The 55,037-nt window shown below is 57.3% G+C and carries 43 protein-coding genes (1 of these 43 cut by a window edge); 22 read left to right on the top strand and 21 right to left on the bottom strand.

Annotated elements, in window-relative coordinates; genetic code table 11:
* The coding region (locus tag G364_RS17450; RefSeq protein ID WP_211212407.1) for a hypothetical protein at positions 1-2,330 on the bottom strand (2,330 nt) is incomplete at its 3' end.
* Positions 2,331-3,069: 739 nt separating this feature from the next.
* Here G364_RS17450 and G364_RS16190 point away from each other — a divergent pair.
* Genes G364_RS16190 through G364_RS0101275 form a run of 5 tightly spaced genes read left to right on the top strand, consistent with a single transcriptional unit; the run spans position 3,070 to position 8,954 of the window.
* On the top strand, positions 3,070-4,479 hold the full coding sequence (locus tag G364_RS16190; RefSeq protein WP_019933336.1) for a TolC family outer membrane protein: 1,410 nt from the start codon (positions 3,070-3,072) through the stop codon (positions 4,477-4,479).
* 56 nt (positions 4,480-4,535) lie between these two features.
* Positions 4,536-6,677 carry a type I secretion system permease/ATPase gene (locus tag G364_RS0101290; protein ID WP_026344596.1) on the top strand — a complete coding sequence of 714 codons (2,142 nt, stop codon included), beginning with the start codon at positions 4,536-4,538 and terminating at the stop codon, positions 6,675-6,677.
* Complete coding sequence (locus G364_RS0101285; protein WP_019933334.1) at positions 6,674-7,996, top strand: HlyD family type I secretion periplasmic adaptor subunit; 1,323 nt, start codon at positions 6,674-6,676, stop codon at positions 7,994-7,996. The genes G364_RS0101290 and G364_RS0101285 overlap by 4 nt, the downstream gene beginning before the upstream one ends.
* Positions 7,993-8,610, top strand: a complete 618-nt coding sequence (locus G364_RS0101280) for a response regulator transcription factor (protein ID WP_019933333.1) — start codon at positions 7,993-7,995, stop codon at positions 8,608-8,610. The genes G364_RS0101285 and G364_RS0101280 overlap by 4 nt, the downstream gene beginning before the upstream one ends.
* Complete coding sequence (locus G364_RS0101275) at positions 8,610-8,954, top strand: hypothetical protein (protein ID WP_026344595.1); 345 nt, start codon at positions 8,610-8,612, stop codon at positions 8,952-8,954. The genes G364_RS0101280 and G364_RS0101275 overlap by 1 nt, the downstream gene beginning before the upstream one ends.
* A gap of 9 nt (positions 8,955-8,963) precedes the next feature.
* Here G364_RS0101275 and G364_RS0101270 read toward each other — a convergent pair whose 3' ends face one another.
* On the bottom strand, positions 8,964-10,886 hold the full coding sequence (locus tag G364_RS0101270) for a bifunctional diguanylate cyclase/phosphodiesterase (protein WP_019933331.1): 1,923 nt from the start codon (positions 10,884-10,886) through the stop codon (positions 8,964-8,966).
* 40 nt (positions 10,887-10,926) lie between these two features.
* Positions 10,927-11,610 carry a transglutaminase-like cysteine peptidase gene (locus G364_RS0101265; protein ID WP_019933330.1) on the bottom strand — a complete coding sequence of 228 codons (684 nt, stop codon included), beginning with the start codon at positions 11,608-11,610 and terminating at the stop codon, positions 10,927-10,929.
* Positions 11,611-11,778: 168 nt separating this feature from the next.
* Here G364_RS0101265 and G364_RS0101260 point away from each other — a divergent pair, with 168 nt between their 5' ends.
* Genes G364_RS0101260 through G364_RS0101235 form a run of 6 tightly spaced genes read left to right on the top strand, consistent with a single transcriptional unit; the run spans position 11,779 to position 16,995 of the window.
* Complete coding sequence (locus tag G364_RS0101260; protein ID WP_019933329.1) at positions 11,779-12,825, top strand: ABC transporter substrate-binding protein; 1,047 nt, start codon at positions 11,779-11,781, stop codon at positions 12,823-12,825.
* 2 nt (positions 12,826-12,827) lie between these two features.
* Positions 12,828-13,631 carry an alkaline phosphatase family protein gene (locus G364_RS0101255; protein WP_019933328.1) on the top strand — a complete coding sequence of 268 codons (804 nt, stop codon included), beginning with the start codon at positions 12,828-12,830 and terminating at the stop codon, positions 13,629-13,631.
* Positions 13,628-14,539 (top strand): ABC transporter permease, encoded by a 912-nt coding sequence (locus G364_RS0101250; RefSeq protein ID WP_019933327.1) that lies wholly within the window; start codon positions 13,628-13,630, stop codon positions 14,537-14,539. The genes G364_RS0101255 and G364_RS0101250 overlap by 4 nt, the downstream gene beginning before the upstream one ends.
* The gene (locus G364_RS0101245; protein ID WP_019933326.1) at positions 14,532-15,314 is read left to right on the top strand and encodes an ABC transporter permease; all 783 of its coding nucleotides are present in this window, start codon (positions 14,532-14,534) and stop codon (positions 15,312-15,314) included. Before G364_RS0101250 ends, G364_RS0101245 begins: the two co-directional genes overlap by 8 nt.
* The gene (locus tag G364_RS0101240) at positions 15,314-16,330 is read left to right on the top strand and encodes an ABC transporter ATP-binding protein (protein ID WP_019933325.1); all 1,017 of its coding nucleotides are present in this window, start codon (positions 15,314-15,316) and stop codon (positions 16,328-16,330) included. The genes G364_RS0101245 and G364_RS0101240 overlap by 1 nt, the downstream gene beginning before the upstream one ends.
* Positions 16,330-16,995: an HAD family hydrolase gene (locus tag G364_RS0101235; protein ID WP_019933324.1), complete on the top strand. Its 666-nt coding sequence runs from the start codon at positions 16,330-16,332 to the stop codon at positions 16,993-16,995. The genes G364_RS0101240 and G364_RS0101235 overlap by 1 nt, the downstream gene beginning before the upstream one ends.
* 166 nt (positions 16,996-17,161) lie before the next feature.
* Here G364_RS0101235 and G364_RS0101230 read toward each other — a convergent pair whose 3' ends face one another.
* Positions 17,162-17,503, bottom strand: coding sequence for a DUF2750 domain-containing protein (locus G364_RS0101230; RefSeq protein ID WP_019933323.1), 342 nt, complete (start codon positions 17,501-17,503; stop codon positions 17,162-17,164).
* A 147-nt stretch (positions 17,504-17,650) separates the two neighbouring features.
* Here G364_RS0101230 and G364_RS0101225 point away from each other — a divergent pair, with 147 nt between their 5' ends.
* The 4 genes from G364_RS0101225 to G364_RS0101210 all read left to right on the top strand — a co-directional run bounded on the left by G364_RS0101225 (position 17,651) and on the right by G364_RS0101210 (position 20,727).
* The gene (locus tag G364_RS0101225) at positions 17,651-18,298 is read left to right on the top strand and encodes an isochorismatase family protein (protein WP_026344594.1); all 648 of its coding nucleotides are present in this window, start codon (positions 17,651-17,653) and stop codon (positions 18,296-18,298) included.
* Positions 18,291-19,478: a nicotinate phosphoribosyltransferase gene (gene pncB, locus G364_RS0101220; RefSeq protein WP_019933321.1), complete on the top strand. Its 1,188-nt coding sequence runs from the start codon at positions 18,291-18,293 to the stop codon at positions 19,476-19,478. The genes G364_RS0101225 and pncB overlap by 8 nt, the downstream gene beginning before the upstream one ends.
* Before the next feature lie 94 nt (positions 19,479-19,572).
* The gene (gene phhA / locus G364_RS0101215; RefSeq protein WP_019933320.1) at positions 19,573-20,367 is read left to right on the top strand and encodes a phenylalanine 4-monooxygenase; all 795 of its coding nucleotides are present in this window, start codon (positions 19,573-19,575) and stop codon (positions 20,365-20,367) included.
* 9 nt (positions 20,368-20,376) lie between these two features.
* Positions 20,377-20,727 (top strand): 4a-hydroxytetrahydrobiopterin dehydratase, encoded by a 351-nt coding sequence (locus G364_RS0101210; protein ID WP_019933319.1) that lies wholly within the window; start codon positions 20,377-20,379, stop codon positions 20,725-20,727.
* Between the two features lie 122 nt (positions 20,728-20,849).
* Here G364_RS0101210 and G364_RS0101205 read toward each other — a convergent pair whose 3' ends face one another.
* The 4 genes from G364_RS0101205 to puuD are packed head-to-tail and all read right to left on the bottom strand — an operon-like array spanning position 20,850 to position 24,970.
* Positions 20,850-22,124: an NAD(P)/FAD-dependent oxidoreductase gene (locus G364_RS0101205; RefSeq protein ID WP_019933318.1), complete on the bottom strand. Its 1,275-nt coding sequence runs from the start codon at positions 22,122-22,124 to the stop codon at positions 20,850-20,852.
* A gap of 14 nt (positions 22,125-22,138) precedes the next feature.
* Entirely contained in the window at positions 22,139-23,623 is a 1,485-nt protein-coding gene (gene puuC, locus G364_RS0101200; RefSeq protein ID WP_026344593.1) for an aldehyde dehydrogenase PuuC, read from the bottom strand.
* Positions 23,624-23,642: 19 nt separating this feature from the next.
* On the bottom strand, positions 23,643-24,203 hold the full coding sequence (gene puuR / locus G364_RS0101195; protein ID WP_019933316.1) for an HTH-type transcriptional regulator PuuR: 561 nt from the start codon (positions 24,201-24,203) through the stop codon (positions 23,643-23,645).
* A complete protein-coding gene (puuD, locus tag G364_RS0101190) occupies positions 24,200-24,970 on the bottom strand; it encodes a gamma-glutamyl-gamma-aminobutyrate hydrolase (RefSeq protein ID WP_019933315.1) in 771 nt (256 codons plus the stop codon). Before puuD ends, puuR begins: the two co-directional genes overlap by 4 nt.
* A 184-nt stretch (positions 24,971-25,154) precedes the next feature.
* Here puuD and G364_RS0101185 point away from each other — a divergent pair, with 184 nt between their 5' ends.
* A complete protein-coding gene (locus G364_RS0101185; RefSeq protein WP_019933314.1) occupies positions 25,155-26,570 on the top strand; it encodes a glutamine synthetase family protein in 1,416 nt (471 codons plus the stop codon).
* Positions 26,571-26,626: 56 nt separating this feature from the next.
* Complete coding sequence (locus G364_RS0101180; RefSeq protein WP_051089243.1) at positions 26,627-28,117, top strand: Na+/H+ antiporter NhaC family protein; 1,491 nt, start codon at positions 26,627-26,629, stop codon at positions 28,115-28,117.
* Positions 28,118-28,143: 26 nt separating this feature from the next.
* On the opposite strand, the gene G364_RS0101175 is transcribed toward G364_RS0101180, so the two are convergent.
* The 4 genes from G364_RS0101175 to G364_RS0101155 all read right to left on the bottom strand — a co-directional run bounded on the left by G364_RS0101175 (position 28,144) and on the right by G364_RS0101155 (position 35,136).
* A complete protein-coding gene (locus tag G364_RS0101175) occupies positions 28,144-29,886 on the bottom strand; it encodes a putative bifunctional diguanylate cyclase/phosphodiesterase (protein ID WP_019933312.1) in 1,743 nt (580 codons plus the stop codon).
* Positions 29,883-32,519, bottom strand: a complete 2,637-nt coding sequence (locus G364_RS0101170; protein WP_019933311.1) for an ATP-binding protein — start codon at positions 32,517-32,519, stop codon at positions 29,883-29,885. The genes G364_RS0101175 and G364_RS0101170 overlap by 4 nt, the downstream gene beginning before the upstream one ends.
* Before the next feature lie 213 nt (positions 32,520-32,732).
* Positions 32,733-33,728 carry a cytochrome d ubiquinol oxidase subunit II gene (cydB, locus tag G364_RS0101160; protein WP_019933309.1) on the bottom strand — a complete coding sequence of 332 codons (996 nt, stop codon included), beginning with the start codon at positions 33,726-33,728 and terminating at the stop codon, positions 32,733-32,735.
* 1 nt (position 33,729) lies between these two features.
* Positions 33,730-35,136: a cytochrome ubiquinol oxidase subunit I gene (locus G364_RS0101155; protein WP_019933308.1), complete on the bottom strand. Its 1,407-nt coding sequence runs from the start codon at positions 35,134-35,136 to the stop codon at positions 33,730-33,732.
* 291 nt (positions 35,137-35,427) lie between these two features.
* Here G364_RS0101155 and G364_RS0101150 point away from each other — a divergent pair, with 291 nt between their 5' ends.
* The 3 genes from G364_RS0101150 (at position 35,428) to G364_RS0101140 (ending at position 40,424) form a co-directional block, all read left to right on the top strand.
* Entirely contained in the window at positions 35,428-37,296 is a 1,869-nt protein-coding gene (locus G364_RS0101150; RefSeq protein WP_019933307.1) for a sensor histidine kinase, read from the top strand.
* Positions 37,293-38,666, top strand: coding sequence for a sigma-54-dependent transcriptional regulator (locus tag G364_RS0101145; protein WP_019933306.1), 1,374 nt, complete (start codon positions 37,293-37,295; stop codon positions 38,664-38,666). Before G364_RS0101150 ends, G364_RS0101145 begins: the two co-directional genes overlap by 4 nt.
* A gap of 135 nt (positions 38,667-38,801) precedes the next feature.
* Complete coding sequence (locus G364_RS0101140; protein WP_019933305.1) at positions 38,802-40,424, top strand: methyl-accepting chemotaxis protein; 1,623 nt, start codon at positions 38,802-38,804, stop codon at positions 40,422-40,424.
* A gap of 203 nt (positions 40,425-40,627) precedes the next feature.
* Here G364_RS0101140 and G364_RS0101135 read toward each other — a convergent pair whose 3' ends face one another.
* On the bottom strand, positions 40,628-42,001 hold the full coding sequence (locus tag G364_RS0101135; RefSeq protein WP_019933304.1) for a sodium-dependent transporter: 1,374 nt from the start codon (positions 41,999-42,001) through the stop codon (positions 40,628-40,630).
* Between the two features lie 138 nt (positions 42,002-42,139).
* Positions 42,140-43,216 (bottom strand): 4-hydroxyphenylpyruvate dioxygenase, encoded by a 1,077-nt coding sequence (gene hppD, locus G364_RS0101130; RefSeq protein WP_019933303.1) that lies wholly within the window; start codon positions 43,214-43,216, stop codon positions 42,140-42,142.
* 339 nt (positions 43,217-43,555) lie between these two features.
* Here hppD and G364_RS0101125 point away from each other — a divergent pair, with 339 nt between their 5' ends.
* Positions 43,556-43,927, top strand: coding sequence for an endonuclease domain-containing protein (locus G364_RS0101125; protein ID WP_019933302.1), 372 nt, complete (start codon positions 43,556-43,558; stop codon positions 43,925-43,927).
* Between the two features lie 48 nt (positions 43,928-43,975).
* On the opposite strand, the gene G364_RS0101120 is transcribed toward G364_RS0101125, so the two are convergent.
* A complete protein-coding gene (locus tag G364_RS0101120) occupies positions 43,976-45,973 on the bottom strand; it encodes a UvrD-helicase domain-containing protein (RefSeq protein WP_019933301.1) in 1,998 nt (665 codons plus the stop codon).
* A 9-nt stretch (positions 45,974-45,982) separates the two neighbouring features.
* Complete coding sequence (locus G364_RS0101115) at positions 45,983-46,408, bottom strand: Lrp/AsnC family transcriptional regulator (protein WP_019933300.1); 426 nt, start codon at positions 46,406-46,408, stop codon at positions 45,983-45,985.
* A 139-nt stretch (positions 46,409-46,547) separates the two neighbouring features.
* Here G364_RS0101115 and yjeH point away from each other — a divergent pair, with 139 nt between their 5' ends.
* On the top strand, positions 46,548-47,822 hold the full coding sequence (gene yjeH, locus G364_RS0101110; RefSeq protein WP_019933299.1) for an L-methionine/branched-chain amino acid transporter: 1,275 nt from the start codon (positions 46,548-46,550) through the stop codon (positions 47,820-47,822).
* A gap of 176 nt (positions 47,823-47,998) precedes the next feature.
* Here the strand turns inward: yjeH and galE are convergent, their stop codons facing one another.
* From galE to G364_RS16740, 5 genes are all read right to left on the bottom strand, one after another.
* Complete coding sequence (gene galE / locus G364_RS0101105; protein ID WP_019933298.1) at positions 47,999-49,012, bottom strand: UDP-glucose 4-epimerase GalE; 1,014 nt, start codon at positions 49,010-49,012, stop codon at positions 47,999-48,001.
* 87 nt (positions 49,013-49,099) lie between these two features.
* Positions 49,100-50,278 (bottom strand): O-antigen ligase family protein, encoded by a 1,179-nt coding sequence (locus tag G364_RS0101100; protein WP_211212406.1) that lies wholly within the window; start codon positions 50,276-50,278, stop codon positions 49,100-49,102.
* A 34-nt stretch (positions 50,279-50,312) separates the two neighbouring features.
* Positions 50,313-51,692 (bottom strand): undecaprenyl-phosphate glucose phosphotransferase, encoded by a 1,380-nt coding sequence (locus G364_RS0101095; RefSeq protein WP_019933296.1) that lies wholly within the window; start codon positions 51,690-51,692, stop codon positions 50,313-50,315.
* A 33-nt stretch (positions 51,693-51,725) separates the two neighbouring features.
* Positions 51,726-52,667, bottom strand: coding sequence for a glycosyltransferase family 2 protein (locus tag G364_RS0101090; protein WP_019933295.1), 942 nt, complete (start codon positions 52,665-52,667; stop codon positions 51,726-51,728).
* A protein-coding gene (locus G364_RS16740) for a hypothetical protein (RefSeq protein ID WP_019933294.1) crosses the window boundary here: on the bottom strand, positions 52,668-55,037 show its 3' portion. The gene runs 711 nt beyond the window's last position; the window shows 2,370 of its 3,081 coding nt (coding positions 712-3,081); its start codon lies off the right edge, out of view — the gene reads right to left on this strand; the stop codon is at positions 52,668-52,670.

Genomic DNA, 55,037 nt, shown 5'->3' with positions numbered 1-55,037 from the left:
ACCGTCTGACTTGTCATCATCCGATTTACCACCGTCTGACTTGTCATCGTCCGACTCGCCGCCGTCCGACTTGTCATCGTCCGACTTGTCACCGTCCGATTTACCACCGTCTGACTTGTCATCGTCCGACTCGCCGCCGTCCGACTTGTCATCATCCGACTCGCCGCCGTCTGACTCACCGTCGGTGGAAGGATCTGTATCACCTTCATCATCGGTATCACTATCAGCATCCGCATCCGCATCTGCATCTGCGTCGGCGTCAGCATCCGCGTCTGCGTCGGCGTCAGCATCGGCATCAGCATCCGCGTCGGCATCGGCATCCGCATCGGCATCGGCATCGGCGTCAGCATCCGCGTCGGCATCGGCGTCAGCATCCGCGTCGGCATCGGCATCCGCGTCAGCATCCGCATCGGCATCCGCGTCAGCATCCGCGTCGGCATCCGCATCCGCGTCGGTATCTGCGTCGGCGTCCGCATCGGCGTCGGCATCGGCATCCGCGTCCGCATCAGCATCTGCGTCGGCATCGGCATCGGCATCCGCGTCTGCATCGGCATCCGCATCGGCATCCGCATCGGCGTCTGCGTCGGCATCAGCGTCGGCATCCGCATCGGCGTCAGCATCCGCGTCAGCATCTGCGTCGGCATCCGCATCGGCGTCAGCATCGGCATCAGCATCGGCATCAGCATCTGCATCAGCATCGGCATCGGCGTCCGCATCCGCATCCGCATCGGCATCTGCGTCGGCATCGGCATCCGCGTCTGCATCGGCATCCGCATCGGCATCCGCATCAGCGTCAGCATCCGCATCAGCGTCAGCATCCGCATCGGCGTCAGCATCGGCGTCAGCATCGGCGTCTGCGTCAGCATCAGCATCTGCATCTGCATCTGCGTCAGCGTCGGCATCCGCATCGGCGTCGGCGTCAGCATCCGCGTCGGCATCGGCATCAGCATCCGCATCGGCGTCCGCATCAGCGTCCGCATCGGCGTCAGCATCGGCATCCGCATCGGCGTCCGCATCCGCATCGGCGTCCGCATCCGCATCGGCGTCAGCATCGGCATCAGCATCCGCATCGGCGTCAGCATCAGCATCCGCGTCGGCGTCAGCATCGGCATCCGCATCAGCGTCCGCGTCGGCATCTGCGTCGGCATCTGCGTCGGCGTCAGCATCAGCATCAGCGTCGGCATCAGCATCTGCGTCCGCATCAGCATCCGCATCCGCGTCAGCATCGGCGTCGGCGTCGGCATCAGCGTCCGCATCAGCATCGGCATCCGCATCAGCGTCAGCGTCAGCGTCAGCGTCAGCATCCGCGTCAGCATCGGCGTCGGCGTCCGCATCAGCATCCGCATCCGCATCCGCGTCAGCATCTGCATCTGCGTCCGCATCAGCATCCGCATCCGCGTCAGCATCTGCGTCCGCGTCAGCGTCAGCGTCCGCGTCAGCATCGGCGTCAGCATCGGCGTCAGCATCCGCATCGGCGTCTGCATCGGCGTCTGCATCGGCGTCGGCGTCGGCATCCGCGTCGGCATCCGCGTCGGCATCCGCGTCGGCATCTGCGTCGGCGTCTGCATCAGCATCCGCGTCGGCGTCGGCATCCGCATCAGCGTCAGCGTCCGCATCAGCATCCGCATCGGCATCTGCGTCGGCGTCGGCGTCTGCATCAGCGTCAGCATCCGCATCGGCATCCGCGTCAGCATCGGCATCTGCGTCTGCATCGGCATCCCCATCTGCATCTGCATCCGCGTCAGCATCTGCGTCAGCATCGGCATCCGCGTCGGCGTCAGCATCCGCATCAGCGTCGGCATCCGCATCGGCATCAGCATCCGCGTCAGCGTCGGCGTCTGCATCTGCGTCGGCATCAGCATCTGCGTCCGCATCTGCGTCGGCATCAGCATCTGCGTCAGCATCAGCATCTGCATCTGCGTCAGCGTCGGCATCCGCATCGGCGTCCGCATCCGCATCCGCATCCGCATCCGCATCGGCGTCAGCATCGGCATCAGCATCCGCATCGGCGTCAGCATCAGCATCGGCATCGGCGTCCGCATCCGCATCGGCGTCTGCATCTGCATCAGCATCGGCGTCGGCGTCCGCGTCAGCATCGGCGTCGGCGTCGGCGTCGGCATCAGCATCTGCGTCCGCATCTGCGTCAGCATCGGCATCCGCATCAGCGTCAGCGTCAGCATCGGCATCAGCGTCCGCGTCGGCATCAGCGTCAGCATCCGCGTCAGCATCTGCATCTGCGTCTGCATCGGCATCAGCGTCGGCGTCAGCGTCGGCGTCAGCATCGGCATCTGCGTCGGCATCGGCATCGGCGTCAGTATCGTCTGGCTCATCCGGATCCACTGGCACTTCCGGATCATCAACTGCGAGGGTATCAGGCTCTGCATCCGGGGCCGCTGCGCCGGCTTCAACTTCAAACGGATCTACAGGGGCTATACCAAACTCAAATGACTGAGGATCAACCTGCTCGGCTACTCGGGTTAGCGACACAAAAGAACCACCGCCACCAGAAGGCGCACCGGCAATACCTGCGGCAGGTGCTTCAAGCTCTTCTAAAATATCATCGCCGTTTTCCAGGGCAGCCAATACTGCTTCAACACTGGGATCAAGCAAGGCACTTTCTTGCGTAGCAGGCTCTGCGGCTGACTGCATGCTTGGCGTCATCTGAAGGGTCTGGTTTTCACCAAACAACATGGGCACGTTATCACCAAAATCCAGCGCCACTTCAGCGCCCTCTCCGGTAATTAACGTTTCGCCGGCGAACACAGTATCGCCAACAGAAAGCTGACGAACAGAACCGTCAGCAGATTTCGCGGTTACCTGGCCTGAAGCCTCGGTGATCACTGCTATCGCTACGCTCATACCTTGCCAACCTTATAAAACTCTGATAATTGCCACATCTTATCGTAAAGAAAACAGGAAAATATTGTCCTCTGGTACAGTATGTATCCACGTAAAGATGTTTAAGATAGGCTAGGGTTAAAGCTTCAAGTGAAGCACAGGGATATGAGCAAACAGAGCTTCAATGAGTCACTGTTGCTTCTACTAATTAAATGGATCAGGTCATACAGCATGCAACCATCAAAACCACGAGCACTGTTTCTTCTTGCAGGGGCGTACTTACTGGCTTCAGCTGCGAATGCGCAGGAATCAGCTGCCAGCCCGGCCGGCATTGTAGAAAAAGCAATTGCAACCAATCCTGATGTTCAGGCCAGCTGGAGAATATTCAATGCCTCGGCATATGACATCGACTTTGCCAAAGGCGGATACAAGCCAACGGTGGATGTAACCGCTGGGTATGGTAAGGAATGGCGCAACTACACCAATCCGGAAGATTTTACCGGCAGTGCCGCAGAAATCTCCCTGGTACAAATGCTCTATGATGGCTTTAAAACCTCAAACGATGTCACTCGTTTTGAGAATGCGCAGCTGGTTCGTTACTTTGAATTGCTGGAAACCATTGATGGCACTGCATTGGAAACCCTGAGAGCCTATCAGGATGTCATGCGCTATCGCGATCTGGTGCGCCTGGCGGAAGACAACTTAACCAGCCATGTAGATGTTTTTGAACAAATTGAAACCAGTGCCCGTGCCGGGGTAGCACGCAGAGCAGATCTGGAGCAGATAAGTGGCCGTGTTTCGCTTGCAGAGTCCAACCTGTTAACAGAAACCACCAACCTGCATGATGTCACCGCTCGCTACCTGCGCATTGTCGGAGAGCTGCCACCGGAAAACATGCCGGAGCTGGAGCTCAATAACAGCCAGTTACCGCTGACCTTGCGCGACGCCATGCAACTGGCCTATCAACACAGCCCTTCATTTCACGCCGCACTTCGAAATATCAGCGCCCAGGAAGCTGCTGTAGAAAGCCAGCAGGCGGCGTTTCATCCGGAACTTAACCTTAATGCCAGATACGGCACTCAGGATTATGTAGATGGCACTATCGATGAACGGCGCACCGAAGGGCGTGTTGGTCTGGATGTTCGCTACAACCTGTATCGCGGAGGCCGTGATCAGGCAAATGTTGATAAAGCCTATGAAGAAGTAGACAGAGCCAAGGATCAGCGCAACAAAGCCTGTGTTGATATGCGCCAGACCCTGCAAATTGCATACAACGATGTACAAAAGCTTGATCAGCAGCTGCCCATTCTTAATCAGCACCGGCTGTCCTCAGACAGGGTAAGAGCTGCCTATCAAGGGCAATTTAACATCAGTGAAAGAACGCTGCTTGACGTGCTCGACGCCCAGAACGAATATTTTCAGGCGAGCCGGGCTTATACCAATGCGCTTTACGACAGGGGCACCGCCATTGCACGCACCCTGGCGGCCATGGGCCAGCTGCTGCCAGCGCTGAGCGTAGTTAATGATAAGTTACCCTCGCTCAGTGATCTGGGAGCAGAGCCGGTTACCGTAGATGCAGACTCAGCCTGCCCTGCCGAAGAAATCCGTTCCGCCATCAGCCAGGTCAGAATATTACGCTAAAAGCAGGTAATTCATCACAGCCCCGGCATCTTGCCGGGGAATATACGGAAGCTTGAATGCCACAAACAAAACACCATACCCAACAAGCTGATCCCTTGCTCGGGTGTTTGCTCATTTTATGCCGTTTGCACCAGCGAAAGCTTACCAGCGACATCGCACTGGCAGGTTTGCCACTGGCAGATGGCATGTTAACACCGTCAGTTTTTCACCGGGCCGCACGCCGGGCCGGGCTTGCCAGCCAAGTTTCTGTTCACGCACTGTCCGACATAAATACATCATTACTTCCCGCTACGCTTTTACTGAATAATAACAATGCCTGTGTTATTACAGGCATTGATCAGCAGCAAAAAACTGCAAGCGTTATCTGGCCCGACCTGCCGGATGCTGAAGTGACCGTCTCTCTTGATACACTTGAACCACAGTATTCCGGAAACCTTATTTATGCTCATCCTCTGTTTCATTTTGATGAGCGCGGAACCAGCGGAAATTTCCGTACCGAAGGACACTGGTTCTGGAGCGTTATAAAGCAAAACCGCCCTCTTTACCGTGACATTATTATTGCCGCCATTCTGATCAATCTGCTGGCGGTCACCATGCCGCTGTTTGTGATGAATGTATATGACAGGGTGGTACCCAATCACGCAACGCATACGCTCTGGGTGCTGGCTGCCGGCGTGTTTATTGTGCTATGTGCCGACTTGGGTCTGCGTCTGATGCGAGGCTGGTTTGTTGATATGGGAGCAAATCGTGCCGATATAACGCTCTCTGCGTCCATTATGGAGCACATTCTCAACATGAAGCTGTCACAGCGCCCGGCGTCTGCTGGTTCTTTTGCCAGTAATGTGCAGTCTTTTGAATCTGTGCGCAGCTTTATTGGCTCAGTCACCCTGGTTACATTGGTCGATCTTCCTTTTATTTTATTATTCTGCTCCATTATTGCCATTATTAACTGGCTGATGGTTATTCCCATTATAATAGGCGCATTAATCGTCTTACTGTATGCCATTATTGCCCAGCGCCGTATGCAGCGCCTTTCTGAAAAAATGATGCAGGCAAGCGCCATGCGCAACGCCACCCTGGTAGAGTGCCTGAGTAATCTTGAAACCATTAAAATTACCGGTGCAGCCAGCAAAATGCAGGGCACCTGGGAAAGCACTATTTTATTTCTCTCCAAGCTGACCGCTCGCATGAGACTGCTGGCTTCGTCGGTCAGCAATGGTGCAAACTGGACGCAACAAGTGGTTGCCGTCAGCCTGATTATTCTGGGCGTTTATCTCATTCGTGACGGTCAGCTTACGCAAGGCGGACTTATCGCCTGCTACCTGCTGTCTTCTCGGGCCATGGGGCCGGTAGGCCATGCGGCGTCCTTGCTGTCTCAATATCATCATGCGGTAGCCGCCATGAATACGCTGAACCGGATTATGGACACGCCCACCGAGCGTGCAGAGGGGCAGCATAAAGTCAGCCGTCCTGTGGTAGCAGGAGATATCGAGTTCCGTCAGGTCAGCTTCAGTTATCCCAATGCCGAAAAGCAGGCACTGCAAAATATCAGTTTCAAAATCCAGTCAGGAGAGCATGTGGCTATTCTCGGGCGTAACGGCTCAGGAAAAAGCACCATAGAGCGTATGATCATGGGGCTTTATGAGCCCAGTGCCGGCACTATCCTGATAGACGGCGTTGATATTCGCCAGCTGGATCCGGCCGAATTGCGCAGAGCCATGGGCTATGTGCCACAGGATGTATCACTGTTCTACGGCACCCTGCGCGATAACCTGGTGATGGGCATGTCGCAGGTTGATGATGCCCGTATTGTTCATGCCACCAACCAGAGTGGCCTGGCCGACTTCGTCGACACCCATCCCTCTGGCTTTGATATGCAGGTGGGTGAGCGGGGCGAGCTGTTATCTGGCGGACAACGTCAGTCTATCGCCATTGCCAGAGCACTGATAAAAGACGCGCCCATTTTACTTCTTGATGAGCCCACAGGATCACTTGATCAACGCAACGAGCAACAGATAAAACAAAGTCTGCAACAATGTGCTCACGGCAAAACCATGGTGCTGGTGACTCACCGGAGTTCACTGCTGTCTTTGGTAGACAGGATCATTGTGGTTGATAATGGCCAGATTGTTGCCAACGGGCCAAAAGAAGAAGTGCTCGAGGCATTAAGGCAAGGCAAAATCGGGAGTGCGGCATGACCCCAAACAGCAAACAGCCTCACACCAACAAAAACTGGGATCTTGATGCCCAATGGGCCCGCCTGCAGCAGGAACCCGTTCGCGCCAGAGCCTTGCTCTATTCCATGGGTCTGGTACTGATTGCTTTGCTGGTCTGGTCTGCTTTTGCTTCTCTTGATGAAGTAACACGGGGAGAGGGCCGGGTGATCCCCTCACGGCAGCTGCAGATAATACAATCGCTGGATGGCGGTATTGTGCAGCAGATCCTGGTGAAAGAAGGCCAAACCGTAGAGGCCGGTGAAGTACTGCTGCGTATCGATCCAACCCGCTCCATGTCCAACCTGCGTGAGAGCCAGGTTCAATATCTGTCGGCCAGTGCTGAAGTGACACGCCTGCAGGCGCTGATTGATCAAACCGAGCCGGTGTTTGCCGATGAGCTGCATGAACAGGCTCCCGATCTTATCAGCCGGGAACTGCGCTTGTATCGCGCCAGCCAGGAAGAGCTGCAAGAGCAAATTGCCATTTATAATCATCAGCTCAGCCAGCGCCAGCAGGATCTGGTTGAAGCGCAGGCTGAACTCAGGCAACACACTCAGTCTTTGGCGCTCAGTCAGCAAGAGCTGAAAGTGACCCGTCCGCTGCTGCAGCTGGGGGCCGTTTCCGATGTAGATATACTGCGCATCCAGCGCGAGATCAGTCGTTCACGTGGTGAAGCCGAGCGGGCAAGAGCCGCCATCAGCCGAAGCGAAGCCGCCATAGAAGAAGCTCAGAACAAACTCAGAGAAGTAGAACTTAATGTGACCAATCAATGGCGGCGTGACTATCTGGCAGCAAAAGCCAGGCTGGATGCACTGGGTGAGGCAGAATCTGCACTGGAAGACAGAGTACAGCAAACCGAGATTCGCGCGCCGGTAAGAGGCACGGTGCAACGGCTGTTTGCCAATACCGTGGGCGGCGTGGTGTCACCGGGCCGGGAAGTGATTGAACTGATCCCGCTGGATGATGAGCTCATCATTGAAGCCAGAATTCAGCCCAAAGACATCGCCTTTATTCGCCCGGGGCAAGACGCCATGATTAAATTCACTGCTTACGATTTTGCCATTTATGGCGGTTTAAATGCGGAAGTCAGACATATCAGTGCCGATACCATCAAGGATGATCAGGGCAGCAGTTACTATCTGGTGCGCCTGGCCACTGAACGAACCAACCTTGCTGCCGATCTTACCATTATTCCCGGCATGGTCACTGAAGTTGATATTCTTACAGGCAAAAAAACCGTACTGGAATACCTGCTGAAACCCGTCCTCAGAGCCACTTCAAAAGCGATGACAGAAAGATGATAAATTCAGTATTTATTACCGAAAAAGGATTTTACAGTCCGCGCTGGCATCAGGCTTTTCCGAATGCAAACCTGGTCGAGGCCAGTGATCAGGCAGCGTTATCTGTTCCTGCCGGACTGATATGGGTTCTTACCGGCGTTGCGGGCTGGGAAGCACAAATCAGGCATCAGACAGCACAAGGAAATACCGTTGTTGCCATTACCCGCAACCCTCAGATAAATGAGCTGCGCCAGGCACTGACCGCAGGAGCCCGAGGCTATCTTGAGGCCTTGTCCAGTCAGCAGATCCTGACTCAGGCAGCCCAAACTGTCTGTGCCGGGGGCATGTGGTTACCTGCCGAGCTGGTCACTCATATGATAGGCATGCTCTCCCCCATGCTTGAAAACACTGGCAGCGCAGCAGGTGATAAAGAATCGCTGCTCAGCAAATTAACCACACGCGAACGTCAGGTTGCCGCTGAGGTCATAAAAGGCAGCAGTAATAAACGCATTGCCATCACACTGAATATTACCGAGCGTACCGTCAAAGCACATTTAAGCTCTGTATTTGAGAAACTGGGAGCCAGAGATCGCATGCACCTGGTATTACTGGCACGTGAACAGGGACTATGCTGATGTTTGTAAAAAGAGACAAAGACGGGCGTATTTGTGCGGTCAGCCGTGAACAAATCGCGGATATCAGTGAGCCTGTAGAAGACCAGTCACCGGAGCTTGCCCGGTTTATTAACGCAGCGGCAGAGCCCGGATCAGATCCGCTCAAAGCGTCTGATCTGGCCATGTCGCGGGTGCTGGAAGACTTGATAGACTTACTGATAGACAAGCAACTGATTCAGTTCACCGAGCTGCCGTCCATGGCTCAGCAAAAACTGCTCACCAGACAAAGCCTGCGCAAGCAATACCGGCTGGATTTATTCAGTGACCATGATAATGATGACGACGAACAAATCCCCATGATCTGATTATTTATATCACAGCGGCCGGATCCCAGGCCCGCCGGCAGCATCAAACCCAAGAGCCCGCAGCAAATCACGCTGCTGTGCATCCTGCACACCGTCTGCAATCATGCACAACCCAATGCTGTGCCCCAGACTGCAAAAACCACGCAAGAACCCCTGGTTGCCTTCATTCTCTTCAAGCCCGGCCAGCAAAGAGCCATCAACCTTAAGATAATCCAGCCCAAGCTCTTCCAGATGCGCAATTTTTGCAAAATCCCGCCCGGCTCGTTCTATACCAAGATGACACCCTGTTGCTTTCACTTCAGTACAAAACGCACGAAATAATTCCAGCTCGGCAATCACATGTCGCTCAGCAAACTCCAGCCAGAGCAAAGGCGCAAAGCCACCGGCATTGCTCAGCAAGCTAACCAGACGCTGCCGGCCTGCCGCATCGCGTAATGTATCTACAGATACATTCACTGCCACTGGTTTTTGCTCATTATGTTTCAGCCCGTCAATAACGTGCTCCACCATGGCCAGATCAAGCTCTGCAAGCCGGCCCAGGCGACGGGCCCAGGGCGTAATATCACCGGCCCGCCAGGTGCTGCCCTGCCAGTGCACACGCATCATGGCCTCTTCATGCAAACAGTCATTATCAGCCAGCGTTAATACCGGAAAGCGTGCGGAAACAACCGCATGGGCCGTGGTCACGTTATTCAGCAGCTCACGCCACTCACCTTCACTCCAGTGATGACGCGACGATACCGTTTCCATTACGGCTGTGCCTGTCGCGCCTCCTTGCTCCGCCACGGCCAGCATACTGTCTATCCGGCTCATGACGTCTCCCCGGCTTTCACCGGCGGTGAAATAACAGGCTCCCTGAGGCAACACAGGCTGCACGTCAGCCACCCCCTGGCTCCATTCCCGCAAACGCTGATCAAGCGCGGCACTCAACGCCGGCAAGGCGTCAGTGTCTGTCAGTAATAACAAAAAATCACTGCCATTCAGCCTGCCAGCATTCATGCCGGCAAACAAGGCGCGCTCCTGCTCCGGCCAGCGCTGTAATATGCCTGCCAGCTCAGCCAGCAGCGCATTTGTCTGCCCGTGCCCCAGCATGCGGTTAATACCGGCGAGATCAGCAATACGCACCAGAATCATGCCATGATGGCCGTCATCTTCACTCAGCAGCGCATCAAGCTGGCTGTTAATGGTTTCCCGGTTGGCCAGCCCGGTTACCGCATCATGCTGGTGTTGATAACGTAATGCCTCAAGCCGGCGAGACTCATTTTCCAGCATGTCACGCACCCGGCCCGACAACAGGTTCATGGCTCGCACCAAACGGCCAAACTCCAGGGTTCTGGGCTCGTTGGAGGTAATAAAGCGGCGTCCGCCAATGGCTTCTGCCTGTTTCACAACATCTTCCAGCGGCCGGGTTATTCGTTTTAACAACCAGCTGCCCAGCACACCACATAACACCGCAACCAGCATCAGCCATGCGGTCAGCCGCAGCGTGGTCTGCCACAAGGCGGCATAAGCCACCTGAGTCTGGCTTTCAACATACAAGGTGCCGTATTGATGCCAGCCATCCTGTACCTGAGCAACGCCGGCCGGCACAGACAAGGCTGCCATCTTCTCAAACCAGGCCGGCACAGTATGCTGCTGTGCCGCTGATGCCGACACCTTCTGCTGCCGCACCTCACCGGATGGCGCTATCAGCTCAATACGACGATAGTGGCCGGTATCAAACTGGGCCGATACCAATAATTCCACGGTAACATCATCTTTTTCCACCTGAGATAATGTCAGTGCCAGTGAATTGGCATTATCAATATTCTTCTGCTGCAGCTGTTCCTGATAATAATTACGGGCACTCATGGTGCTGATAGTAAAGCTGCTGATAAAAGCCAATAACATCAGTACCAGGATCGCCAACCACAATTGTTTATTCAGCGACATAGCACTTTCTCCCTGCGGCCATAAACAAATACTGTGTACTTCACCAGCTCACTCCTTCTTGTCGAATTTTTTCCAGCACTTGTCGCCAGCGCGATAACCGCGCCACCGGATTGGCGGCTGATGAAGCTGCGCCCGGTGTCCACAAGCCTTCACTGTTAAAACTAAAAACCGGCGTTAAATCGGTACGCTGAGAGCCGGCCAGAATATTGGAAGTTAAACTGTCCAGCAGCAGCGGATCGGAAGAAGGAGTCGCATAATAACCCAGCACCATATGCGCTTGCGAAATAGAGCTGCGAGGCCCGCCAATTTTTGCCCGGACATAAATAAGGCGCAGGCGATCGTCGCTGATCCCCGCCATACGTAAACTCAGATACTGCGCAATGGCGTAATCTTCACAATCACCCAGGCCACGACCCAGGGTTTCTACCGGCGTGGCCCAATAATCTTCCTGCCCCCATAAGTCCTGATCCAGCTGATAGCGCAGATGACGGTGAAAAAAGCGGTTTACCCGGCTTAACCGCTCCTGCTCGGGTAAAGCGCTGATGTCATTCAGCATGCTCTCCCATTCGCGGGAAATATCTGCACGCCCGTAGCGTGCTTCCATCAACTGATGCACACGGGGAAAATCAACATGAATGGTGCCGGCACCGTAAGAAAGCGGCAGATCACGGAAAAGCCATCCCAAAAGCAATAGCAAGGTCATGCTTATGGTTACTTTACGCATTCCGTGAGCCCTGAAGGAGATGATGAATCATCCTAACATAGCGGACTCACTCTGGGCAGTTTCTGAGCATTCCTCGCCACAAAATCATCTTAAAACTGCCGCCTGAATGTCATAAAGCCCCCCTACCATGGGCGCGCATTTTGTTTTAAACACAAGGACATCACGCTCATGAAACAGCTGTTCACCGCAAGTCTGCTTACCCTGGCCTTGGGCACCACCGCCCAGGCCGCCGATCTCAGCGAGCTGGAAGCCAGGGCCCGGGCCGAAGGCCAGGTCAACAGCGTCGGCATGCCCGACAGCTGGGCCAACTGGAAGGATACCTGGCGGGATCTGGGTAGCCAGTACGGCCTGAAACATCAGGACACCGACATGAGCTCGGCCCAGGAAATCGCCAAGTTCGCCGCCGAAAAAGAGGATGCCACCGCCGACATCGGTGACGTGGGCGCCGCCTTTGCCCCCATCGCCGTGCAGCAGGGCGTCACTCAGCCCTACAAGCCGTCCACCTGGAACGAGATCCCCGACTGGGCCAAGGATGCAGACGGCCACTGGATGCTGGGCTATACCGGCACCATCGCCTTTATCGTCAACAACGAGCTGGTAAAAAAGGTGCCTACCTCCTGGGCAGATCTGCGCGACGGCGACTATCAGGTCACAGTGGGGGATGTGGGCGTGGCCGCTCAGGCCAACAGCGCCATTCTGGCCGCCGCCTTTGCCCTGGGCGGAGACGAGTCCGACCTGAGCCCGGCGCTGGATCTGTTTGCGGATCTGGCCCGCCAGGGCCGGCTGTCGCCGGTGGACACCAATATCGCCAACCTGGAAAAAGGTGAAATTGAAATGGCGGTGCTGTGGGACTTCAACGCCCTCAACTACCGGGATCAAATCGACCGGGATCGCTTTACCGTGGTGATCCCGTCGGACGGCTCCCTGATCTCCGGCTATGCCACCATCATCAACAAGTACGCCAAGCACCCCAACGCCGCCAAGCTGGCGCGGGAGTACATTCTGAGCGACGCGGGCCAGATCAACCTGGCCCGGGGCTATGCCCGCCCCATTCGCAGTAACGTCACCCTGCCCGACGACGTGCAGGCCAGGCTGCTGCCCAACGAGATGTACGCCAATGCCCGCCCCATTGCCGACTTCGGCACCTGGGAGCAAAGCACCAAGCGCCTGCCGCGCCAGTGGCAGACCGAAGTGCTGGTGCACCAGCAGAGGTAAGCATGCACAAGGTCATACTGATCATCATTGACGGTTTGGCCCACGAGGTAGCCCGGCACAGCCTGGGCTACCTGCTGGCCATGACCGAAGCGGGGCGCGCCACCGGCTACAAGCTGCAGTGCGAGCTGCCGGCGCTGTCACGCCCCTTGTATGAAACCATTCTCACCGGCACCCGGCCGGTGGATCACGACGTGGTGCACAACGGCGTGGTGCGTTTGAGCAACGAAACCAGCCTGTTTCACCTGGCTCAGCGCGCCGGCCTCACCACGGCGGCGGCGGCCTACCACTGGATGAGCGAGCTGTACAACCGCGCGCCCTACGATCCGCTGCGGGATCGCTTTACCCAGGACCCACAGCTGCCCATTCAGCACGGCATTTTCTACCACCAGGACGACTACCCCGACAGCCACCTGCTGCTCGACGCCGAGTGGCTGCGCCAAGGCGCGGATCCGGATCTGCTGCTGATCCACCCGATGAACGTGGACCATGCCGGCCACCAGTTCGGCCTGGACTCCTCCCAGTACCGCAACAGCGCCCGCCACTTCGATCTGTTGCTGGCCGATTATGTGCCGCGCTGGCTGCAGCAAGGCTATCAGCTGATGATCACCAGTGATCACGGCATGAACCGGGATCGCAGCCACAGCGGTGCCCTGCCGGAAGAGCGGGAAGTGCCGCTGTTTGTGCTGGGCTCGGCATTCAGTCACGACCGCCACGCCCACCCGCGCCAGACCGAGCTGTGCGGCACCCTGGCCAGCCTGCTCGGCCTGGATCACCACAAACCCCAGTGCCGGGAGCTGCTGATATGACCGATCTTGCCCTGACCACCGACCGGCCCTCACACACCGCGGCTCCCGTGAACACCGGCAGCTTCTCGGCCGCCCGCCCTTCGGCCTGGCGGCGCCGGCTGCCGCTGCTGTTGCTGCTGCCCTTTGGCCTGGTGTTTACCCTGTTTCAGCTGGCGCCCATTGCCTGGGTCGCCATTAACGCCTTTCAGGCGGGCGGCGACTGGAGCCTGGCCCACTTTCGCGAGATCCTCGGCTCTCCCTGGTATCACCAGTCCTTTACCAACAGCCTGGATCTGGCGTTCTGGTCCAGCCTGGCGGGCCTGGCCATTGCCACTCTGGGAACGGCGGCACTGCGGCGGGTGCCGGGCCGGCTGCAAAACGCCGTGGTGGCCTTTACCACCATGGCCAGCAACTTTTCCGGCGTGCCCCTGGCCTTTGCCTTTATCGTGCTACTGGGCATGAACGGCGCCCTGACCCTGTTACTGCAGCAGCTGGGGCTGGCCGAGCAGTTCAATCTCTATTCCCGTGGCGGCCTGCTGGTGCTCTACACCTACTTTCAGGTGCCGCTGGCGGTGCTGTTGCTGTACCCGGCCTTTGACGCCGTGCGCGACGACTGGCGCGACGCCGCCGCTCTGCTGGGGGCCGGCCCGATACGCTACTGGCTGCGGGTGGTGCTGCCGGTGCTGAGTCCGGCCCTGCTCGGCACCTTTATCATACTGCTGGCCAATGCCCTCGGCGCCTACGCCAGCACCTATGCGCTGATGACCAGCAACTACAACCTGGTGACCATTCAAATTGCCGGCCTGGTGGCGGGAGACATCTTCCTCGAGCCCCAGCTGGCGGCGGCGCTGTCGCTGCTGCTGATGGCCCTGCTGGTGCTGGTCACCGCCGTTAACCAGTGGCTTGTTGCCCGGAGTCGTCATGTCTAAGCCCCCGCTGTCCGCGCGCCTCACGGTCTGGACCCTGGTCACTCTTCTGGCCGCCCCCATCGTCATTACCCTGGCCTATTCCCTGGCCGAGAGCTGGGGCGCCCACATTCTGCCGCAGGGGTTCAGCACCGAGTGGTATGCCAAACTGTGGACCGACCAGCGCTTTCTGGCCGCCTTTGGCCGCTCGCTGCTGGTGTGCCTGGCGGCGCTTGCGCTCAGCCTGGTGCTGATATTGCCGGCGCTATTTGTGGTGTTTTACTACTTTCCCAAACTCAAAGGGCTGATGAACCTGCTGGTGCTGCTGCCCTTTGCGGTGCCGCCGGTGGTGTCGTCGGTGGGCCTGCTGCAACTGTATGCCGGCGGCCCGCTGCCCCTGGTGGGCACGCCCTGGATCCTGGTGCTGTGCTACTTCACCCTGAGCCTGCCCTTTATGTACCGGGCCCTGGCCAACAACCTGGAGGCGGTTAACCTGCCCGACCTGATGGACGCCGCCCACCTGCTGGGTGCCGGCACCACCCGCGCCTTTTTGCGCGTGGTGCTGCCCAACCTGCGCAACGGCCTGCTCAGCGCCCTGTTTCTGGCGTTTTCCTTTCTGTTCGGGGAGTTCGTGTTTGCCAACCTGCTGGTGGGCACCCGCTTTGAAACCCTGCAGGTCTACCTGTACAGCCAGCGCACCACCAGCGGCCACTTCACCAGTGCCATGGTGATGTCCTATTTCCTGTTTATCGGCCTCGCCACCTGGGTGGCGCTGCGCCTGCAATCCCGGAGCGCCTGATGTTCTATCTGGAAGTTGCCCATCTCGCCAAATCCTTTGGCGACACTCGCGTGTTCAGCGACATTCACTTCGATATTCGCCGGGGCGAGCTGGTCACCCTGCTCGGTCCCTCGGGCTGTGGCAAGTCGACCCTGCTGCGCAGCCTGGCCGGTCTGGTCAGCCCGGACCACGGCCATATTCGGGTGGCCGGTGAAGACATCACCCATCTCAAGCCCCAGAAGCGGGGCATCGGCATGGTGTTTCAGAGCTATGCCCTGTTTCCCAATCTGACGGTGGCCGGCAACATCGCCTTTGGCCTGAGTATGCAAAAGCTGAACAGGGCCGAGCTGAACCGCCGGGTGGCGGAAGCCGTGGAGCTGGTGGGCCTGCAAGGCCGGGAAAAGCACTATCCCAGCCAGCTGTCCGGTGGCCAGCGCCAGCGGGTGGCCCTGGCCCGGGCATTGGTGGTGCAGCCGCGTATTCTGCTGCTGGACGAGCCGCTGTCGGCGCTGGACGCCCCCATTCGCAAGCGGCTGCGCGAGCAGATCCGGCGCATTCAGCAACAGCTTGAACTGACCACGGTATTCGTGACCCACGATCAGGAAGAAGCCCTGACCCTGTCGGATCGCATCTTTGTGATGAACCAGGGCAGCATAGTGCAGGCCGGCACCGCCGAGGGCGTTTACACGCGCCCCGCCAATGACTTTGTGGCGAGCTTTATGGGCAGCTACAACCTGCTCGAACCGGAGCAGGCCGCCGCCCTGTTCGGCCTGCGCATTCGCGGCCGGCTGGCCATTCGCCCCGAGACCATTTACATTCGCGAGCCGGGCCGCGACTATGGTCCGGCCATGACCGCTCCGTTGCCGGCCCAAGTGGAGCACCACCAGCTGCTGGGCAACGTGATCCGCTACCGCATGCGGCTGGCCCACGCCACCCTGGAGGTGGATACCCTTAACCGGGGCCCGGCCTCGCTGCTGGCCGCCGGCACGCCCGTGGAGCTGCTGTTACCAAGGAATGAACTGAAAGAGGTTGCCTGATGAACCTGGCCATTTTTGATCTGGATGAAACCCTGATTGCCGGTGATTCTGCCACTTTGTGGCTAAATTTTCTGGCCGGGCGCGGCCTGGTAAGCAACGCCCTGCTGGCGCAAGACCGCCGCATGATGCAGGACTACTATGCCGGCACCCTGGATATGCCGGCCTATGTGGCATTAACCCTGGCACCGCTGGAAGGCCGTACTACGGCAGAGATCAGCCGGCTGGCAGCGGAATTTATCACTCACCATATTGCCCCCATTGTCTACCCCGAGGCGCGGCAGCGGCTGGCGTGGCACAAGGCTCAGGGGCACCGCTGCCTGATCATTTCCGCCACCGGCGAGCACCTGGTCAGGCCCATCGCGCATTATCTGGGAGTGGAAGACGCCATTGGTGTGCAGGTGGAAGTCGTGAACGGCCGCTACAGCGGCCGGCCGGAAGGTGTTTTCAGTTTTCAGCAAGGAAAGGTAGTGCGCCTGGGTCACTGGCTGCGGGATCACAATGTTGAGCCGGACTTTTGCTACGGCTACAGCGACTCCAGCAACGATTTACCGCTGCTGGAGCACGTAGATGAAGCCGCTGTAGTCAACGGTAACGAGGCGCTGAACGCCATCGCCGCCGAGCGAGGCTGGCAGCAGCTGAACTGGACGCTGAAAAAACAGCCGTAAGCGACCAGCTATAAAAGCATAAACAGACAACGCCGATGCCTGAACAAGGAGGGGAAAGGAGCCGGTTTCACGACCGATCAAATGCCATGGATGGCATTTGCCGAGCGTCACATGGAAGTGCTTGAAGCGTGTCGTGAAATCGATTCTTTTCCCGACTTAGCAGCCGTCAGGCGAATTCTTTCACCATTTCCAGCACATCCAGCTCGATACCATCAAGCTCTTCGTTCCAGTTGGGGCCAATGCGCACGCCGTCTTCCGACAGGTCTTCCACCCAAATTTCCAGAAACTCGGCCAGCGTGATCTCAAACGGCTCATACTGGGCCCACTCATCCACGCACTGGGCCTGAGCCTCAGCTTTGGTAGACCACACCGGCATCACTTCGGTATCCTCAAACTCGGTGGAGTCACACACCACCCACTCGTCTCCGAAGCGAAGCCCCCACATCACATTGTCGGCTTTAACCTGATCGATAAAACGCTGATATTCTGTCTGGTGGAGCTGGCTCATTACGGTCACCTTTGGCTTAATGAGGGGAGAACACCCCGAATGGGGGCGATACTGAACCAAATTAACATTAGACTCAATCAAAACAATATTAAAAAACAGTGCTATGCAGTGCCCTTTGCCACACATAACAAACAGGAGACGGCCTTGATGAAATTGCCCGCCAAACACAGGGTAGCCAGTCTGGACGTAGATGCCCAGTATACTTTCACTCCCGCCTGCCCCGAAGAGCTGCCGGTAGCCGGTGGCGATACCATTGCCGAAGAGCTTAACCGCCAGGCCGCCTTTGCCGGCCTGCGCCTGGGCTCCAAAGACGCTCACTCACCGCAAGCCGTCTGGGTAGCCAGTGATGACAAGCCCGCGTTCAGTCCGGTGGAAGGTGACAACGTCGATATTCGCTGGCCCCTGCACGCCGTGCCCGGCACCCGAGGCTTTGAGCTGCTCGACGGCCTGCCCCACCCGGCCGATTATGACTTTTTTGTATGGAAAGGCGTGGAGCCCGACATGCACCCCTACGGTGCCTGCTATCACGACATGGCAGAGCGCCAAAGCACCGGCCTGATTGAATACTTGCACGGCAACCGCATCAGCACCGTCATCATTGGCGGCCTGGCCACCGATTATTGTGTGTTTCACACTGTCAGGCAGCTGCTGGCCGCCGGCTTTACTGTCATTATAAACCGTGCCGCCACCCGGGGCGTGGCCGATGACACAACGGAGAGGGCCATTGCCGAGATGATTCAGCTGGGCGCGCACTTTGTGCAGCATGCCGGCGAGCTGGAGCAGGCCCATGACTGAGCCCGTGATCACCACACTGCTCGACACCGACCTCTATAAATACACCATGATGCAGGCGGTGCTGCATCAGCATCCGGCCGCCGAAGTGGAATACCGGTTTCGCTGCCGCACCCCAAATGTGGACTTTTCAGCCTGCTTTAACGACATCAGCCGGGAAATTGACCACTTATGCACACTGCAGCTCAGCGATGACGAGCTGAATTATCTGGCCGGTCTCGATTATATCAAACCCGACTTTATTCACTTTTTACGGCTGTTCCGGCTCGACCGGCGCTTTGTGCACCTTGAATGCGTTAACGGCCGGCTGGAACTCAGCATTCGCGGCCCCTGGCTGCACACCATTCTGTTTGAAGTGCCGCTGCTGGCCATTATCAGCGAGGTGTATTGCCGCCATCATTATCCTCAGCCCGACTGGGAGCAGGCACGGGCGCGCACGCAACAAAAAATGGACCTGCTGGCACCGGCAGAGGGCTTTCGCTTTTCCGACTTTGGCACCCGCCGGCGCTTTTCTGCCAGATGGCAACAAGAAGTGGTGCAAACCCTGGCCGCCGGTCTGCCCACACAGTTTTCCGGCACCAGCAACCTGGCGCTGTCACGGCTGATTGACCGCCCGCCCATGGGCACCATGGCCCATGAATTTTTGCAGGCCTTTCAGGCGCTGGGCCCGCGCCTGATAGACAGCCAGAAAGCAGCACTCGACGCCTGGGTGAGTGAATATCGCGGCCGGCTGGGCATTGCCCTGACCGATGTGGTGGGCATGGATGCGTTTTTGCAGGACTTTGATCTCTACTACGCCAAGCTGTTCGACGGCCTGCGCCACGACTCGGGCGATCCGGTTATCTGGACCGAAAAAGCCCTGGCCCACTACCGCAAGCTGAAAATCGACCCCAACGGCAAGCGGCTGGTCTACAGTGACTCACTCACGGTCAGCAAGGCACTGGAGCTGTATCAGCGCTTTGCCGGACAGTGCCGGCCGGCCTTTGGTATTGGCACCCACCTGACCAATGACGTGACCAGCACGCCGCCGCTCAGCATGGTGATTAAAATGACCCGCTGTAACGGCCAGGCAGTAGCCAAACTGTCCGACAGCCCTGGCAAGGCCATGTGTGAAGACGCCGGTTATCTGGCTTATCTGTCTCAGGTATTTGGCGTGCAGCCGCCCTCCGTAAACAAAAACTGACACCCCTGTAACGTCACAGTGCCGCCCTGCCCTTTTCACTCATGGCCGCTGTCTCTACAGTAAAGGCATTATCACTGACAAAGGGCAAGGCTGAATGAACGCCTCCACCTACGTGGCCCGCACACCCGGGCCTGACGGCCATATTCATTATCCGGAGGAAGAAAACGCCATCTGGCGCACGCTTATCACCCGCCAGCTGGATTGTGTGCAGCAAACGGCCTGTAACGAATATCTGACAGGGCTTGAACGGTTAGATTTGCCAAAAGACCACATTCCACAATTGGCAGACATTAACCGGGTGCTGCAGCCTGCCACCGGCTGGCAAGTGGCCCGGGTGCCGGCGCTTATTTCCTTTGATCGCTTTTTTGAGCTGCTGGCCGGCCGGCAGTTTCCGGTGGCCACCTTTATTCGCCGGCGGGAACATCTGGATTATTTACAGGAGCCGGATATTTTTCATGAGCTGTTTGGCCACTGCGCCATGCTCACCCATCCGGCCTTTGCCCGCTTTACTCATACCTATGGCAGGCTTGGCGAAAAAGCCAGCCCCAAAGAGCGGGGGTTTCTGGCGCGGCTGTACTGGTTTACCGTGGAGTTTGGCCTGCTGAACACACCCCGGGGCCGGCGCATTTACGGCGGAGGCATACTGTCATCACCCGGTGAGACTCAATACGCTTTTGAGTCGGGCAAGCCGGAGTTTCGCCCCTTTAACCTGCTGGATGTGCTGCGCACCCCCTATCGCATCGACATTATGCAGCCCATTTATTATGTGCTGGACAATCTGGATCAGCTGTTTGCCATTGCCGATATGGACATTATGGCCGAAGTGCACAAGGCACAGCAGCTGGGGCTGTTTGCACCTGCTTTTCCACCCAAGAAAACCGCCATTTAAGGAGACACCATGAGCCAACTGGCCCAACAAGAATGCGAGGCCTGCCGCGCCGATGCGCCCAGAGTCAGCGATGCCGAGCTGGCCGGACTGATGACGCAGATCCCCGACTGGACACCTCAGTCCCGAAACGGTGTGCTGCAGCTGGAGCGGGAGTTTACCTTCAAGAACTTCAAACAGGCCTGGGCCTTTGCGGATAAAGTGGCAGAACTGGCCGAGAGCGAGTTTCATCACCCGGCCATTTTGCTGGAATGGGGCAAGGTCACCGTGACCTGGTGGACTCATGCCATTCATGGGCTGCACCGCAACGACTTTATTATGGCGGCACGGACGGATCAGCTGCTCCCTTCGGGAGAGCTGTAAGCGATCAGCTTGAAGCGGTAAGAAAAACAAAACGATTGCAGACACAACCCCGCGCCTGCAATCACCGCTTTTTTTGAACAACTTCCAGCTTTCGGCTTTCGGCTTCCAGCTCCCCGCAGGGGTCAAACCCCGAGCTTGTCCCGCAGGCTGTAGTAAACCGCGCCCATGGCGCTGAACGGCACCTGAAAACGGCGGCCGCCAAAAAATGGCAGATGCGGCAGGCCGGCAAAGGCGTCAAAACGCTCAGCCTGGCCTTTCAGCACTTCCGACAATAACCGCCCCGCCAGGTGAGTGCAGGTTACCCCGTGGCCGCTGTAACCCTGCATGTAATACACATTGGGCTCCAGCCGGCCAAATTGGGGCAGACGCGACAGGGTCAGCAAAAAGTTGCCGGTCCAGCGATAATCCACCTTAATGCCTTCCAGCTGCGGAAAGGTCTTCAGCAGTTTGGGCAGCACCAGCCGGTCAATGTCGTCCGGATCCCGGGCACCGTAGACCACACCACCGCCATACAGCAGCCGGTTGTCGCCGGTTACCCGGTAATAATCCAGCAGATAGTTACAGTCTTCCACGCAATACTGATTGGCAATCAGGCTGTGCGCCTGCTCGTCGCTCAGCGGCTCAGTGGTTACAATCTGAGTGCCGCAGGGCATGGCTTTGGCCGAGAGCTTTGGCTCCAGGTTGCCAAGATAGGCATTGCCCGCCAGCACCATAAATTTTGCACTGACGCTGCCCTTATCGGTTGTGGCCAGGGCCGGATCACCGTATTTGAGCCCGGTGACCGCCGACTGCTCAAAAATGCGTCCGCCCAGTTTGCGAATGGCTTCTGCCTCGCCCAGCGCCAGATTCAGCGGATGAATATGCCCGCCTCTGTGATCCAGCAAACCGCCCACATAGTTCTTGCTGTCAATTTCCTGAGTAATACGCTCAGCATCCAGCAGCTCCAGGCCGTCATGGCCATATCGCTCCCAGTTGCCCTTCTGGCTTTCCAGTTCATGCAACTGGCGGCTGTTCAGCGCCGCAAAAATACCGCCGGGTTTAAAGTCGCACTGAATATCGTACTGCTGAATGCGTTCGCGAATAATATCGCCGCCTTCAAACATCATGCTGCCCAGCATGCGCGCGGTATCGTGGCCATAGCGGGATTCAATCACGTCTATGTCCCGGCTGTAGGAGTTCACCAGCTGACCGCCGTTGCGGCCACTGGCACCAAAGCCGATACGACCGGCTTCCAGCAGCACCACATCAAAGCCGGCTTCACACAGAAACAAGGCAGTAGACAGGCCGGTATAGCCGCCGCCCACCACACATACATCGCACTGAATGTTCTCGGTCAGTTGCGGCCAGGGCGCATGCTCGTTGGCAGTGGCCGCGTAATAGCTGTTAACGTGCTCCATGGTTCTGTTCTCCCTTAATCCAGTGCCAGCCAGGTGGTTTTGAGTTCGGTAAACTTATCAAAGGCATGCAGCGACTTGTCGCGGCCGTTGCCGCTTTGCTTCACGCCGCCAAAGGGCACCGTCATGTCACCGTCGTTATAGTTATTAATAAACACGGAGCCGGCTTTCAGCTGCCGTGCCAGCCGGTGCGCCCGGCGCAAATCCGAGGTCCACAGCCCGGCGCCCAGACCATACTGGCTGTCATTGGCCAGACGCACGGCTTCGCTTTCATGCTCAAAGGCAGTAACGGCCAGCACGGGGCCGAAAATTTCTTCCCGCGACACCGTCATATGAGGGTTCACCTGCTCCAGCACAGTCGGCCCGATAAAATTGCCCGCCTGATCCCGGCCATCCAGGCCCAGCACAGCGCCGTCTTTCAGGCCTTCGGCAATATAGCGGCACACGCTGCCGTGATGATCGCTGTCGATCAGGGTGCCCATGGTGGAAGACGGATCCAGCGGATCCTTGGGCTTGAACGCTTCGGCGGCTTTTTTCAGCTCCGCCATAAAGGCGTCCTTGATGCTGCTTTCTACCAGCAGCCGGGTGCCGGCAATGCACACCTGCCCCTGGTTGTAGAAAATGCCGGCGGCAGAAGCCCGGGCCGCTTTGGCCAGATCCGGGCAGTCGGCAAACACAATGTTGGCACTCTTGCCGCCGGCTTCCAGCCACACCCGTTTCATGTTGGAGCGGCCGGCATATTCCAGCAGCAACCGCCCCACGCCGGTGGAGCCGGTAAAGGTCAGGCAGTCCACGTCCTCGTGCAGCGCCAGCGCCTTGCCCGCCTCATGGCCAAAACCGGGCAGCACATTAAGCACGCCATCGGGCAGGCCTGCTTCTTTAGCCAGTGCCGCCAGGCGAATGGCCGACAGCGGTGACTTCTCGGAAGGTTTTAAAATCACCGAGTTGCCCGCTGCCAGCGCCGGCCCCAGCTTCCAGCAGGCCAGCAGCAGCGGAAAGTTCCAGGGCACGATGGCCGCCACCACGCCAATGGGCTCACGGCTGACCAGCGCCAGCGCATCGGGGCCGGTGGGCGCAATTTCGCCGTAGATCTTGTCCACCGCTTCCGCATACCAGCGTATGCAGCGCACCGCACCGGGAATATCATCCCGCAGGCTGTGGCGAATGGGCTTGCCGGTGTCCAGGGTTTCCAGCAGTGCCAGCTCTTCACTGTGTTGCTCCATCAGGCTCGCCAGCTTCAGCAGCACCGCCTTGCGTGCAGCAGGCGGTTGTTGTGACCACACCCCCGCCTCAAAGCTGGCCCTGGCGGCCACTACCGCCATGTTCACATCGGCGTCTCTGGCACGGCTCACCTCTGCCAGGGTGGCATTGGTGGCGGGATTAATGCTCGCAAAGCGCTCGCCGGCCACGGCCTCGCGATAGTCACCTTCAATAAACAGCCGGGTTTCAGGTTTCAGCTGGTGTGCTTCGGCCTGCCAGTGGGCCTGAGTTCTGAATTCCATCATGTGTCTCCGCTTTGCATTACAGGTTGGCCGGCGTATGCGCACTGATAATGCGGCATTCCCGGCTCGATGAATTGGTAAAGGTATGGGGCAGGCCAGTGTCTATTACATAACTCTGACCGGCGCTCAGCTGGTAGCACTCACCGTCCACCGTCAGCTCAATGTCGCCTTCCAGCACAGTGCCCACTTCTTCTCCCGTGTGTTTAATATGGCCGCCGGTACTGGTGCCCGGGGCATAGCATTCAATTAAAAACCCTAATGTGCGCCTGGGGTTGCCGTTGTGCACCAGTTTGAACGACACGCCGCGGCTGCCAATCTCCACCAGCTCGCTTTCGTTAATCACTACCTTGTTGCGGACAGCGGGTTGCTGCTCGGCAAAAAACGCTGACAGCGACATGTCATATACCTTGAGCAGTTTTTGCAGGCTGCTCACCGCCGGACTCACCTTATCCTGCTCTATGGTGCAAATGGCACCATGCGTCAGGCCCGATAACTCCGCCACCCGGCGCTGGCTCAGCCCCAGCTGCCGGCGAATGCTGGCCAGCCGGCTGCCCGGCGCCAGCTCCTGTCCGCGGCTCACCCCCGGCTCCTTTGCCCGGCATAGTCATGGCAGGCCGCCACAAAGCCGTCAAACAGCGCGCGAGACAGCGGGTTTTCCCGGCTTTGCCACTCGGGGTGCCACTGCACCCCCAGCGCAAAAGGATGATTCACAAGGCTGATGGCTTCTACCAGACCGTCGGGTGCGGTGGCTTCCACCTGCACACCGGGCCCTGTGCTTTTGGCACCCTGCATGTGCAGCGAGTTCACGTTAAGCTCAGCGTCACCGGCCAGCCGGGCCAGCACACCACCCGCCACCGGAGTAATGCTGTGGGCCGGCGCATATTGTTGCTCCAGCGGTAATTCCTTGTTCTCACGGTGCTCGGCAAACAGACCGGTTTCATGCAACCGACGGTGCAGGCTGCCGCCACTGGCCACCACCATTTCCTGAAAACCGCGACAAATGCCAAACAGTGGCATTTTCATGGTCTGTGCCGCGGCAATCAGCTGCAGGCTGAGCCTGTCACGGCCTTTGTCGGTGTGCGCTTCTTCGCCGGTTTCACCGTAATGATGCGGCTCCATATTGCTGTAGCTGCCGGTCAGCAAAATGCCGTCAAGGCGCGCCAGCATGGCATCAAGGCTTTGCTCGTCTGCACCCAGCTGGTGCACCAGAGGCACAGGCACAGCACCGGCAGCCACAATGGCATCCAGGTATTTCTGCTGCACCGTTAACCCCGGATGAGGCCCCAGCTGCTGCTGGCAAAGGATCACGCCCACCCAAGGCTTGTTAAATATATAAACCGTCGACATAAGCATCCACCCGCTCTAAATTTTGAACACTTCGCCTCTTAGACGAGGAAACCGTAAAAAATATAGTCAAAACCCTAGCATCACCGTTTTGAAACCACAATAATTTTTAACACTTGCAAAACAAATTAAACAATCCTAAGTTATCATCGTAAATTATATTTAACGGTCACATGGTGGTGAAATCATGCAAGCAAACACAACGGTTACAGCCCTTCCTTCTGCCGGCGAGCCGGCCTTAACCCCCTTTGAACAGGAGGTAGCCGCTTATCTTGCCCGCTATCCCGACACTCAGTATGTGGACGTATTACTCACCGATCTTAACGGTATCTTTCGCGGCAAGCGGCTGCCGGTAACTGCCCTCGACAAGCTGGAAAACGGCTGTTTTTTCCCCGCGTCCATGTTTGCCATGGACTTTCGCGGCAACGTAGTGGAAGAAACCGGCGTCGGGCAGGACATCGGCGAGCCGGATCTGCCCTGCTACCCCATTGCCGGCACCCTGGTGCCCTCAGCCGCCGACTCCGACAGCGTAGCCCAGCTGCTGCTGACCATGGTGGATGAAGACGAGCAGCCTTTTGCGCTGGAGCCGCGCAATGTGCTTAACCGGGTCTGGCAGGAAGTCAAAGCCCGGGGCCTGACGCCGGTCATTGCGCTGGAGCTGGAGTTTTATCTGGTAGACAGAGACAGAGACGAACAGGGCCGGCTGCAGCCTCCCCGCTCCCCCCTCACCCAAAAGCGCGACACCTACAGCCAGGTATATTCGGTCGATAACCTTAATAACTTTGCCGACATTCTTGCCGACATAGACACCATTGCCGAGCGGCAGAAGCTGCCTGCCGACGGGGCCGTGGCCGAGGCCGCGCCGGGCCAGTTCGAGATCAATATGCATCACGGCAGTGATGTGCTGGCCGCCTGCGATCAGGCACTGGCATTAAAACGGCTGATTAAGCTGGTGGCGGAGCAATATGAAATGGACGCCACCTTTATGGCCAAGCCCTATGAAGAGCACGCCGGCAGCGGCCTGCATGTGCACATCAGCGTGACCGATGAGCAGGGGGTGAACCTGTTTTCCGATGATCAGGGCGAAGACACTACGCTGCTCAAGCGCTCACTGGCAGGCATGCTCGATTTAATGCCCGACAGCATGGCGCTGCTGGCCCCCAACGTGAACGCCTTCCGTCGTTTTCAGCCGGGTATGTATGTGCCGGTGCAGGCCTCATGGGGTCACAACAACCGCACCGTGGCCCTGCGTATTCCCGCCGGCGACGACGAGGCCCGCCGCATTGAATACCGGGTGCCCGGTGCCGATGCCAACCCTTATCTGGTGGTGGCCACCATACTGGCCGGTCTGCTGCACGGGCTGGATAACCCGGAGCTGCCGCTGCCGGCCCCTGTGGTGGGTAACGGTCTGGAGCAGCAAGGCCTGCCTCTTCCCACCCGCCAGAGCAGTGCCCTGGCCAGGCTGGAAGGCAAGACCCCGCTCAAGCACTACCTGGGGAAAGACTTTATCGAGGTATACCGTATCTGCAAAAACGACGAGCAGCTGGAATTTGAAAAGCGCATCACCGACATAGAGCTGGAATGGATGCTGAAAAACGCCTGATGCCGGAACATATCTGAAGAGCGCCCCAAGGTGCCGACCTCACGACCAGAAGGAAAATGATGATGGAACATCCCGACACCCTTGCAATGACCCCCAGTGTAAAATGGCCACCACTCTGGCGTGGCCTGGCGGTGGCCAGCCTTGCTGCCATGGTCTTTGCCTGGCTGGGCTTTACCCATGAACAAGGCAGTGACTATGGCGCGCTCAGCTTGTTGCCTGCCGCCCTGGTGATCACCATGGCGGTCATCACCCGTAAAACCGTGGAGTCTTTGCTGGCAGGCAGCCTGCTGGGGCTCTTGCTGATCAACCCGGGCGATTTGATCAGTCCGCTGGCAGACGTGACCCTGGCGGTGATGATGGATGAAACCATCGCCTGGCTTATTCTGGTCTGCGGCATGATGGGCGGCCTGATTAACCTGCTGGCCCGGGGCGGCGGCGTGCACAGCTTTGGTGCTGTCATGACCCGCATTATCAAAACCCCGAAAAGCGCCATGGCCGGCACAGTGGGCCTGGGGCTGGTGGTGTTTATTGACGACTACCTCAACTCGCTGGCGGTGTCGTCCTCCATGAAGCGCATTACCGACAGCTTTAATATCTCCCGGGAAAAACTGGCCTACATAGTCGACTCCACCGCCGCGCCCATCTGCATTCTGGTGCCGGTCTCTACCTGGGCGGTGTTTTTTGCCTCGCTGCTGGAAGACTCGGGCGCAGCAGAAGGCGGCAAGGGCATGTCGCTCTATGTCGCCAGCATTCCTTACATGCTGTACGGCTGGGCCGCGCTGGCGGTAGTGGCGCTGGTGGCAGCACGCAAACTGCCGGATCTGGGTGCCATGAAAAAGGCCGAAGCCCGGGCCAGAGCCGGCCAGCCGGTGCCGGAAGGCTGGCACGATGAAGTCACCGCCGAGCCCGCCAACGCCGTGCCCGGCTGGCTGGGACTGACCAACTTTCTGCTGCCCATGGTGGTGCTGGTGCTGGCGAGCGTGTATTACGACATTGATCTGCTCAAAGGCGTACTGGTGGCACTGGGCGTTACCATGGTGCTGTATTCGGTACAGCGGCTGCTGTCGTTTCAGCAGCAGGTGGATGCCACCCTGGACGGCTTCAAGGTCATGCTGTATCCGCTGGCCACCGTCTGTGCCGGTTTTATTCTGAAAGAAGTGAATGATCAGCTGGGCATGACCCGCTACATCATCGATACGGTCACACCGCTGATCACACCGGCGCTGCTGCCTGCCATCGTGTTTCTGGTGATGGCAGCGGTGGTATTCAGCACGGCATCAAGCTGGGGCGTGTTTGTGATTTCGCTGCCCATCGTCGTGCCTCTGGGCCAGGCCATGAACGTGCCCATGCCGCTGGTGGTGGGCGCCCTGCTGTCGGCCTCGGCCTTTGGCAGCCACGCCTGCTTTTTCAGTGACTCCACCGTGCTCTCGGCTCAGGGGGCCGGTTGCGACACCATGGATCACGCCATGACCCAGCTGCCCTACGCCCTGATTGGCGGTGCCATCACGCTCGCTGCCCTGCTGGCCGCCGGCTTCTGGATGATGTAACGCTGAGCTGAAAGCCTGTCGCCTTTTTACCCGTTCTGGCTCTGGCAATACTCAATAAAGGCGTCGGGTTTAAGCGGGGGTGAATACCAGTAGCCCTGCACCAGGGTACACCCCATGGCTTTCAGCAACGCGATATGCTCGGGGCGCTCCGCCCCTTCTGCCACTGTCTGGCAGCCCAGAATACGGGCCATCTGGATCACTGCCTGAGCCAGGCCGCGAACCTGTGAATCGCGGTCCATACCATCCACAAAGGCCCGGTCTATTTTCAGTACCGACACCGGCATGGTCTTAAGGTAAGCCAGAGACGAATAACCGGTACCAAAATCATCAATGGCAATGCCTATGCCTGCCGCCGCCAGCTGATTAAGCTGTATCAGCGCCAGCTCCATATTCTGCATCAGCCCCGACTCGGTCACTTCAATTTCTATTGCGGCCGGGGGCAGCCGGCTTTTGGCAAGGCGAGAGATCAGGCTGTCGGCAAAGCCCGGCTGCATCAGTTGCAGCGCAGCCACGTTGACCGCCACGCGAAAGTCCGGCGGCACCACCCCCTGATCCAGCCACTGCTCAAGCTGTGTGATGGCAGTATCAATCACCCAGTCGCCCAGCCGCAAAATATCACCGCTGCTCTCGGCAATGGGAATAAAATCGGCCGGCGAAACAAAACCAAATTCGGGGCTGATCCAGCGTAACAGGGCCTCGGCCCCGACCACACGCTCATCATGCAGCGCGACCTTGGGCTGATATAACAAAAACAGCTCACCCTGCTCAGCAGCCGTGCGCATGGCCTGACGATAACGGCTCAGGATCAGCAGCCGCTGCTCCAGCGCAGGCTCAAAACACTGCCACTCACCGGCCTTTTGCGGCAGCGCAATGGCTGCCTGCCGGATCAAATGCTCGGCACTGTCGTAAACCATGGCGCTGTGACTGACGCCAAGCCGGCAATCCAGATGCAGCAGCAACTGCTCTACTTCCACCCCCTGAGCAAGGCTGTGCAGCAGGGCACCGGCATGATGAGCAATAGCGGCGCTGTCAGGCGCATCAAAGCCAAGCACCAGCCACTCGCTGCTGCTCCAGGGGCCAAACACCCACTCCGGCCCGCTCAGCAATGCCTGCAAACGGGCACTCAGTGCCCGGCTCAGAGTTTCTGCCACACGCAAACCGTGCAGCCGGGCAATATCATCCAGGCCGTCAAGGGCCACAAAATACAGCACCACATCATGCCCGTCCCGTCGCTGCAGCTGCTCCAGCAAACCACGCCGGTTCAGCCGGCCGGTAACCGGATCGCTGATCGCCTGCCGGTGCAGCTCACTGGTGCGCTGACGCACCTCGTCTTCCAGACAGGCCGCTCTGACGCTGCGCTCACGCAACAAAAAATGAGACTCCAGGGTATTACGAATGCGCTGCATCACCTCAGGATGATCAAACGGCTTGTTCAGAAAATCCCGCGCGCCCAGGCCCAGCGCCTGCAGCCGGGTCTGAGCATCGGTCTGGGCACTGAGCACAATCACCGGCGGTGCCCGCTCGCCCCATTCACTGTGCAGCCATTCCAGTATCTGATAGCCGTTCAGGTGTGGCATACGAATATCCAGCAACAGCAGATCTACCGTCTGCTGCTTCATGAGCTGGGCCAGCCGGCGCGGATCCGTTTCACCACGCACCTGACGGTAGCCTTCATCTTCCAGCAGACACAGCAGCAGCTCAACGTTTACCGGGTTGTCATCAAGCACCAGAATATGAGCATCGCCATGCTCGGGAGCAGCAGCAGTCATGAATGCTCTCCGGTCAGTTCAGTCAGCAGGGTCAGCAACCGGGCCATGTCCACCGGCTTGGTAAGATACTCCCTGAAACCGGCCTGATTTGCCTGACGCACTTGTGCCGGCATGGCGTTGGCAGACAACGCCACCACCGGCACAGCACGGGTACGCGGATGACGCCCCAGCAACCGGGTGGCATCAATGCCGTTCATGCCCGGCAAATGAATATCCATCAGGATCAGATCCGGCGGGCTGGCACAGGCCATTTCAAACGCCAGCTCGGCTGAATGCACACAGACCAGCTCAAAGCCGTCGAGATCCTCAAAAAAATCGCACAGCAGCCGCTGATTAGCCGGATTATCTTCCACATACAGCACCCGTCTAAGCGTGGTGGCCGCCGCTTCACCACCGGGCAGCACAGCGGCAGCCGGCTTTGGCTGCGCCGGCCCGGCCAGCGGCAGGCAGAACCAGAACTCGCATCCCTGCCCCGGCACACTGTTCACTCCTATCTTTCCCTGCATCTGTTCAATAATGCTTTTGGTCAGGGCCAGGCCGACACCGGTTCCTTCAATCACGCCATTCTCGGCCCCCAGCCGGTTAAAAGGCTGAAACAGCTGATCCAGCTTGTCTGCAGCAATGCCCGGGCCGGTATCCCGTACCGAAATACGCAGCTGTTGCTGCTCTGCATGACAGCCGATATGCACCTGCCCCTGCGGGCGGTTATATTTAATGGCGTTGGAAATAAGGTTAATCAGTACCTGTTTGAGCCGGGTGTAATCGGCGGTCACAGTGCAGCAGCGGGCGGTCTGCGCCAGCAGCTGAACATGATGCTGCCGGGCCACCGGAGAGAGAATGTCGCACACCTCCCGCACCACATCCGCCATGTCGATGGGCTCAAACGACATATCAATGCGGCCGGCTTCAATACGCGCCAGATCAAGCACCTCATTAATCAGCTTCAGCAAGTGGTTGCCGCTTTTATAAATCTGCTCCACCTGACGCAGCTGACGTTCTGCCAGTGGTGCCCGCCGGTTATTCTGCAGCAGCTGGGCAAAGCCCATAATGGCATTTAGCGGTGTGCGCAGCTCATGACTCATGGACGACAAAAATTCGGTCTTGGCCCGGCTGGCACGCTCGGCTTCATCCCGGGCCTGCCGCAACTGCTCGGTGACGGCTTCCCGCTCGTTAAGCTGACGGTAAAGGTTGATCAGCAGTGCACAGGTCGAGGTAAAGGGCTCCAGCCAGGCCACCAGCTCCCGGCTGTAATCGGCGCGGCCATTGGCAATGGCAAACATGCCAATCACTTCACCCTCATTAAAAATGGGCACGCCCAGATAGTTGTGCAGAGGCGGATGCCCGGGCGGAAAACCGCCCCGGCGCTCATCGTCATTCATGCGGTTGCTGAGCACGGTTTTGCCGCCGGCAAACACCTGGCCGAGCATACTGTGAGGATTGGTCAGCAGTATTTCTCCGGCCTGCAGCTTGAGCATCAGCTGGCGGGACTCCTCACTCCAGGATAAGTCAGTAATGGCGTGCACCTTCAGCGCCGGCGCGTTTTCCGCCGTCAGCACCTCACCGATAAGAGAATATTCACTGCCGGTAAGATCCCGCAGCGCTTCCTGTAAAAAGGCCCACAGACGGTTGCCCGACATCAGCGCATGATAATCGGTCAGCCCCTTGTGCAGCACACTCAGCAAACGCTGCTGTCGCTCCAGCAGCAAGGCTGACTGCTGCTCACGCAGCTCGGCCTGCTGCATCTCACTGAGATCGGTCAGAATGCCGATAAATTCAGGCTCATTATGTTCATCGGGGCGCGACTCGCCCACCGCCAGATGCACCGGCACCTGATGGCCGTTCCGGTGCAGCGCTGCTACCTTACGGCCCTTGCCAATCACCCTTGCCTCTCCGCCGTCAATGTAGTGACGCAGATATTGCCCGTGATGTTCCGCCCACTGTGCCGGCATCAGCCGGCTGACATTCTGCCCCAGCAGCTCATGGCGCTGATAACCAAGCATACTCAGGGCATAGTCATTAATTTCCTGAATCCGGCCGCTGCCGTCGATGCGCACTATGCCTGCCGCCGCTCCCTGAATAACCGCCTGATAACGGGCCAGCCGGCTGGCACTGAGCTGCCCTTGCTGCTGCAGCCGTTGCCGCTTCCAGCTCAGGCGCAGCAAAGCCCGGGCCTGGCCGGCAAGCAATTCCAGCTGATGCTGCTCATTCACGCTCAGCTCACGGGGCCGGGTATCCAGCACCGCCAGCACCCCCACCACCAGCCCCTCTTCAAGATAGAGCGGCACGCCCGCATAAAAACGCAGTCCGGGCTCACCGGTTACCAGAGGGTTACCGGCAAAACGTACATCCCGGGTAGCATCGGTCACGGTCAGGGCGGTGCCGCCAGACACCACCCAGTTGCAAAAAGCAATATCACGGGGAGTTTCCTGCAGCGCCAGCCCGCGGCGAGCACGAAACCACTGGCGTTTTTCATCCAGCAGCGACACCACCGCCATGGGGGTGTCAAGGCACAGACAGGCCAGCTCTACCAGCTGTTCAAATTCAGGATCCGGCGGCGTATCAAGCAAATGCAACTGATGCAGACTGTCGAGCCGGTGCAGTTCATTCGCGGGCAGGGGGGCTTTATGGTTCATGTTTGATATCCCGGGCTGACTTCTTGCAGGCACATAATAGTGAGTGCATCTTAACCTGCGCCCCAAACAAAAACGACCCGTACGGGTCGTTTGTTATGCTCAGTGCCGGCTAGATTCCCAGCAGCCACCTCAGGGCCATGCCCACCACAGTAAGCACTGCCACCCCGGCAAGATAAAGGCCGGCAAACCACAGCCAGCTTTTCTTGCCGGCCATCAGTAACCTTCCTCAAAGTCTTCTACCTTGCCCGAGAAGATGCGGTAACCCCACAGGGTATAGGCACAGATCAGCGGCAGAAAAATAAGCACCCCCGGCAGCAGGAACTTAAGGCTGGTATCAGGCGCACTGGCCTGGGCAAAGGTCAGCTGATGGGGAATAAGATAAGGGAACAGGCTCACCACCAGCCCCGCAAAGCCCATCACAAACAGGCCGCAGGCCAGCCAGAACGGCCGGGTTTCATGGGGTTTACCGTCAAGATCCCGGTACAGCAGCACACCCAGCAGCGCACTCAGCAGCGGCAGCGGAGACAGCCACAACAGGTTAAGGCCGTCAAACCAGCGAGCGCTCACTTCCTCGTTGGCCAGCACCATCCACAGGCTCAGCACCAGCAGTATGGCCATAATCATGATCACCAGCCTGCGTCCCAGATGCGCCGCCCGGGCCAGCATTTGCCCGCGGCTTTTCAGCACCAGATAACAACAGGCCAGCAGCGCATAAGCCACCATCAGTGCAAAACCGGTAAAAATGCTGAACGGGCTGAGCCAGGCCAGGGCGCTCAGCTCGGCGGGTGCGGCGTCTACGCCCTGCACCACAGAGCCCAGAATGGCCCCCTGACAAAAGGTGGCTACCGTAGAGCCCAGCCAGAACGACTTGTCCCACCAGGGCTTGGAGCGGTTGGATTTAAAGCGGTACTCAAAGGCCACCCCACGAAATATCAGGCCAATCAGCATAATAATAATGGGGGTATACAAGGTAGACAGCACCCCCGCATAAGCGGCGGGAAAAGCCGCAAACAGCACCACACCGCCAAATACCAGCCAGGTTTCGTTACCGTCCCACACATGGGAAATAGAGCGCATCATATGATCCCGCTCGTTTTCGCTGCGAAACCAGGGATACACAATGCCCAGGCCCAGATCAAAGCCGTCCAGCACCACATACATGAGTACGGCAAAGCCCAGCAGCAAATAATAAAACAGCGCCAGATCCATATCAGTTCTCCACCACGTCACGTTGCAGTTTCTTCACCCACTCCAGGGCAAAGCCGGGGGCATTTACGCCTATCATGTGCTGCTCCAGGCGCGCCATATCCGGCGGCCCCTTGCGTATCAGCTTGGCCATAAAATAGAGATACACGCAAAACAGCAGGCTGTAGGTCAATACAAACAGGGTCAGCGAGAACAGAATACGCTCCGGCGGCAACGGCGACACCACATCCATGGTGCGCACCAGACCATGCACCAGCCAGGGCTGACGGCCCACCTCGGCCACATACCAGCCGGCCAGGGTAGAAATCACGCCAGAGGGAATCATCAGCATCATCAGCCACTGAAAGGGCCGGCTCTGAAAGTTGCCATTGCTGCGGCGCAGCCACAGGCCCCACAAGGCGGCCACTATCATCAGCACACCCAGCCCCACCATAATGCGGAACGAAAAGAACACCAGCGGCACATGGGGTCTGTCTTCGGCGGCCACCGACTTGAGCCCCTGCAGCTCGCCGTCGGCATCATGAGTGAGGATCAAGGACGCCAGCTTGGGAATTTTAATCTCAAAGTGGTTGGTCTCGGCTTCCATATCGGGCCAGGCAAACAGCAGCAAGGGCGCGCCGGTTTCGGTCTCGGGCCAGATGCCCTCCATGGCCGCCAGTTTAATGGGCTGATGCTCTTTTACATTCAAACCGTGAAAATCACCCACCACCGCCTGCACCGGAGCCAGCAGCAGCGCCGCCCACAGCGCCATGGACAGGCCCTTGCGGCCAAAGGCCAGATCCCGCTTTTTAAACAGATACCAGGCACTGACACCACCAATCACAAAAGTGGCGGTCAGCATGGATGCCAGCAGCATATGAGACAGCCGGTAAGGCATGGACGGGTTAAAAATCACCTCCATCCAGCTGGCCACCTCAAAACGACCATCTACCAGCTCATAGCCGGCCGGCGTCTGCATCCAGGAGTTGGCCACAATAATCCAGAAGGCCGAGATCCAGGTGCCCACCGCTACCACACAGGTGGCAAAAAAGTGCAGTTTTTCCCCTACCCGCTGCCAGCCAAACAGCATAATACCGAGAAACCCCGCTTCCAGAAAGAAGGCGGTCAGCACTTCATAAGCCATTAACGGCCCCAGCACGGCACCGGTAATTTCGGAGAAGCGGGAAAAGTTGGTCCCGAATTCATAAGACAGCACTATGCCGCTTACCACCCCCATGCCAAAGGTGATGGCAAAGGGTTTAATCCAGAACTTGGCTAATTGAAAGTAAACCGGATTGCGGGTTTTCAGCCAGAGCCCTTCCCAGATGGCAATGGCCGTGGCCAGACCAATGGTAATGGCAGGAAAAATAATGTGAAAACTGACAGTAAACGCGAACTGTATTCGCGACAGTATGGCGGCATCAAGCTCCATGGATCCTCCTTATCGGACCAGCTGGCGGCGAACCAGTGCAGGCAGGCCCGCCATAAGAAGAACGATAACAATAGCGGAAAATTCCATTATCAGGGTGATCAGGTTCATGGTTATATTGCTCACTCGTTAGTCTGGTTACCCTTAACTAGCACAAACCATGCCACTCCCTCAGCAACTCAGCCTCTCCTTGTTCTGAGTCAAAAAAGCGCGCAAAATTTGTATTAACCGACAACAAGGTTTACAGTTTTTCGCGCCCCAAGTGTCAACCTTATTTACACCGGACTTGCTGTTATGCCACTGGAATTTGCCTTTGAACTCATGATGATGCTCACCAGTGGCTGTGCCCTGCTGGTGTCGGCCTGGCTGTTCTGGCGGGCCCGCCGCCAGCGCAGCATGAAGGCCCTGGCCGGCTTTGGCGTTATGATGGCGCTCTGGTGTGCCGGCCATGTGGCGGTGTTTTATGGCTGGTACACCACCGGCATGGCGCTGATCCTGGCCAACCCGCTCATGCCCACCTTTTTTCTCGACTTTGCCATTGGCTTTGTTAACCAGGGGCCGGCCCGGCGCGTCTGGCTGAGCCGGCTGGCGCGCTTTCGCGGTCTGCTTTATGTCACCGCCGTGCTGGTCAGCCTCGGCACCCTGTGGCTGGGGGGCGGCAGCATTATCGCCTTTGGCCCCTTTGAGCATTATTTTGTGTTTCGCGGCAGTGGCTGGTTCAACATTGGCTATACCATTTTTATCGGCATGCTGGCCCATGCGCTGCTGCTGTGGGGGTTTATACGCCAGCAGGGCAACCGCCGCCGCTCCATTGCCGCCATGTTTGCCGCTGGTGCCTGGGGCCTGCTGCTGGCCACCAGTTTTATCTTTCCGTCACTGGGGCTCTACTGGTATCCCTGGCCCATGCTGCTGTTGCCAAGCTATGTGCTGCTGCTGGTCTACGGGGTGGTGCGCTATCAGATGCTGGAGGTCAATGCCTGGGCCAACCGCGCCCTGCTGTGGATTTTAATGACGGCTCTGCTGCTGGGGCTGATGGCGCTGTTCAGCGCCATGGCCGGCCAGCTGGGCATGCAGGCGCTGGCGGCGGTGCCGCAGTGGCAGCTGTGGCTGTATTCGTTGCTGCTGCTGATGCTGGCGCTGGCCCTGTACCGCCCGGTCAGTGCCCTGGTGGAGCGGTTAATTTATCCGGGCAGCCGGCTTGACGAGCAGCTGCTCGACACCTGGCTGGCACAGTTAAGAGACACCGACAGCTGGCACTCGCTGGCCCGGGAAGCCGAGCAGCTGCTGGCCCGGCAAATGGGTCAGCCGGTGACCGTGCGGCTGCTCACCACAGCTCCCCGCTTTGAGCCCGGCCCGGGGCTGGAGCTGTGGTGCCTGCATCATAAGCAAGACTGGCAGTTCCGGCTTAAGGGCTTTGATGATGTCACACCGGGCATGCGTCTTACCGCCGAAGTGTTCGGCTCCTTGCTGGCCACCCGCTGTGGCCTGCTGGAACGCTCGCTGCAGCTGGCCGAAGCCGAGCGCAAGCGGGTATCAGAGCAGCATCTGGTAGAGCTGGGCGGTCTGTCAGCGGCCATGGCCCATGAGCTGCGCAACCCGCTTAATATTATTTCCATGGCCACTGCCGGCCTGGAAGCCGAGCGCAAAGCCATGATTCAGGATCAGCTCAAACGCGCCGACCGGCTGATAGTAGACATGCTGGCCTATTCCGGTCAGCTGCATATTCAGCCCAGAGCCGTGCCGCTGCTGCCGCTGCTGCACAGCCTCAGGCCCCAGTTCGACTGGCAAGACGTGCAGCTTGAGCTGACGCTGCCCGATGACTATCAGGTGTTTGCCGATCCTTACCGCCTGCAGCAAGTGCTGACCAACCTGCTGGATAACGCCCTGTCGTTTGTGCGCAACCAGCCGGATGGCCGCATTGTGCTGGCGGCCGGCACGTCGGCGGGCGAGCTGTGGCTGCATAACAACGGCCCGGCCATTCCCCCCGATATGCAGGCCAGACTGTTCCGGCCTTTTGTCAGCCACCGTCCCGGCGGCAGCGGTCTGGGGCTGGCCATAGTGCAGCGCATTATGGAGGCCCACGGCGGTCATATTCAGTTTGATAACAACGCCGGCTGGCCGGTGAGCTTTATGCTTTATTTTCCCGAGGAGCCCGCATCATGAGCAACGCCCGCATTGTGGTAATTGACGACGAACCCGCCTTTCGCACCCTGAGCAGCCAATGGCTGCAGGCTGAGGGCTATGAAGTGCACACAGGGGCCAGCCTGGATGATCTGCGTGAGCTGCTCACCAGGGTGGATGCCGACTTGATCCTGCTGGATCTTTCTATGCCGCCAGCCTTTGATCCGCGCCAGACGCTGGCCGCGCTGCCGGAATTTACCGACAGACCGGTGATCATTCTGACCGGTCACGGCGAGCGCGAACTGGCACTGGAAGCCCTGCGCCAGGGAGCCTGGGATCTGCTGGCCAAACCCATGGATCCGGATCTGCTGGCAGTGGTGATCCGCCGGGCCATTACCAAGCATCAGCTGGTGCGCGAACTCAACAGCCTGAAAACCCGCATCAGCAAACAGCACCCCATTACCACCCTGATTGGGGCTTCACCGGCCATGAACAACACACGGGCGCTGGTCAGCCGCATTGCTCCCACCGATGTACGGGTGCTGGTCACCGGCCCGTCCGGCACCGGCAAGGAAGTGATCTCCCGCGCCATTCATGATCTCAGCAGCCGGGCTCATGGCCCTTTTATTTCCGTGCACTGCGGGGCCATTCCTGCCGAGCTGCTGGAAAGCGAGCTGTTCGGCCATACCAAAGGGGCCTTTACCGGGGCCGATCGCAACAAGGCCGGCCTGCTCAAGCTGGCCGACGGCGGCACCTTGTTTCTGGATGAAATTGGCGATATGCCCCTGGCTATGCAGGTAAAACTGCTGAGAGTACTGCAGGAAGGCAGCTTTTATCCGGTGGGCGGGCGTGAGCTTGAAACCATTAACGTCCGGCTTATTTCCGCCACTAACGCCAGCCTGCCCGATAAAGTGGCCAGCGGCGAATTCCGGGAAGACTTGTTCTACCGCATCAAGGGCGTGACCATAGAAACCCAGGCACTGGATCAGCGCCCGGAAGACATTCCGCTGCTGATCAGCCACTTTCTGGAACTACAGGCCCAGGGCAGCGGCCGGCCACCGCTGCACCCCGACACCGCCGCCTTTAACTGGTTTATTCAGCGGCGCTGGCCGGGCAATGTGCGCGAGCTGAAAAGCACCCTGGACAGCGTGGCGGCCATTGCGCAGGGCGGGGTTATCACCCTGGACGACATTGCCCTCTTGTATCCGGATGCCAGAAACAGCAGCCCGTTTTCGGTGCTTCCCGCCGGCGACACTCTTGATGCCCAGGTGCGGGCACTGGAAATCACCCTGATCACCAACGCCCTGGCCAGCCACGACAACAACCGCACTCACGCCGCCCAGGCGCTGGGCCTGTCCCGCCAGGGGCTGCTGAAGAAAATAGAAAGATACGGCCTGCAGACGCCGGGTTAAGGTTTACTCAGAGCTGTATTCAAGTTCCCTATGAAACCATTTTGGTGCCTATACTGCCTTTATTGATCCTTCGCAAAAAGACAGTGCAACAGCACTGTCATGATGCGCGCCATTATCAAATAAAGAGGCAACACCATGCTGAGAAAACTGAAAATTGGCCCCCGTTCGGTTCTGTCGTTCAGCGCCCTGGGTCTTGTTACCCTGCTGCTCGGGTTAACCGCCATACTGCAATTCAGCCGTGTAGGCGATGAAGTCAACATCATGGCCGACCGGCGCATTCCCGCCGCCATCAAGGTGGGTGAAATACGCCGGGATTTTCTGTTAATCCGGCTTTACACCCTTAACGCCCTCTATGCCGACACGCCCCAGCGCCGCCAGAATGCCCTTTCCCGGCTGCAGGAGCTGGAGTCCAGTTTTCAAAGCAATATGCAGGAAATGAGCAGTTATATCGAGTCGGAAACAGGCAGCCGGCTGATGGCCGATATCAGCGCCAGCAAAGAAAAATATGATCAGCTGCAACAACGGCTTATTGGCATGATCAACGCCGGCCAGCTGGAGCTGGCAGAGCAGTTCCGTTATCAGGACTTTGACGGCACCGGACTGCAGGTTACCAATTATCTGAATGAGCTGGGCGCAGATCAGAGAACCCGGGCCAACACCGCCGCCGCCGTCACCAATAACATGATTTCTTCATCCAGCACCATTATGGTGGTCGCCATTCTGGTGGCCATTGCCCTGGTGATAGTGCTGGCCCTGTTGTTCAGCCGCAGCCTGCTGCTGCCCATTCGCAAGGCGGTAGAGGTCAGCCGCACCATCGCATCCGGCAACCTCACCAGCCAGTTTAATGACGATGCCAACGACGAAGCCGGCGACATGATTCGTGCCCTGCGGGACATGCAGCAACGGCTCAAGCAGACCATAGTGGAAATTAATGACTCATCCAACCAGCTGGCCTCCACCGCCGAAGAGCTCAATGTGGTCACGGATCAGTCTACCCGCACCCTGCAGCAACAAAGCGATGAACTGGAGCAGGCCGCCACCGCCGTTAACGAAATGACCTCTGCCGTGGAAGAAGTGGCCCGCAATGCCGCCGCTACCTCACAGAACTCAGACACCGCCGACGACAAGGCCCGCATTGGCCGCGACAAGGTTTCTCACACCATTAATACGGTGGCAGAGCTGGAGCAGGAAATTACCAATACCCGCCATGGGGTAGAAAGCCTGGCAACCCGGGTGCGCGACATTGGCACCGTGCTGGATGTGATCCGCGGCATTGCCGAGCAAACCAACCTGCTGGCGCTGAACGCCGCCATTGAAGCCGCCCGGGCCGGTGAGTCGGGCCGCGGCTTTGCCGTGGTGGCCGACGAAGTACGCGCACTGGCGCACCGCACTCAGGACTCCACCAAAGAAATTGAGGCCATGATGCACGCCATTCAGGGCGAAACCAACGACACGGTAAACGCCATTCAGGTCAGCACCGAGCGCAGCGCCCAGACCCGGCAAATTGCACTGGAAGCCGGCGAAGCCCTGGAGCTGATTGCCGAAGCCATTATGCAGATAAACGAACAAAACCAGACCATTGCCAGCGCCGCCGAAGAGCAGGCCTCGGTCTCGCGGGAAGTAGACCGCAACCTGGTCAATATTCGGGATCTGTCGGTGCAAACAGCAGCCGGAGCCAACCAGACCAACGCCTCCAGCAATGATCTGGCCCGCCTGGCCGAACAACTCAACCAACTGGTGAAAAAGTTTCAGGTTTAAAGAGATAGGGAGTGGGGCACATAGATTCCCTCCCCTTTTTAAGGGGAGGGCCAGGGTGGGGTTTGCTTCACCCCCTCCCTGCCTCCCCCTTAAAAAAGGGGGAGGAGATCTTCACACATCCCTGCTCACTACCCTGCCCCTTCACTATTCCCTCTTCACACCTCACCTACTCGTCACTACTCCCTCTTCACACCTCCCCAGCTTTACCCCAAATTGGTATAAAACACGATCAGCACTGCAATGGGAGTAAGATAGCGCATCACGCCATACCAAATGCCGTGCCAGCGCTGGCCAAGCTCGGCGGCGGAGTGTGCCGGCTTCATTACCCAGCCGGCGAAAATGGCGGTAAGAAACGCACACAGCGGCATCATGATGTTGGCGGTAAAATAGTCGTACAAATCAAACAGTGTCTTGCCTTCAAAGCGCTCAAACATGCTGAGCGGCGCAAAGTCAGACCACATATTCAACGACAGCAGCGTAGTAATACCAATCAGCCAGGCCACAACACCGCCGCCAATGGCTGCTTTCACCCGGCTGATGCCCCGCTCATGCAGGTGGCTGACCATCGACTCCAGCATGGAAATAGACGAACTCCAGGCCGCAAACAACAGCAGCACAAAAAACAGCAGGGCAAAAAAGCTGCCGCCGGGCATCTGGCCAAAGGCCACCGGCAGGGTCACAAAAATCAAACCGGGCCCCGCACCCGCTTCAAGACCGTTAGCAAACACCACCGGAAAAATGGCCAGGCCCGCCAGCAGAGCCACACAGGTATCAAGAATGGCCACGGTAAAGGAAGTGCGCACAATCGACACATTTTTGTTGAGATAAGCGCCGTAAGCCATCATGGCACCGCTGGCCAGACTCAGGGTAAAAAAGGCATGGCCCAGCGCCACCAGCACCGCCTCGGCGGTCAGGCTGGAAAAATCGGGCCGGAACAAAAAGCCCACCGCCTCACCAAAATGCCCGGTGGTGGTGGCATAACCCACCAGGATCAGCAGCAGCACAAACAGCGCCGGCATCAGCTTGGTTACCGCCCGCTCCAGACCATGGCGCACACCGCCCGCCGACACCAGCACGGTTAACCCCATAAATACCGAGTGCCACAGCAACAGCTGCCCCGGCGACGCCAGCAGGTTATCAAACAAGGTACCCGAGCGTTCAGCACTGATGTTGCTCAGCTCACCGCTGGCCGCCGACACGATATAGGGCATGGTCCAGCCGGCAATCACGCTGTAAAACGACAGGATCAAAAACGAGGCCACAGTGGCCAGAATGCCAATGCCCACCCAGCCACGAGACTTGCCCTCGGCCTGAGCCAGCACCTGCATGGTGCCAATAGGGCTTTTGCCGCCGCGCCGGCCCAGCATTACCTCTGCCATCATGATGGGAATGCCGATAACGGCAATGCAGGCCAGATATACCAGCACAAAGGCACCGCCGCCGTTTTCGCCGGTGATGTAAGGAAACTTCCAGATATTGCCAAGCCCCACGGCCGAGCCCACCGCCGCCATAATAAAAGCGAACCGGCTGGACCACTGAGCCGGACTGGCACCGGCTCCCTTTACACTGTTAACCACACCCACTCCGTTTTTCGTTTTAGCCTGTTGGCATCATCAGCCACCCCGGCTAAAGGTGTAAAGAATGGCTGACAGCATGTCCTGCTATTTTGCCACCTTACGTTCAAATAAAAAACGGATCGGATTAAAAAATGAAGACTAATCCGCCTTCAGCACCCCTCTGCGTATCTGATCCTCCTCAATAGACTCAAAAAGCGCCTGAAAATTACCTTCACCAAAGCCCTCGTTGCCCTTGCGCTGAATAATTTCAAAGAAAATGGGGCCAATCACGGTATCGGTAAAAATCTGCAGCAAGAGCCCCTGCCCCTGAGTAGGCGCACCGTCCATTAAAATGCGATTGCGTTGCAAGCGCGCCACATCCTCACCATGGCCGGGCAGGCGATCATTCAGACGCTCATAGTAAGTGTCGGGCGTGCTCATAAAGCTCATGCCGCCGGCGCGCAGCTGCTCTACCGTGCGGTAAATATCCCCGGTGCCCAGAGCAATATGCTGAATGCCCTCGCCTTTATACTGGCGCAAAAACTCCTCAATCTGGCTGTGCTCGTCGGAAGACTCATTAATGGGAATACGAATTTTGCCGCAGGGGCTGGTCATGGCCCGGGAGCGCAGCCCGGTAAGCTTGCCTTCAATATCGAAATAGCGAATTTCGCGAAAATTAAACAGCCGCTGATAAAACCCGGACCAGGTGTCCATATGGCCGCGGGCCACATTATGAGTAAGGTGATCAATGCAGGTCAGCCCCACGCCCTTCGGGTGGCGCTCCACGCCCTCAATGGGGCGAAAATCCACATCATAAATGCTGTGATCACCGTATCTGTCTACCAGATAAATAAGCGAGCCGCCTATGCCTTCAATGGCCGGGATCTGCAACTCCATGGGGCCGGCACCAGACGGCACAACTTTGGCTCCGTCGGCCTGCAGCCGGCGAATGGCCGCCGCTGCGTCTTTCACACGAAAGGCCATGGCATTGGCACAAGGGCCATGCTCCCGCGCAAAGCGCGCCGCCTGGCTGTCGGGCTCGGCATTCAGAATAAAGTTGATATCGCCCTGACGATACAGGGTCACATTTTTGCTGCGATGGCGCGATACCGCCACAAACCCGAGCCGCTCAAACAACTGCGCCAGCCGCTCGGGCTCGGTGGAGGCATATTCCACAAACTCAAAGCCGTCAGTGCCCAGCGGGTTTTCCCACAGATTATTGTTACTCGCCGCCATAACGCCCTCCTCACCCGAACATGGCGGATTAAGTATAGAGGCGGGGATGAAGAATGAAGCCGGGGAGGAAATGAAGGTGTAAAGAAATGATTACAGACACCCCCTCCCTGCCTTCACCCTTAACAAGGGGGAGAGGAGCACATACTGTTCCCTCCCCTTTCCAAGGTGAAGGGTCAGGGTGGGGTTTGCCTTCAACCCCCTCCCACCCTCCCCCTTGAAAAGGGGGAGGAGCAAAACAGCGGCCTCCCCTTAAAAGAGAGAGAAGCACATACTGTTCCCTCCCCTTTTCAAGGGGAGGGCTAGGGAGGGGTTTGCTTCAGGTTCCACTACACTATTCCCATGAGCACCACCTTCAACCGCAAATCCCAGCTGCCCTTTCGCAGGGCACTGCGGCAAGAAATGACAGCACCGGAACGAATACTCTGGCAGCAACTCAGAGCCGGGCAAACCGGCGTCAAATTCCGGCGGCAGCACGGCATTGGCCCCTATATCGTTGATTTTTACTGCCCAAGCTTAAAACTGGTACTGGAAATTGATGGTGACAGCCACTTTTTGAATGAAGCAGCGCTGGCCTACGATCAGCAAAGAACGTTGTACTTATCCCGCTTGAGTATTGATGTGCTTCGGTTTACCAATCTGGAAGTCATGCAGAATCTGGATGGCGTGATGGCCGTGATTATGGAATATGTGCGTTCTTCAACAACCCCCTAAGAGAGAAAACCCCCTCCCAACCTCCCCCTTGAAAGGGAGAGGGGCTAATTACTTCCACCGGCTTACTCCCGAATATCCGCCTTCCAGCAGCTCCTTTACAAAAGGTGACGGCAGTTGGCTGTCGGCCAGCAGAAATACCTGCTCGCGGGCGCGGGTCAGGCCCACATAAAACAGCCGGCGCTCTTCGGCGTGAGGAAAATCTTCTTCGGCGGGCAGCAGTGCATCCAGCAAAGATGCCTGCTTTTTCTCAGGCGGAAAGCCGTAGTGGCCGCGGGCAAGGCCCAGCACAATCACACAGTCAGCCTCTTTGCCCTTGGCACCGTGCAGGGTCTGGGCGTTCAGGGTCAGGCCGGCAAAGCGTTTGCGCCAGCCGGCCAGCAGATCATCATCGGGCAGGCTAAAGCGAAAGCGAGACAGCACATACACACTCGCCTCGGGCCGCTGCGCCGCAATTTGCCCCAGCAGGCGGGCCACGGCATCCATGGTGTTATCGGCCGTAACCGGCAGCACATGCACACAGGGGCCTTCAGTGCGGGTAAGGGTGCTCAGGGTTTTGGGCAACTGCTGCGGATTGCGGGTAACAAAGCGGCTGGCCACCTTTTCAATCACGTTATTAAAACGAAAGGTAGTATCAAGGGCCGTTACTGCACTGGCTCCAAAAAAGTCGGCAAAGCCGGTGGTCACAGACACATCCGCCCCGGTGAAGCGATAAATGGCCTGCCAGTCGTCGCCCACGCAAAACAGTGCCAGCCCGGGGGCAGCCTTGCGCAGTGCCAGCAGCAGGCCGGCCCTGTGCTCAGAAATATCCTGAAACTCATCCACCAGCACATGCCGCCAGGGCACCACAAAACGGCCGCTGTACACCAGCTCGGCGGCCTGCTCTATCATGTCATCAAAGTCAATTTCGTTATGCTCGCATAAATGCTGCTGATAGCGCGCCAGCAAGGGCCGCACCAGTGCCAGCTGCTCAGCCTGTTCCGGGGTTAACTGCTCGGGCGCGCCATACAGTTTAAGCGCCGCCACCAGGGGGGCCCACTCCCGGGCCAGGCGGGCAAAATCGGGGGTTGGCACCGTCTGAAAACGATGCTGGCGCAGCCAGGCCAGCAGGCGCACGCCATAGCTTTCATCCCCGGCCAGTTGCTCCAGCCAGCGGGCAAACACACGCTGTTTGTGCTGCTCATTACCGGCCAGCTCGCTCAGTGCCGGAGCCCGCCCCGTGGCCTGCGTAATAATATTCAGCCCAAGGGCATGAAAGGTGCTTACCTGCACACCACGGGCATGTTCGGGCAGGCGCTGGCGCATTTCTGCCGCCGCCTCATTGCCAAAGGCCAGCAGCAGCACCTCATGAGCATCGGCCTGATGGGATGCCAGCAAAAACGCGGTGCGCGCCGCCATCACGCTGGTTTTGCCGCAGCCGGCGCCGGCCAGCACCAGGTTATGATCTTCATCGGTCACGCAGGCCAGACGCTGGGCAGCCGTCAGCGGATGGGCCTCCAGAGTATCAAACAGCGTTTTATGCTCTCTCAGCGCCTGCTGGCAATATTCCTCTGTGCACTGCTCACGCCAGTCGTCATTTGCCTGCTGCAGGGTGGCCACCAGCTCAAAGGCCGCATACACACGGTCACTCAGGCCCTCGGGCAGGGTAAAGGCATGCCACTGCACCGGCTCGTCTTCAAGCCACAGCTTCAGCTGCTGCCAGCGGGAATAGCGCAAATAACCCATTTCCAGCAGCGCCAGGCAGCGCTCCGCCAGCGGCAGCACCCGCGCCCCGTGAAACTCAAACCAGCCCAGCGCCAGCTGTTGTGCCAGCGCACCGGCCCGGGCAGCAGGCAGCCAGGCGCACACCAGCTGGCCGTCGTGGCAGTCCAGCACCAGCTGGCGAAACAACCGCCCCTGCTCCAGCTGCGGCGGGGCCAGCAGCTCATGCCAGCCCAGTGCATGCTGCTCATCCTTAAGATGTAACACCGGACCGTGCGCCGAAGCAGTTACCGCCACAAACGGATGGTTAAATAACCGGCCCAGCCAATGCGCTTTGCAAATAAACATAAAACGGCCTTAAGACAGGGTATTAATCACTTCGCCCAAAATCATGTGAGTGCGCACCGTTTTAATATGAGGTGTGTGCTCAATAATATGGCGAATGGCATCCAGCCGCTCCATTGACTCGGCTTCCACATACACCAGCATGTCGGTTTCGCCGCTGATGGTGTAGCACAGCTTAATTTCCGGCACGGCCCGCAGCGGCTCGGCATATTGCTCGCACTGGCGCACATGATAACAAAGGGCAAAATAAGCCCGCACCACGCCCTTGGGCTGCCCCACCCGGGCATGATACCCCTTGATAATGCCCCGCTCTTCCAGGCTCTTGATGCGCTCCGACACCGCCGAACGCGACAGGTTTACCTCACGGGCAATGCTGGCCACCGCCATGCGGGCGTTTTCCGTGAGCAAAGACAGAATTTTCTGGTCGAACTTGTCCACTGTTACCTCATTTTCACGCTGCCGGACAAACGCCGGGTAAAAGCGACGTTTTGCCGGCTGAAAGCAGCATAGTGCCAAGTGGGGTTGAAAGAATGTGGCGGTAATATATCAGAATTACTGAATACGGATTTAAAACTCGATGGGACGATTACATAAAGAGCTGGGCCTGGGCTACGGCACCGGCATGATGGCCACCTCGCTGCTGGGCAGCGGCATTTTTGTGGTGCCGGCAGTGGCGGCCAGCCTGGCCGGGGCCGACTCACTCTGGGCCTGGCTGTTACTCATGGTGCTGGTGCTGCCGGTGGCCTTTACCTTTGCCCGCCTGGGCCGCGCCTTTCCTCATGCCGGTGGCGCACCGCACCTTATTGGCCGGGCGCTGGGTCTGCCCATGGAAAAGCTCGCCGCCTTTTTGTTTCTGGCGGTGCTGCCCGTGGGCCTGCCCGCCATGCTCACCCTCACCACCGGCTTCTGGCATGCTCTGTTTCCGCTGAACAGCACGGGTGATCTGCTTATTCAGCTGGGCACCCTTGGTCTGGTGCTGGTGCTGGGCAGCCGCCCCAGCGGAGCCTCGGGCCTGGTGCAGTTATTAATTGCCGTGACCATTGTCAGCCTGCTGGTGGCAGTGTGGCTGGCAGGCGATCTGTCGGCCAGTGCCGCCGCCACCCTGCCGGCCCCGTCCACAGTCAGCTGGAGCGCCCTGCCCGCCGTGCTGGCGGTGATGTTCTGGTGCTTTGTGGGTCTGGAAGCCTTTACCCACATGGGCGAGGAATTTCGCCGGCCGGAGCGGGACTTTCCGCTGGCACTGCTGTTCGGCGTGCTGCTGGCAGGCTTTATCTATTTTGCCTACGCCATGGCGGTAGTAAAATTTGGCCTGTTTGGCGACGAGCGCACCAACACCACCTCATTCCCGGTGCTGCTGGCCATGCTGTTTGGTGAAAAAGGCCGCTGGGCCGCCGCCCTGGTGGGCTACGCCGCCTGCTTTGCCAGCCTCAACCTCTATGTGCAGGGCTTTGGCCGCCTGCTGTGGAGCATGGCCGACGAAGGCAAGTTGCCGGCAACCTTAAGCAAACTTAACCGCCACGGCGCACCCTTTGCCGCCCTGTGCTGGGTGGTGGCAGCCAGCGTCATTTGTGTGCTCGCCGCCTGGCTGTTCAGGCTGCCGCTGGAAACCTTAATGCGCTACGCCAACGGCAACTTCGTGCTGGTGTATCTGCTGGCCATGGTGGCCGGGGTAAAACTGCTGCAGGGTTTCTGGCGCGCCCTGGCCGTGGTGGCCACCCTGCTGTGCGCCGGCGTATTTATTTATCTGGGGCTGGAAGCCGGCTACGCCCTGGCCATGGGCGCAGGCTTTGTGCTGCTGCGGCGGGTTCGGCAACCCCAACCTGGCGTAACTGCTCCTCCCCCAGCCAAATAAACCCCACCCTAACCCTCCCCTTACAAAGGGGAGGGAATCAATCCGCTCCTCCCCCTTTTTAAGGGGGAGGTCGGGAGGGGGTTGAAGGCTAACCCCCCCCCAACCCTCCCCTTAGAAAGGGGAGGGAATAAATGCTCTGTGCCCCTCTCCCTTTCAAGGGAGAGGCTGGGAGAGGGTTAAACAAACCCATTTGGATTTTGCGATTGCCAGCGCCAGGCATCGGCCAGCATTTGCTCCAGGCTGCGCCTGGCCACCCAGCCCAGCTCCTGCTTTGCTCTGGCAGGATCAGACCAGCACTCGGCAATATCACCGGCGCGCCGCGGCATTATGGCATAAGGCACCTTACGTCCGGTTACCCGCTCAAACGCAGCCACTATTTCCAGCACAGAATAGCCCCTGCCGGTTCCCAGATTAAAAATGCTCACCCCCTTGCGGGCAGCAATATATTCAATGGCGCGCAAATGGCCGGCAGCCAGATCAACAACATGAATATAATCACGCACCCCGGTGCCATCTTCAGTCGGATAATCACCACCAAAAACAGACAGCCGCTCTCTCTGGCCAACGGCCACCTGGGTCACATAAGGTAAAAGATTATTGGGCACGCCACTGGGATCTTCACCAATCAGGCCCGACTCATGAGCACCAACAGGATTAAAATAGCGCAGCAAGGCAATGGACCAACGCTCATCGGAAGCCGCCACATCCTGCAGCATCTTCTCCACCATCAGCTTGGACGTGCCATAAGGGTTAGTGGTGCCGCCCACCGCACACTGCTCATTAATGGGCATGCTCTCGGGGCTGCCATACACAGTGGCCGACGAGCTGAACACCAGATTAAACACACCCGCTTCGTTCATGGCTTTTGCCAGCATCAGGGTGCCGTTCACATTCACATCATAATATTCAAGCGGCCTGGCCACGCTCTCGCCCACCGCCTTCAAACCGGCAAAGTGCATCACGGCGGTAATGGAATAATCACGAAACACCCGGCTCAGCAGGCTTGCGTCACGAATATCACCCTGAACAAAGGGCACCGGCTTGCCGGTTATTTGCTCCACACGCAGTAAAGACTCACGAGACGAGTTACAAAGATTATCCAGCGCCAGCACCTGATGGCCGGCGTTCTGCAGCTCCACAATGGCATGAGAGCCAATATACCCGGTGCCACCGGTTACCAGCACTGTCATTCACTTTCCTTTACATGCGTTAATTTAATCGGTCCGGCTTCGGCAAACCGTGCTACATCCAATGCCGTTGCCCCAATAAATTGGGGCCTACGTCCCCAAAGGGGCTCGTTCCATCGCCCGCAGGGTGCCCCACAGCACCGCCAGCCAAAAGGCATAAACCATTACGCCGCTGTTGTGGCCAAAAAACACCTGCGACAGGCCAAAATCCATAAAGGCCACGGGCAGAATAGCACCAGCGGTGGCTACCGCCCGCAGCTCCAGGTTAGTGCAGCTCAAGCGACGGGCAAACAGCTTCAGCGGCACCAGATACAACGCCAGCAACGACAAAATGCCCAACACGCCGCGCCGTGCAAAATTATCAAGATATTCATTATGAGCATGGTTATCGGCGGCAAACTGCATCACCCGGCCCGCATCCGCCAGCTGCTGCATGCCTTCATTATATCCCTGCCAGCCCCAGCCGGTTAACGGCTTTTCGGCAATCAGGGTTAACGCCCCCTGCCACATATCAAAACGGGCACCCAAAGAGGTATTACGATTGCCCTGCTGATATTGCTCAATATCCACAAAGGCCTGCTGCACCCGCTGCTGCACCCCGGTTTGGGGCAGCGCATACACAATCCCGCCCAGCCCCAGCAGCGCTGCCAGCGCCAGCAACACCAGCCGTCTTCCCAGCACAGCACCATAGGCGCGAAACAGCACTAAAAACACAAAGGGCAGGCCAATCCAGCCGCCCCGGCTGCCAGATAATAAAGAGCACAGCGCCCCACAAAGCGCCCCCAGCAACAACACAGCCACCCAGCGGCGGGCATTAGGCTGCACCGCTGCCCAGCCCAGACCGGCCAGGCAAAACAGGCCAAACAGCATGCTGATGTTGCCAAACTGAATCACATAAGTGTGGCCGGTGGCCCTTTCTATGCCCATCAACCACTTTTGCCAGAGCGCCCAGCCGGCAGTGGCCACACTGCCCGCCACCAGGCCGCTCCACAGCCAGCTCAGGCGGGGCGGAAAGGCCAGCACCAACAGCAGCACAGGCACCGCAAACAAAAACCGGCTGGGTCTGTCAAAGGCCGATGCGCCCGCCCCTTCCAGCGCCAGCTGCAGCATAAACAGCAGGGAGTAACCGGCCAGCACCGCCATCAGCAATTTATCTTCGCGAGTCAGGTTCAATGCCGGTCTACGCCACAACAGAGTCACACTGGCCAGCAATAACAAAGCTGCACCATAGGAATAACCACTGTCCACCACCAGAGCCAGTGCGCCCATCAAGAACACTGCAAAACTGCTGAACCAAGTGCGCTCAATAGGCATTTTTATTAATAAACCCTTTAAAAATCGTCCAAAAGATAATGCGCAAATCCAGCCACAGGCTCCAATTGTCTATATACCAGAGATCGTGCTCAACCCGGCCTTCCATCTTTTCTATGGTATCTGTTTCGCCCCGGTAGCCGTGCACCTGAGCCCAGCCGGTAATGCCGGGTTTAACCTTATGACGGCGCATATACGATTCAACCAGCTCTTTATAATACTCATTGTGCGCCAGCGCATGAGGCCGGGGCCCCACAATCGACATACGCCCCTGCAGCACGTTGTAGAATTGAGGCAACTCATCCAGCGAGGTGCGACGCAAAAAGGCACCTACAGGCGTAAAACGGCTGTCGTGGCGGCAAGCCTGTGTTACTCCACCGGTCTGCTCCTGATGCACCACCATAGAGCGAAACTTATACACCTTAAACACCTTGCCATTTACTCCAGTGCGATACTGTTTGAACAGCACAGGCCCAGGAGAGCTCAGCTTTATGCACACAGCAATAACAAGGCACACCGGCAACACCAAAATGCTGATAACACTGCCCAGCACGATGTCTTCCATACGCTTTAGAAAGTGGGCAAGCCCCTTCATGGGGGTCACACTCAAATCAAAGGCAAACTGCCCTGCCACTTCACTGGTGCGATGATTAAGCAGCTGCATATCCCTGAATTCAGGAATGAAACGCACCTCCACCATATGGTTGCGCAACGCCTGAAAAATGGATCGCACCGCCGCTCCCATTTCCAACGGCACACAAATCCACACTTCCTGCGCGCCAGAGGCTGCCACACGCCGGGCAAGATTAATCAGGTCTTCTTCGTTAACTCTCTCTTTCAGCCTTTGTATGCCGGCAATGCAATAGCCCTCTTCCGGGGCACTACGCATGCCATGGCCAGCCTTCAGCACATTACTGGCCGGGCCAACCAAAAAAACAGAGCGCACCGAGCGCCCCATGCGCCGGGCCTGCCGCAGCAGCAGCTGAATAATAATCCGCCCGGTAGCAGCCAACCCAAATGAAAACAACACAGTGCCACCCATCCATAAACGGGAGTAGCGGTCTGCTGCGTGTGTTATATAAAGAATAAAAGTGAACACCACCACCACGGCCAGCCACACCATAAACTGGCGAGCCAGTAGTGACGACAAGCGGGTAATGCGCCAACGCTCATAAGCGCCGGTTGCCGTATTACACAGAGTAACCAGCAAAATCATCATTACCGAGGCAAGCCAATAGCGATCAGGCAAGTCAATGTGGCCAAAGCGCCATGTGTGAGCTGCCACCGCCCCCGCCAGCAGGGCCAGTGCATCCAGCAGCGGCACCACCACACTGGCAGGGTAACGTTCAGTAAGGCTACGGGATGTGTTCATTAAAGCGTATCCGCAGAAAAGGCGAACGCCATTCTAGCAAAGCGGACGGCTGCGCTGCCACCAGCGCCGATGCATACTCAGTTTGCATATCAACCACAACGGCAGGCAACGATAGCCCCTGCCCAGCCGGTAACCCAGCCACTTCATGGCATTGCGCAGCAAAAAAGCGGGCAGCAGAACAAGGGCTTGCTCGCGACATAAAAAGTCAAATTCCGAGCGCATATAGCGCAGGCCCTCGCCTTCAGGTGCACCAAATTCTCTCAGCAACCAGGCCTCGGCAGCATGGAACACACCAATATCAAAATAGCGTGTAAACTCCTGCCACACCGTATAACTGTGGGAATGATAAACCTGCGCCTCTGCCACATAAGCCAGCTTACAGCCCGCCAGCAGCAGCTTGCCACCGGCATAGCTGTCTTCGCCCAGAATTAAATCATTTTTAAACCAGCCAATCTGCTCCAGAGCAGAGCGTCGGTAAGCAGCAAAGGAATTAGACAAAAATGCCGTTTTAATACCAAATTGCTTTCTGTTATCTAATCCACGCACATAAGAGTATTCGCCATAGTTAAACATGCGCAAATGGCGGCCAAATACATGGCAGCATTTATAAGGCAGCTGACGTCCATAAGCAGCTGCCACTTGCGGATCTGCAAACACAGCGGTTAACCGTTCAATATCGTCGGCCGATGCTGGTAAGGCATCCTGAGTCAAAAATATCACTACTTCAGCCTTAACCTGCTGCGCCGCCCAGCTGCGAGTGCCACCATGATCAAATTCACTGCTACTTACCGTGAGTATACGGCCAAGGCCAAATGCGGCCAGCTGCTCTGCGGTATCGTCCTCAGAGCAAGAATCTACAAACAACAGCTCCCGAACTTCGGCGCGCGTAACCCACTCTTTCAGAACAGGCAGTAATGCCGGCAAATAAGGCGCGGCATTAAACAGCGGAACCACCACAGTCAAACGCACAGTCACCTACACGGCCCTGGCTGGAGTAGTGGTTTGTTCAAAATCAGCGACCAATTCACCAAGCTGTGCCTCGCTTTCAGCAATCATCTGAGAATAGGTTTTGTTGTTGAATCCCCACAGAGTAGAGTCAAGTTCTTCTTTATGTCCGGCCAGAAAGCGTGCTGTAGTCACCGCTCTTACTCCATCATGCTGCTCAATAAACCTGTCAATTGTATTTTCGTCAGCATTATGATTGTGGTGATCCCAGTTTTGTAGCTTTTCATAAAAGCGGGAAGAGTAAACGTTCATCACCATACTCACCATGCTGTCAATGGTGATAAAGCGTTCACCCCTTTCATCGGTCACATCAAGAATCTGCAGTTCTTTATGCAACTGAGCAATAAGACCAGCAAATAAATCCCAGTCCTTTCTTGTATCAAGATGCTCCATCACCTGCTGATAGCGGTTCCAAAAGTCGGGTTCAAACTGAACATCGTCTTCACAAACAGTGATATGAGGTAAACCCGCATCTCTGGCTTTACGCATCAAGAACTTGTAGCTCAGGCCACAACCCACCCAACCCAGCCGGTGACGCAAACCCGGGAAGTACTCTATGTTGAAAATATTATCTTTATCAAAATCTTTCTTTCTTGATACTGTCTCAGGCAAACCAAGACAAACAAAGTCACCTTGAAAATGAATGTGCTTTGAAGCGACCTCATAAAACTCTTCAAAATCAATAATTTCTGCCGCAAGCAGCATGCGCATAAAGTAAAACTCAAACCAGTCCGGCTTTAACTCGCAGTCAGCGACAATCTCTTTGCGACGCAGCGCCCGCTCAGCACTGCTATTGTTAACCCAGAATGCAACGCGGCTGATCATGGCATCAATATCATTCACGGGTACAAAATCAACCCGGCTAAGCAAATCAGCATGCTCGTCCATATCTGAACCTTCTTCAGATACCACTATCTGTTGCTGACTCAGGCATTCATAAATTCGAGTGGTTTCGAGCAAGGCACCTTCATAATAGTGAATATTAACAATGACCTTGGCTTTAGCCATTTTCTCATAAAGCGCATCACCAAAAACATTACTGACAACTTCAACCGTGAAGTGCTCTTTAAGTTTTTCTATATAACAACGACGGCGTTCATTATTAACATCACCATAAAAAAGAACATCTACCTGTTCATTTTTTTTAACAAGCTGATGTTGCTTACGGTAGCCAACGGGAAGATAATAGAGCTGTTTGTATCCTATCCCTTTTTCAGCCTGTAAAAACTCAATATTTTTTAATGAGTAGTCAAATACACACCAGGCATTTTCAAGTGCACTCAGATAAGCATCGGTAAACCAACGGGAGCTGACCGACTGCTCCATCTGCCAGGCAACATAAAGCGGAGGTAAACGCTCAAACATCTGTGCACAGATCACAAAATGCAGTTGTTCATTAAAGCCACCTGCAGGCTCTTCAAAGATTATTTCGCTGTCTTTTCCGGCCTTGCTAAGTGCATCACTGATTAACAAGGCCAGGTAATGGCAATGGGGCGTAGTTAAAATAATGTACTTTTGCTCGCTTTCACCACAGGTGGCGTGGCTCATGACCGACTGAGAGCAATGAGAGAAATGTTTTAATCTCTCAACAGTGCCTTTAACACCATGCGCTTTATAGTAATGAAAAGCTTTGGTAATTAGTCTGGGGTTTCTGAGTGAGGCATCAAGCAGCGCCAAGGCTCTGCTAAGGTTCCGCTTAACAAAGGCGCTTTTATCATTACGAGCCAATTCTCCCATTTTTCTCAGGGGTCTGGTCAACTTCCAGGAACGGCTGTTCAAAATACTATCAGAAAAATCAGCCAGCCAACTCTTCTCGACAACAAGCCGTTCAACTTCTCGCCTTGCTTCCTGTAACTCATAAGATAATTCAATAATGAGTTCATCTTTACTATTTAGCTGATTATTTAAACACACTTCACGATCAGTTAAATATGTCAACTGAAGACTCAAATTTTCAACTTCAGACTCAAGATCGTTAATAGTAACAAAGCGTTCATTAAGCTCTTGCTCCGCAAGTTTATGATGAGAAACAACTTGCTCAACTTTTAATTTTAAGGGCTCAAGCTCATTTACATAATCTTTTAATTCCACAATCTGCTTATCAAGAGCAGAGATATGGTCACTTAATATTTCTTTCTCTTGCAAAGCAGAAGAAAGCTCAATCTTCTTTTCATTTAACCAGCGTGACTGCAAGCCAGCAAGATATAAAAGATCAGACTTTTTGTTCCTTGCATCAACAAGTCTTTTTATTTTCTTCTGACAGCCTTCATTATTAATGTCAAACTCATCATGCGCCAATGCAACAAGTAAGTGATATAATTTTACGTGCTCTGCAGTCAC

Origin of the sequence: Oceanimonas smirnovii ATCC BAA-899 (assembly GCF_000381965.1) — a bacterium.
In the GTDB taxonomy this organism is placed as follows: Bacteria; Pseudomonadota; Gammaproteobacteria; order Enterobacterales; family Aeromonadaceae; genus Oceanimonas; species Oceanimonas smirnovii.
The sequence above is the reverse complement of the archived record's forward strand: the minus strand, read 5'-3'. Positions and strand labels throughout refer to the sequence as shown.

Coding starts and splice junctions, on each gene's coding strand:
- G364_RS0101235 (WP_019933324.1), top strand. CDS start 16,330: ATGAACCTGGCCATTTTTGATCTGGATGAAACCCTGATTGCCGGTGAT.
- G364_RS0101245 (WP_019933326.1), top strand. CDS start 14,532: ATGTCTAAGCCCCCGCTGTCCGCGCGCCTCACGGTCTGGACCCTGGTC.
- G364_RS0101180 (WP_051089243.1), top strand. CDS start 26,627: ATGATGATGGAACATCCCGACACCCTTGCAATGACCCCCAGTGTAAAA.
- G364_RS0101150 (WP_019933307.1), top strand. CDS start 35,428: ATGCCACTGGAATTTGCCTTTGAACTCATGATGATGCTCACCAGTGGC.
- G364_RS0101290 (WP_026344596.1), top strand. CDS start 4,536: ATGCCACAAACAAAACACCATACCCAACAAGCTGATCCCTTGCTCGGG.
- G364_RS0101260 (WP_019933329.1), top strand. CDS start 11,779: ATGAAACAGCTGTTCACCGCAAGTCTGCTTACCCTGGCCTTGGGCACC.
- G364_RS0101095 (WP_019933296.1), bottom strand. CDS start 51,692: ATGAACACATCCCGTAGCCTTACTGAACGTTACCCTGCCAGTGTGGTG.
- G364_RS0101270 (WP_019933331.1), bottom strand. CDS start 10,886: ATGTCGCTGAATAAACAATTGTGGTTGGCGATCCTGGTACTGATGTTA.
- G364_RS0101250 (WP_019933327.1), top strand. CDS start 13,628: ATGACCGATCTTGCCCTGACCACCGACCGGCCCTCACACACCGCGGCT.
- galE (WP_019933298.1), bottom strand. CDS start 49,012: ATGACAGTGCTGGTAACCGGTGGCACCGGGTATATTGGCTCTCATGCC.
- G364_RS0101100 (WP_211212406.1), bottom strand. CDS start 50,278: ATGGGCGCACTGGCTCTGGTGGTGGACAGTGGTTATTCCTATGGTGCA.
- G364_RS0101225 (WP_026344594.1), top strand. CDS start 17,651: ATGAAATTGCCCGCCAAACACAGGGTAGCCAGTCTGGACGTAGATGCC.
- G364_RS0101265 (WP_019933330.1), bottom strand. CDS start 11,610: ATGCGTAAAGTAACCATAAGCATGACCTTGCTATTGCTTTTGGGATGG.
- G364_RS0101280 (WP_019933333.1), top strand. CDS start 7,993: ATGATAAATTCAGTATTTATTACCGAAAAAGGATTTTACAGTCCGCGC.
- G364_RS0101155 (WP_019933308.1), bottom strand. CDS start 35,136: ATGGAGCTTGATGCCGCCATACTGTCGCGAATACAGTTCGCGTTTACT.
- G364_RS0101205 (WP_019933318.1), bottom strand. CDS start 22,124: ATGGAGCACGTTAACAGCTATTACGCGGCCACTGCCAACGAGCATGCG.
- G364_RS16190 (WP_019933336.1), top strand. CDS start 3,070: ATGCAACCATCAAAACCACGAGCACTGTTTCTTCTTGCAGGGGCGTAC.
- puuD (WP_019933315.1), bottom strand. CDS start 24,970: ATGTCGACGGTTTATATATTTAACAAGCCTTGGGTGGGCGTGATCCTT.
- G364_RS0101255 (WP_019933328.1), top strand. CDS start 12,828: ATGCACAAGGTCATACTGATCATCATTGACGGTTTGGCCCACGAGGTA.
- G364_RS0101230 (WP_019933323.1), bottom strand. CDS start 17,503: ATGAGCCAGCTCCACCAGACAGAATATCAGCGTTTTATCGATCAGGTT.
- hppD (WP_019933303.1), bottom strand. CDS start 43,216: ATGGCGGCGAGTAACAATAATCTGTGGGAAAACCCGCTGGGCACTGAC.
- G364_RS0101275 (WP_026344595.1), top strand. CDS start 8,610: ATGTTTGTAAAAAGAGACAAAGACGGGCGTATTTGTGCGGTCAGCCGT.
- G364_RS0101175 (WP_019933312.1), bottom strand. CDS start 29,886: ATGACTGCTGCTGCTCCCGAGCATGGCGATGCTCATATTCTGGTGCTT.
- G364_RS0101240 (WP_019933325.1), top strand. CDS start 15,314: ATGTTCTATCTGGAAGTTGCCCATCTCGCCAAATCCTTTGGCGACACT.
- G364_RS0101120 (WP_019933301.1), bottom strand. CDS start 45,973: ATGTTTATTTGCAAAGCGCATTGGCTGGGCCGGTTATTTAACCATCCG.
- G364_RS0101170 (WP_019933311.1), bottom strand. CDS start 32,519: ATGAACCATAAAGCCCCCCTGCCCGCGAATGAACTGCACCGGCTCGAC.
- G364_RS0101185 (WP_019933314.1), top strand. CDS start 25,155: ATGCAAGCAAACACAACGGTTACAGCCCTTCCTTCTGCCGGCGAGCCG.
- G364_RS0101140 (WP_019933305.1), top strand. CDS start 38,802: ATGCTGAGAAAACTGAAAATTGGCCCCCGTTCGGTTCTGTCGTTCAGC.
- G364_RS0101125 (WP_019933302.1), top strand. CDS start 43,556: ATGAGCACCACCTTCAACCGCAAATCCCAGCTGCCCTTTCGCAGGGCA.
- cydB (WP_019933309.1), bottom strand. CDS start 33,728: ATGGATCTGGCGCTGTTTTATTATTTGCTGCTGGGCTTTGCCGTACTC.
- yjeH (WP_019933299.1), top strand. CDS start 46,548: ATGGGACGATTACATAAAGAGCTGGGCCTGGGCTACGGCACCGGCATG.
- G364_RS0101210 (WP_019933319.1), top strand. CDS start 20,377: ATGAGCCAACTGGCCCAACAAGAATGCGAGGCCTGCCGCGCCGATGCG.
- pncB (WP_019933321.1), top strand. CDS start 18,291: ATGACTGAGCCCGTGATCACCACACTGCTCGACACCGACCTCTATAAA.
- puuC (WP_026344593.1), bottom strand. CDS start 23,623: ATGGAATTCAGAACTCAGGCCCACTGGCAGGCCGAAGCACACCAGCTG.
- G364_RS0101285 (WP_019933334.1), top strand. CDS start 6,674: ATGACCCCAAACAGCAAACAGCCTCACACCAACAAAAACTGGGATCTT.
- G364_RS0101145 (WP_019933306.1), top strand. CDS start 37,293: ATGAGCAACGCCCGCATTGTGGTAATTGACGACGAACCCGCCTTTCGC.
- phhA (WP_019933320.1), top strand. CDS start 19,573: ATGAACGCCTCCACCTACGTGGCCCGCACACCCGGGCCTGACGGCCAT.